Raw genomic sequence first — 54,558 nt, 5'->3', positions numbered from 1 at the left:
TTGGCCTGCTGTGCTGGGAGGCGATCTTCGCCCCTGTGCCTGGCGCTTTTTTCAACCCGTTCCAGGCCGCGCCGCAGGACCTGCACGACAGCGACTTCCAGCAGCGCCGTAGTGCCCTGTTCGAGCAATGCCTGGCGCGGCTCGACGATGGTAGCCACCACCAGGCGATCCTGGATTGCTATGCGGCCAAACACGGGCTGCAGTCACCCTTCGTGCACTGGTCGATGCTCAACGAAGCGCTACTGCAGCAGGCCTTGACCTGCCTGCCGGCTGCGCAACTCAAGCACTGCTTCGTGCGCCTGCTGCAGGACATTCGCAGCAACCGTGCGGGCATGCCCGACCTGATCCAGTTCTGGCCCGAGCAGGGGGGTTATCGCATGGTCGAGGTCAAAGGCCCCGGTGACCGCCTGCAGGACAACCAGTTGCGCTGGCTGGCGTTCTGCCAGGAGCACGGCCTGCCTGTCGCGGTCTGCCATGTGCGCTGGAGTGACGCCGCTTGAGCTACAGCGTGGCGGTGCGTGCCTTGTGCGAGTTCAGTGCCAAGGTCGGCGACCTCGACCTGCGCTTCACGCCGTCGCCCACCGCTCAGGAGGGCATCGAGGGCCACCAGCGGGTAGTGGCCAGGCGTGCGGCCGGCTACGAGTCGGAAATTACCCTCGAGGGCCAGTTCGAAGGCCTTCGGGTGCGGGGGCGTGCCGACGGTTACGACCCTGCCTGCAACCGGCTGGAAGAGATCAAGACCCACCGTGGCGACCTGGCCCGGCAACCGGCCAACCACCGCCAGCTGCACTGGGCGCAGGCAAAGGTGTACGGCTGGCTGATGTGCCAGGCCCGGCAACTGGCGAGCATCGAGGTTGCCTTGGTGTACCTGGACGTCGACAGCGACAGCCAGACCCTGTTCAGTGAGCACTGCACGGCCGCTGAGTTGCAGGCATTCTTCCAGGTCCAGTGCCAGCGCTTTCTGGGCTGGGCCCAGTTCCAGCAGCAGCGCCTTTGCGAACGTGACCACGGCCTTCAGGCGCTGCGCTTTCCCTACCCAGCGTTCCGCCAAGGCCAACGGCAACTGGCAGAAACCCTGTACAAGGCGGTGAGCACGGGCCGTTGCCTGATGGCCCAGGCCAGCACCGGCATCGGCAAGACCCTGGGTACCTTGTTTCCGTTGCTCAAAGCCATGGTGCCCCAGCAACTGGACAAACTGTTCTTCCTCACGGCCAAGACCCCGGGCCGGGCGCTGGCCCTGGATGCCATGCGCCAGATCACCACGGGCGATACCCAGCCTGGGTTACGCACCCTGGAACTGATCGCTCGCGACAAAGCCTGCGAGTACCCGGACAAAGCCTGCCATGGCGAGTCCTGCCCGCTGGCGGCCGGCTTCTACGACCGCTTGCCAGCCGCGCGCAAGGCCGCTGCGGCCGTGCCGCTGCTGGACCGTACCCACCTGCGCGAAGTGGCCTTTGCCCATCAGGTGTGCCCGTACTACCTGGGCCAGGAGATGGCCCGCTGGGCCGACGTACTGGTTGCCGATTACAACTATTACTTCGACGCCCACGCTTTGTTGTTCGGGCTGACACAGCTCAATCAGTGGCGGGTCGCGGTTCTGGTCGACGAGGCTCACAACCTGGTCGAGCGTGGGCGGGGCATGTACAGCGCCAGCCTCGATCAGGGGCAGTTGTTGGCGTTGCGCCAGAGCAAACCCCATGGGCTGGGCAGTGCGCTGGACCGCCTGAACCGCCAGTGGAACGCTCTGTACAAAGAGCAACGGGCACCGTACCAGGCCAGCGAAGCGCTGCCGCATGACCTTTTGCGCACCCTGCAGCAGTGCATCGGGTTGATCCAGGAGCAGATGAACCAGGCGCCCACGCACATCGACCCGCAGGTGCTGCAGTTCTTCTACCAGGCTTTGCAGTTCAGCCGGGTAGCCGAACTGTTCGACGAGCATTTCCTGTTCGATATCAGCCAGCGCCAAGGGCCGCGCAAGCGCCGGCTGGCGACCTTGTGCCTGCGCAATGTGACCCCGGCACGGCTGCTGGCACCGCGCATGCGCGCAGCGCGCAGCGTCACCCTGTTCTCTGCCACGCTGAGCCCGCGGCAGTTCTACAGCGACCTGTTGGGCATGCCGGCCGATACAGCGTGGCTGGAGGTGGCAGCGCCGTTTCGTGCCGAACAACTGCAGGTGCGCATTGCCAGCCAGGTGTCTACCCGCTACCAGCAGCGCCAGGCTTCGCTGGCGCCGATCGTCGAATTGATTGCCCGGCAGTATGAGCGCCAGCCGGGTAACTACCTGGCGTTCTTCAGCAGTTTCGAGTACCTGCAGCAGGTCGCCGGGCTGCTGGCCGAGCGCCACGCGCAGATCCCATTGTGGGCCCAGGCCCCGGGCATGGACGAGGCGGCCCGGCAGGCGTTCCTCGACCGCTTTGTCGCCGACGGCCAGGGCATCGGCTTTGCCGTGCTGGGTGGTGCGTTCGGTGAAGGGGTGGACTTGCCGGGCACCCGCCTGATCGGCGCTTTCGTCGCCACGCTCGGGCTGCCCCAGGTCAACCCGGTCAACGAGCAGTTCAAGCAGCGCCTGGGTCGGCAATTTGGCGCGGGTTTCGATTATGCCTATCTCTACCCCGGCGTGCGCAAAGTGATCCAGGCAGCGGGGAGGGTGATTCGGGGGGACCAGGACCGTGGTGTGCTGGTGTTGATCGATGAGCGTTTCGCCGAGCCGAGGGTGCAGCAGATGTTCCCGGGCTGGTGGCCGCAAGGCGAGCAGTGTACCTGACCGCTGCGTTCAGCACCTGGCACTGCGCCGGCAGGCCCAAGGTCGTTCAGGGGGCTCGATTGGGGTAAGATCACCTCCATGCCTGATGCAAAGTCCTTGTATATCAAGGTGATGGCACTTTCTCGGGCCAGAATGGCCTGACCGTTAGTTTGTCATGCAGACTCGCTGGCATGCCGTTTTGATCTGCTCCAGCGTCGGCCCGCTGTGCTGCCGGCCAACGCCCCGCTACAGGATTCACGCTTTGTCCGACCTCTCGAAAAATCCGCTGCTGCAGTACATGGCCCGCCTGGCCCCATCCAGCCAGCAAACCATGCGCTACATCCTTCAGGACGCCGCCGACCGCTTGGGGTTCGTCGACTGCAATATCGTCGACGTGCCCTGGCATCGGCTCGAGCCCGGCCATGTGATCGCTCTGGTGGCCGCCCTGCGGGCCGATGGTTACGCGCCCAACAGCTCTTCGCTGTACGTCAACGCCATCCGTGGGGTGATGAACGAGGCCTGGCGCCAGGGCCTGATCGACCACGAGCAGTTGTTACGCATCCGCGAGGTCAAGCCGGCAACCGGCACCCGCCTGCCGCCCGGGCGCAACCTGCGGCGTAGCCTGATTCGCGAACTGATGGAGGTGTGCGCTGCCGACCCGCGGCCGCAAGGGGTGCGCGATGCGGCGATCATTGCCTTGCTGTATGGCACAGGCATGCGCAAGTCGGAATCGGTCGACATCGACCTTGCCCAGGTTGATTTCGCCGCGCGCAGCCTGCAAGTGGTGGGCAAGGGCAACCACCAGTTGATCAAGTACGCGCCGCCCTGGGCGTTCGAGAAGCTGCAGGCGTGGCTCGACCTGCGCCGCCAGGACCTGCCGGCCGGTGTCGAAGACGACCCGTTCCTGTTCAACCGCATCCGCCGCGGCAATCACATCACCCGGGCGCGTATCACCAAGCATGCCATTTACTACATCGCCCGCCAGCGCGGGGCGCAGGTGGGAGTAAAGATCATGCCGCATGACTTCCGCCGCGCGTTCATCACCCGGGTGATCGAGGAGCACGACCTGTCCATTGCACAAAAGCTGGCACACCATGCCAACATCCAGACCACGGCGATCTACGACCGGCGTGACGACAACGAACGCCGCCGTGCGGTAGACCGTTTCGACTACTGAGCGCCGACCAGCGTAGGCCTCGCCAGCACCGAAACGGGGCCTGGGCACGCCCCCGCTTTGTGCGGCCCACGCGGCGGTGCCCGATGGCAGAGCGACCGGTAAAAATAATTCATCTGCCTTCACCTGCGGAGTTGGCCCGCAACCTGCTATATCCAGCCTGCGAATTTGATCGAGTGGTCAGGCCGTGCGCCCTAACCGGCGCCCGCCGCTGACCCTCTTACCGGCCAGCAGGCCACGGATTTCAGGGGCCGCAGGATGTCGCTCGCGGAGCAGATCGAACACCACCCAGACGACGCAGGCTGGAGCGCCCACCTGCAGTTGCGCTTTGTCCAGCGTGCGGGCACGACCCGCCTTGGTGCATGGAAACATTTCGGACCTCTTTTGGTGCAGCGCCCCTTCTACCCGGAAGGTGCACCCTGCCATGTGTATGTACTGCACCCGCCGGGTGGCATCGTTGCCGGCGATCGCCTGGAGCTCGACATTCAGCTGGAAACTGGCAGCCACGCCCTGCTGACCATGCCCGGTGCCAGCAAGTTTTACCGCAGCATCGGCCCGACCGCACGGCTGACCCAGCGCTTCCACCTGGCCGCTGGCAGCACCCTTGAATGGTTGCCCCAGGACAGCATTTTCTTCTCCGGTGCCCGTGCCAGGCTCGCCAGCCACTTTACCCTAGAGCCCGGCGCCCGGTTGCTGGCCTGGGAAACGTTGTGCCTGGGCCGCCCGGTGATGCTCGAGCGGTTCGACCAGGGCGCCCTCGACAGCCTGTTGCACATCACCCTGGCCGGCGAAACGGGCCTGCATGAGCGCCTGCGTATCGAAGGCGGGCAGCTGGGCAAGCTCGGCGGCCACCCACTGTTAGCCACCTTCTGTGCCGCGCCGGCCGATCAGGCATTGCTGGAGCAGGTAAGGCTCATGCTCGATGAGCTGGGCACCCCTGCCGGCGCGACGCTGCTTGGTTCGCTGCTGGTGATCCGCCTGCTCGACCATGACAACCAACATTTGCAACGCACCCTGCAACGCCTGTGGCATGTGCTGCGTCCGGCCGTGCTCGGCCTGCCAGCCTGCCCGCCACGTATCTGGGCCACCTGAGAGAGCGCCATGGAGCTGACCCCAAGAGAGAAAGACAAACTGCTGCTGTTCACTGCCGCCTTGTTGGCAGAACGGCGCCTGGCCCGTGGCCTGAAACTCAACTACCCGGAGGCCGTAGCGCTGATCAGCGCCGCCGTGCTGGAAGGGGCCCGTGATGGGCGCACCGTCGCTGAGCTGATGAGCATGGGCCGCGAGGTGTTGAGCCGTGACCAGGTCATGCCTGGCATCGCCGAGATGCTGCACGACGTACAGGTCGAAGCGACCTTTCCGGATGGCACCAAGTTGGTGACCGTGCATGACCCGATCGTCTGAACCTGCCGAGGAGCGCCGCATGATCCCAGGTGAAATCCAGGTCGCCGCTGGCGACATCGAATTGAACAGTGGCCGCGTCACGGTCAGCGTCAGCGTAGCCAACCATGGCGACCGCCCGGTGCAGGTCGGCTCGCATTACCACTTCTACGAAGTCAACGAGGCGCTGGTGTTCGAGCGTGGGCCAACCCTGGGCTTTCGCCTGGATATCCCGGCCGGCACTGCCGTGCGCTTCGAGCCGGGCCAGGCCCGTACCGTGCAACTGGTGGCTTACGCTGGCAAGCGCGAGGTCTACGGCTTTCAGGGCAAGGTGATGGGCGCACTGGAGGGCAGGGCATGAGCCGTATTTCCCGCCAGGCCTATGCCGACATGTTCGGCCCTACCGTGGGTGACCGTGTGCGCTTGGCCGACACGGCGTTGTGGGTCGAAGTAGAGAAGGACTACACCGTTTACGGCGAAGAAGTGAAGTTCGGCGGCGGCAAGGTCATCCGCGATGGCATGGGTCAGGGCCAGATGCTGGCCGCCGAGGCCATGGACCTGGTGTTGACCAATGCGTTGATCATCGACCACTGGGGCATCGTCAAGGCCGATATCGGCATCAAGCACGGGCGTATCGCCGTGATCGGCAAGGCCGGCAACCCCGACGTGCAACCAGGCGTCAACATACCCGTAGGGCCAGGCACCGAAGTGATCGCCGCCGAGGGCAAGATCGTCACTGCCGGGGGGGTCGACTCGCACATCCATTTCATCTGCCCGCAGCAGGTGGACGAGGCGCTCAACAGCGGTGTCACCACCTTCATCGGTGGCGGCACTGGCCCGGCTACCGGAACCAACGCCACCACCTGCACCCCAGGCCCGTGGTACCTGGCGCGCATGCTGCAGGCTGCCGACAGCCTGCCGATCAACATCGGCTTGCTGGGCAAAGGCAACGCCTCGCGCCCTGAAGCGTTGCGCGAGCAGATCGCTGCCGGGGCGGTCGGGCTCAAGCTGCACGAGGACTGGGGCTCGACACCGGCGGCCATTGACTGTTGCCTGGGCGTAGCCGAAGAAATGGATATCCAGGTGGCCATCCATACCGACACGCTCAACGAATCGGGCTGTATCGAAGACACGCTGGCGGCGATCGGTGACCGCACCATCCACACCTTCCACACCGAAGGTGCCGGTGGCGGCCATGCCCCCGACATCATCCGTGCGGCCGGGCAGGCCAACGTGCTGCCGTCCTCGACCAACCCGACGCTGCCGTACACCATCAACACGGTGGACGAGCACCTGGACATGCTCATGGTCTGCCACCACCTGGACCCAAGCATTGCCGAGGACGTGGCGTTTGCCGAGTCGCGCATCCGCCGTGAAACCATCGCTGCCGAGGACATCCTCCACGACATGGGCGCTTTTGCCATGACCTCGTCCGACTCCCAGGCCATGGGCCGGGTGGGCGAGGTGGTGCTGCGCACCTGGCAGGTGGCGCACCAGATGAAGCTGCGCCGTGGCCCACTGGCACCGGATACCCGCTACAGCGACAACTTCCGGGTCAAGCGCTACATCGCCAAGTACACCATCAACCCGGCGCTCACCCATGGCATCGGCCACGAGGTGGGCTCGGTCGAAGTGGGCAAGCTGGCCGACCTGGTGCTGTGGTCGCCGGCATTTTTCGCGGTCAAGCCCGCCTTGGTACTGAAGGGCGGCATGATCGTCACCGCGCCCATGGGCGATATCAACGGGTCCATCCCCACGCCCCAGCCGGTGCATTACCGCCCGATGTTCGGCGCGTTGGGCGCAGCCCGCCATGCCACGCGCATGACCTTCCTGCCCAAGGCCGCCATGGACCGTGGCCTGGTCGAGCAATTGAACCTGCGCAGCCTGATCGGCGTGGTGGACGGGTGCCGCCGGGTGCGCAAACCGGACATGGTCCACAACACCCTGCAACCGCTGATCGAGGTCGACGCGCAAACCTACCAGGTGCGCGCCGATGGCGAGCTGCTGGTCTGCGAACCGGCCAGTGAACTGCCGCTGGCCCAGCGCTATTTCCTGTTCTGAAGGAGCACCGATGATTGTCTTGACCCAGCGGATTACCGAACCCGGCACATGTGCTGTCACGGGTACCGTCACCCTCGATGTGGACAGCCGCATCAAGAGCCGCCTGCGGGTGACGCTGGACGATGGTCGCGAAGCCGGCCTGATGCTGGAGCGTGGCCACCTGCTGCGTGGCGGCGAACTGTTGGCCGATGCCGAGGGCACCCAGCTGATCCGCGTGCTGGCAGCGCCCGAGGCGGTGTCCACCGTGCGCTGTGCCGACCCGCACCTGCTGGCGCGCGCGGCCTACCACCTGGGCAACCGCCATGTCCCGCTGCAGATCGAGCCCGGCCTGTTGCGCTTCCAGCATGACCATGTGCTGGACGAGATGCTGCGTGGCCTGGGCCTGACTGTCGAGGCCGAGCAGGCCCCGTTCGAGCCCGAAGCGGGTGCTTACCAAAGTGCGCCACACAGCCACAGCCACGCTCACGCCCACGATCACCCGTTCGTGCGCTTGCCTGCCCATTCCTGAACTGCCCTGGAGCAACCGATGAAAAAGACTTTCGCCCTGTTTCTGCTGATGCTGGCCGTGCCGGCTTTCGCCCACCCCGGGCATGACAGCAACCCCTTGCATGACGGCCTTCTGCACCCGCTGACCGGGCTCGACCACCTGCTGATGCTGCTGGGGACCGGCGTACTGGCGGCGCTGACCCGGCGCAACCTGACCTTGCCACTGGCGACCCTGGCCGCGATGTTCGGCGGGGCGATATGTGGGCATCTGTTCGGGGACGTGCTGGGCATGGAAACGCTGATCGCTGTGTCGCTGCTGGTGGCCGCAGGTGCCGTGCTGCTGCCTGGCCGGCAACGACTGCTGGCCTTGGCGATGCCGGTGTTCGCGCTGTTCCATGGCTGGGCGCATGGCGTCGAGGCCACGCCAAGCGCGTTCTGGCAGTTCAGCGCCGGCTTTGTCACGGTCAGCGGGCTGTTGCTGGCCGCCGGCTTTGCGGTCGGTTGCCTGCTGCGCCGCCATGCTGGCCTGCAAAAAGCTTTCGGCGGTGGCCTGCTGGCCGGCGCCGCGCTGGTACTGGCCGGCTGATGAACAGCGATCTGGCGTTGCTGCGCCTGCTGCAACTGGCCAGCCCAGGCCTGCCGGTAGGTGGCTTCACCTATTCGCAGGGCCTGGAGTGGGCCGTGGAGGCGGGCTGGGTAAGGGATGTGCACGGCTTCACTGCGTGGCAGCGTGAGCAGTTGCACGACACCCTGGTCGGCCTGGACTGGCCGGTGCTCGCCCGCTTGTACCAGGCCTGCCAGGCCGAGGATGCGCAGGCCTTTGCTCATTGGAGCCGGTTTTTGCTGGCCAACCGTGAAACCGCCGAGTTGCGCCTGGAAGAACAGCAGCGCGGGGCGGCCCTGGCACGGCTACTCGACGGTTGGCAGTTGGGCCAGGCGCCGGCGTGGCGGACCAGCCTCGAGCTGACCCAGTTGGGCGGCATGGCCTGGTTGGCTGTGCACTGGGCCATCCCCTTGCGCCAACTGGCCCTGGGGCATGGCTTTGCCTGGTTGGAGGGCGCGGTCATGGCCGGTGTCAAGTTGGTGCCGTTCGGCCAGCAGGCGGCCCAGACCCTGCTGCGTGACCTGGCCACCGATTTGCCCGCAGCCATCGACCAGGCCCTGACCCTGGGCGACGACCAGCTCGGGGGTGGCCTGCCGTTGCTGGCCATTGCCTCATCGCGTCACGAAACCCAATACACCCGTTTGTTCCGTTCCTGAGGACTGCCTGCATGCATAGCTATCAACAACCCCTGCGCGTCGGTGTCGGCGGCCCTGTCGGTTCCGGCAAGACCGCACTGCTCGAAGCCCTGTGCAAAGCCATGCGCGATCACTACCAGATTGCCGTGGTCACCAACGACATCTACACCAAGGAAGACCAGCGCATCCTCACCGAAGCCGGCGCGCTGGAGCCGGAGCGCATCGTCGGGGTGGAAACCGGCGGTTGCCCGCACACGGCGATTCGCGAAGACGCGTCCATGAACCTGGCGGCGGTCGAGGCGCTGGCGCGCAAGTTCGGCAACCTCGAAGTCATTTTCGTGGAAAGCGGCGGTGACAACCTCAGCGCCACATTCAGCCCGGAGCTGGCCGACCTGACCATCTACGTGATCGACGTAGCCGAGGGCGAGAAGATTCCGCGCAAGGGTGGCCCGGGCATCACCAAGTCCGACTTCCTGGTGATCAACAAGACCGACCTGGCACCGTATGTGGGGGCTTCGCTGGAGGTGATGGAGCGCGATACCCAGCGCATGCGCCCACAGCGCCCATGGACTTTCAGCAACCTGAAGAAAGGAGAGGGGCTGCAGGCAGTGATCGATTTCATTGTGGAACGCGGAATGCTGGGTGTGCGCGGTTAAACGGCCGCGCACACCGGCGTGGGCGGTGCCCTGCACCGCTGAGCTGTCGCCTGTTCAGCCAGAATGGGCGATAGGCTCGTCACCCAGTTCCTCGGCTGCCTCTTCATCGCCAGGCAGCGCGGTGATCACGCTGAAGTCGCTGACTTCCACCTGGCCGCCGCCATACCCCAGCAAGTGGAAGGAAAACGCCTTGCGATCGGTTGGGTTGTCGAAGCGGAAGTCCATCTCCAGTGGTTGATCGGTGGTGACTTGCACCTCGGCAGGCAGACCCAGCGGTACGTCCTGTTCCAGTTGCTTGGCCTTGAGCTGGATATAGGCCACGTGCCTTGGGTCCAGCGAGCGGACCTTGATGCGGACCCGGGTACGCGAGCCCCCCGGCATTTCCAGGTACTGGGCACCGATCAGGTTATCGGCCCAATCATCCTGGATGCGCTTGCGCAACCTGATCGGCGCAGGGCCGCCAAACTGGTAGCGCAGGTTCAGCGGCGTCTGCAGCAGCGACTGGTCGAGCACGCCGGCCAGGGCACCGATCTGCTGCCCGAGCAGGTTATCGCCGCTGCCAAGGTAGCGGGCCTGCCCGGCGATGAAGCCCTCACTGGCGTAACGCCGGCAACGTTGTTGAAAATCGCACTCGGTAAACACCCCTTGGCCGTTGTGGTAGCGCAGCATGCCGTTGGTGTAGGCGATCATTTCGCGGCCGGTGGCGTAGTCGCGGTACAGCGAGCGGCCGCCCAGGGCCATGGGGATCGGCAGCGAGAAGTAGTCGAGCAGTGAAGCGGCAAGGTCGATGTGGCCATAAGTCCCTTGCTTGAGCCTTGGCAATTGCGCCTGCTCCGGGGCCAGGGTCAGGTTGAAACCCCAGGAGGACGCCAGGCGCACACCGTCGATGCCATGCGACTCGTCGGAGGTCAGCACCACCAGCGTGTCCTTGAGTACCCCCTGGCGTTCGAGGCTGTCGAGGAACGCCGCAACCGCGTCGTCCAGGTAGGCCACTGCCGCCTGTTTCGGCGTGTCGAACCGTTCGAGGTACTCGGCCGGCGCGGAATAGGGCTGGTGGGTACCGACGGTCAGCAACGTGAGCATCCAGGGTTTGTCCTGCTGCTGTAAATGGCTCACGTAGCTCAATGCGCCCTCGAAGAACGCGCGGTCATCCTTGCCCCAGGGGAAGTCCAGGTAGTTCTTGTTGGCAAACCACTCCAGGCCATGTACAGCCTCGAAACCAATATGGGGCATGATGCGGTCCTTGGCCATGAAACGCAGGCCCGCACCTTGCAGGTAATGGGTGGTGAACCCGGCCTGGCGCAACTGCGCCGGCAGGCAGGCCTGGTTACGTTCGTTCTGGGTCAGCAGTTCCACGCCCTTGGGGGTGCCGTTGGCCAGCTTGTCGTAGTCGCCACACAGCATGGCGTACAGCCCACGAATGGTCTGGTGGGTGTGCAGTACGTAGTCCGGGGTATTCATGCCGCGCTCGGCCCACCTGCTGAGCTTGGGCATGAGCTCTTCATCGAAGGGGCTGTTCAACGCCTGACGGTTGGGCCGCAGGTAAGCGCCGGGGATGCCTTCCAGGGTGATCACCAGCAAATTGCGCGCACGGCCCGGGCCGTACAGCAGTCGTTGCCCGTGCAGGTCGGATTGCGTCAGGCCAATGCTGGGCAGGGGGGTGAAGGGCTGGGAAGTGCCCAGCCACTCATCGGCCTGGCGCTGTACCTGGCCCACGCCGGCAGACAGCAACTGATGGCCCAGGTTGTATTGCCGCCACTGGTCGGCATCGGAAGGTGCCAGTTGCTGGCTGCCCCAGTGGGCGCCGAACAGCACGACCGGGATGGCCCAGGCCTTGCGCGGCAGCGCCCGGCCGCGCTGTGTACGGCTGCGCCAGGCAAGCACCAGCCAGGCCAGCAGGCCGCCACCCATCAGCCAGGGCAGCCAGGCATGGGCCAGGCCGCCGCCGGTGGAGTTTTCCATGAACTGCGGGTCGGCCAGGTAGGCCAGGTCGGCGCTGGTTGGCAAACGGCCCACCGCGCTGACAAGTTCGGCCGAGGCGACCCACAGGGCCGCCCAGGCCAGCAACACCGGCAGCGCCAGCCACCACGGCCGGCGCTGCAGCAGTAACAGCAGCAGGCTGCCGAGGGCGAGGTCTGACAGGTAACCCAGGGGGTTGGACCAACCCAGCATGGCGCGCGCACCCAGTGGGATCACCAACAGCAGGCCTGCCAGAGCGGCAAGCCGGGCACGTGGGTGGTCGGACAGGTTCTTCACAAAAACTTCCCTTTTGCCATTGAATCGTCATCAAACTGTGCTGAATGATAACAGGCGAGCGGGCGGGAAGGCGGGCGCTACAAGGGTGGTTACCAAAAGCCGGGCCCGTAGTCGCGGGCCCGGCTGATGGCGAGGTTCAGAAGTAGTAGGGGAATTTCAGGCTGAAGGAAAAGTCCGGGGCGTCGTCGGTCAGGCCAATGGACAAGTTGGGCACGATGGTCAGGTTGTTGCTGGCGGCGAAGGTCAGGCCGATGTTGAAATTGGCCGCGTTGTAGTCACTGTTGGAAATCGACTGCCAGTCACCGCCATCCGGTTTGATCTTGCTCTTGCGGGCAAACTGGTCCGACACCGAGAACGACATGCTCATCTTCTCGTTGAGCGCGAACGCGATGCCCCCGCCGATTTGCCAGGAGTCGCCAAGCTTGACGTCGCCCGGCACCTTGCTGTTGACCTGCGGGCTGATGTCGCTGAACGAGTCCTGCATGTTGTAGGTGTAGGACAGGCTGCCGAACAGCACGGCCGGGTCAAAGGTCTTGACCAGCGAGATGCCTGGGGTGATCGACCACACGCCATTGCCCGTCGGCAGGCTGTCCGGTACCGCCAGGTTGTTGTTGCCGTCCACCTCGCGCAGCTTGATGCCGTACGGGTCCTTGCCGGTCGGCGCCTTGACCCGCAGGGTGGCCACGGCATCCGGCCAGGTTTCGTCTTCGTCGAGGAACTTGTAGGCCACGCCAACATTGATATCGCCGATTTCCGGGTCGCGCGTGACGGTGGCATCGGAGGTGGCCGCGCCCGAGCCGCCGGCACCGCCGGACGAGTAGGTGGATTCGCGATACACCACCGGCACGTTGATGTCGAACTGCCAACGTTGCGCCAGGTTGTAGCGCGCGGTCATGTCCAAGGTCCAGTTGTCGGCCTTGATGCGGTCGAGGTTGATGCTGCCCAGGAAAATCGAGTCCAGCGCCAGGAACCCGTTGAGGGTCAGTGCACGGGTGTCGTAGTGGGTATAGGTCAGGCCGGTCTCGAAGCTGAACTTGCCGCCACCGAAGAAGCCGCTGGCCTCGTCATACAGGTTGGACACGCTCTGCGCCGGCTCCGAGTCGGCAGCCAGGGCCTGGCCATAGGAACTGCCAGTGGTGCCAGGGGCGCCGGAAGCTACCGTCTGGCCACCCTTCACGCCTTCGGCAGGCGACTTGACCAGGCGTTTGGGTGGGGCCGCCGCCGGGGCTTCTTCAACCTGGCGCACGCGTTGTTCCAGCACCATCAACGCTTGCTGCTGGGCCTCATACCGGCGCTTGAGTTCGGTCAGTTCCTGCTTCAGTGCCTCGACCTGCGGGTCGGCAGCGGCATACAGCAATGTGGCCGGGGCCAGGGTAGTCAGACACACAAAAGCCTTGAGCGTAAAAGATCGGTACATGGAGTTGCCGTCCCTTCCAACTACTTTTGATGAGACTGAGCGTAGATCAGTATCCGAAAGTGCGAAGGCCTTTGAGCTGATCGAGGCTGCCATTGAGTGAAGCCGCTGTCGGCACGCTCTCGCGCATGACCACATTGAGGGAGGTGACGTTGCTGACCAGGTTGCCGTTGCCCAGCAGCGTGGTGTTCTGCATCAGGCCGCCCTGGGCCAGGCGTTGCATGCTGCTGCCCTGGTTGTTGCTGGCGTTGATGTTCAGCTGCACGCCCACGCCGCTGGCCGAGACACTCAGCGAACCGGCGCCGTTTTCTGCGTTCAGGGTCTGACCGGCGGCCAGCGCCTGGCCCTGCTGTTGCACCACCGGTGCCTGGTTGGCCTTGGTGACGTTGATGTCGACGTTGTTGTATGCGCCGTTGTTATCACCGGCGGCGCGCACTACCTGGGTGACGCCCTCGCTGGTGGCCAGCCCGGCACCGCCGGTCACGCTGCCGGTACCGGGCGCAGTGGCTGCCCCAGCCGCGCTGCCGGTGCCTTTTTCATTGATCGTCGACACGTAGAATTGTGGCTTGATTGTCGACGCTTGCACCTGCAGGCTGCTGCTGGCGCCAATCACGTCGCCTTTGGCATTTTGCCAGGTGCTGCTCATGACGATGCCGAAGCTTACGATGCGCCCCGGCATCACGTAGCGACCACGCAAATTTGCCAGTTCCTGGTCCTTCAATTCGATCGGTTTGAACGTTTCTGCATGAACCGGCAGGCTGGCAGCCAGGCAGGCCAAGGCCAGCAGGAAGGGGTTGTTCATGGCGGGCTCCCGGGAGCGTCATGCTCCTTATCATTGGACGAATCGTTAGAAGAAGTCGCTTTTGATGAAGCCAAAGTCCAGCAGCTCTGCGTCCTGCACCGGGGTGAAATTGTTCACTCGACCCTTGGCGGTCAGCGGCAGAGGCGGGTCGAGCAAGACATTGTTCTTGTCATAACCCTGGCCGATTACGGCGAAGATGATGCCGTTCCAGCCCTTGAGGAAGTCGTCAACCTTGTAGCGCCTGTGGCCCAGCACCGGGTCACCGACATACACCCAGCCCTTGTCGACTTTCTGCATGACCACGAAGTGCTTGTAGCCACGCACATCCATCAACACCACCACCGGTATGCGCACGCTGTGCAGGGTATCGGGCGCTACACGGTAGCCGCGGGCACGCATGCCCAGGCTTTCCACGTAGCGTTTCATGTCGAGCATCGAAAAGCCCTGGGTGCGCACCAGGTCCTGGTCGGCGTGGGCCAGCATGCCTTCGATGATTTGATGTTCGTCCACATCCAGCCAGTAGGCCTGGCGCAGGATGGTCGCCAGGGCAGCCGCACCGCAGCTGAAGTCGGTTTTCTGTTGCACCAGGTCGGCGAACTTGCGCTCGCGCACGCTTTGCAGGGGTTTGAATACCACGGCGCCGCCGGGCATCACTGCCAGCGGCATTTGTGCAGCTTCGCTCACGCTGGCCAGGCACAGTAAAAACGCCAAGGCGATAATGCGCATGATCGGATGCCTTCTTGTTCTGTTGAAGAAAGGCCCCCCCGAAGGGGGCCTTGATTGCAGCGTTAGAACGAGGTGTTGGAGATGGCCAGCGAGTTGCTCTGCTGGTTGCCTACACCGGCGGCCACGTTCACGCCCAGGTTGCCGCTGCCACCGTTGACCGAACCGCTAAGGGTTGCAGTGTTGGTAACAGGGTTGGCCCAGCCGGTCGGGGTCAGCACTTGGAAGGACACGGTATTGCTCAAGTCGTAAGCACTGCTTTCGCTGTAGCTCTTGGCGACGTCGTTGGAGGACTGATGCGATTGCTCGCCAGACTTGGAGAAGTCAGAGGCGGAAGCATTTTCGTACGAGGACTCATGAGACTTGGTGTACGAAGAATCGCGCGACTTGTCGTAGGAGGACTGGTGCGACTTGTCGTAGTTTGAGTCGAATGCCTTCTCGAAGGACGAGTCATAGGCACTTTCGTGCGACTTGTCGATCGAGGCGTTCAGCGAGGCGTTCAGCGAACCATCGAAGCTGCTGGTGCGCGAGCGTTCGCGGCGGCCGTCGTCGGTGGTGACCGTGCGGGTCGCGTCGGCTGCTGCAGCCAGGCTGGCGTTCAGGCTGGCACTGCTGGACGAGCTGTTGGAACCGCTGGCCGAACCGTTCATGCCCCAGCTGTTGGAACCGCTGGCGCTGGCACTGTTGGAGCCACTGGCGTTGGCGCTGCTCGAACCACTGGAGTTCCAGCCGCTGGAGCCGCTGTTGCTGGCGCTTTGCGAGCCGGCCACGCTGAAGCTCGACGACGCGCTGCGGTCATCGGTCGAGTTGAAGGTGCCGTCACGCGAGCTCGACCCGCTGGCCGACGTGGTGAAGGTCAGCGTGTCTACCCGGTAGGTGCGGTCGGCGCTGTTGTTCACCGTCAGGCCTGGGCCTGACTGGTTGGCGGAGGCGGTCGCCGTGGCGTTGCCCAATGGGGCGCCGGTGTTGGCGATGGCCATGGTGTTTTTCTGCTGGTTGAGGTCGCCACCGGCCACGTTGATGCCGATATTGCCTTCAGCCCCGCTGGCCGAACCACTCATCAGCGCCGACGATTGCGTCGAGTAGTTGTCTACCCGGTTGCTGCGGCTGGTTTGCACAACGTCGGCTGTGGCGTTGGCCATGCCGAACACGAAGCTGTTGTCCAGGCTCGATTCGGAGCCGGCGTTGGCGATGGCTGCAGCGTTGTCCTGCTGGTTGCCGTTACCGGCCGCGACGTTGATGCCGACGTTGCCGCTGGAGCCGGTGCCCGAGTCGCTCATCTCGGCTTCGTTGATGGTGCCTTGGTTGGTGATGCGATTGTTGGTACTGGATTGAGTGTCCCAGGCATTGGCGGTTGCATACACCGGGATCTTGGTGGCAGGAGGCGTGTGCTGGCCATTGTTGTTGCCATTATGGTGGTCACCGCGCCGGTCGTTTTGCCCAGCTTGTACAGCAACAGCCATGACCGCAGCAATTGCGAAAACCAGAGGCTTGATTGCCATCGAGGGTTTCATGGTGATTCTCCGTACTCTAGTAGGTTAAGTGTCGTTCTTAACTGAAAGGGTCAGTCCGCGACCCGGATGCTCAAGGTGTTGGCCATGCGGTTTCCCACCCCGGCACTCTGGTTCAACTGGATCACCCCACGGCTACCGGTGAAGGCCTGGTCACTGGTGGTGACCTGGCGATAGCCGGCTGGGATATCCGTTGCTCCGGAGTTGTTGAGCAGCGTCACGTTCTGTTGCATGAGGACGCTGTCGTCGATGCTTTGCGGTTGTGCGCCAATGCTGATGCGCATGGCATTGGCTTGTTGAGTGTTGGCGCCTGCACTCTGGTTCACCCCCAGGGCGCCGCTGCCGTTACTGAAAGCGTTGCCCTGAATGGTCGCGCGGGCGTCCATCCTCGGGTCGGCGGGGGTGTTGAGCTGTTGGCGGATCTGGGTACTGGCGTTGGCCTCGGGACCAACGGCGATGGCGCGGGCATTGGCCTGCTGCTGCTGGTCCCCGGCGGCCTGGTTGACGCTGAGGTTGCCTTGGTAGCGGCTGCCGGAACTGTCGATGTCAGCGTTGTTGATGACCGGAACGGGGGACTGGGCGAAGGCGGGCGCACTGCACACTGCAGCCAGCATCAGCAGCATGTACTTCATCTCACTTGCCCCCGCCGGTCAGGATTTGCAGCGGCGCCAGGCCACGTTGCACGCTGGAGTTGACCATGTTGGCGATGCCGTTACCGGAACCACCGGTACCGCGGCCGCCGGCCAGGTTGGGCAACTGGTTCTGGTTGCCGAGGTTGCCGCCCAGGTTGTTGGTCTGCTGGGTGATCATGTTGCTGATGCCAGCGCCGCTGCTGATGGCGGCGAAGTCGCCGTCGCTCAGCTCGTTGGTCTGCTTGAGCACATAGGCAGAGGGGTTGGCGTTGACGGTGGTCGGATTGGGATCGGGCTGCAATGGTGGGATGGTGGCGTTACGCACCTGCACGTCGCGGGTGATGGTGATGATCCCTTTGTCGGCCTGCGCCGTCAGGCTCAGTGACCCCAGTACGCAGCCCATCAGCAAGGCGTGATAAAGGTGGTTGGCTGTTTTCCTCACGACGGCACTTCCTTCTTTGAGCGCTGGGCCTGATCAGCGATGCGAAGGACAGAGCAGAAGGTGTGCCGCTTTTTGAATTGGTATGAAAATCAGGCGCTTGGCGATGACAGCTAAGACGCACGTGGGGTGTGGTGTGTCAGCCGTGAAACAGTTGCACACCGGCATGGCCGGGCGGGCCTGCTGTGGCGGCGCCGGAAGGGGGATTTCGCAGCGGTGTTTCACCCGCTTGACACTCACCCCGCGAGTGGGGGCAGCCGCCTGATTTCGGGGGTTGTGCCGCAGGGGCCTGTGTCAGTGGCTTAACACTCGGTGGGGCAGGCTGGCGTATCGCTATCAACGAGTCTAGCAACCGCTTGCAGGGCCAACAACTGGCGCTGTGGCCAACTGCCTTCAATTATTTGGTACACCTGCCCATGCTGCTGCAACCAGGCCCGGCTGTCTTCGAAAAAGCGTTGCCGATCGCGCACGTCCGGCTGGCTGCGCTGGCCGTCGGCGACCCATTCCACGCCGTGTGGGCTTAGCAAAAGATGCAGGTCGTAATGCCGGGCGAGCAGGGCCTGTTCCAGCCAGGCCGGGCAGTCGCCGAACAGCGTTTGGCTCCAGAGCATGTTGCTGAGCAGGTGGGTGTCGAGAACCAGCAAGGGGGGCGCCTGCTCGCGGGCCTGGTCTTCCCACGCCAGTTGGCCACGGGCAATGCTGGGGATATCGGCATAGCAGGTATCGCGGCGCTCCTGCTCGATGAAGTGACGCACGTACTCGGCCACCACCAAACCGCCAAAATGCGCTTGGATCACCCCGCTGAGCCAGCTTTTGCCGCTGGACTCGGGGCCGCACAGCACCAGTACTTTCGTCGCCTGCACCGCGCTCATGGCTGCACCAATGCCGGGTCGCGTTGCCATTCCAGCCAGCCGCGTACGGCTATGAGGGTCAAAACCGCGAACAAACCTGCTGTGAAGTACAGCTGCTGGTGCAGGTACAGGCCGACATAGAGGGTGTCGACCACAACCCAGAGGGCCCAGCATTGCAGGCGCTTTTGCGCCATCCACAGTTGTGCCACCAGGCTGAAGCCGGTCAGGGTCGCGTCCAGCCAGGGCATTGCGGCGTCGGTCCAATGGGCCATGGCCGCGCCCAGCGCGGCACTGAGCAGCACCCCGACGGCCAGGCCGGCAAATAGCGCCGGGCCATGCAAGCGCGAGACCTGGCGGGCGTCTTCAGTGTGGTCGGGGCGTTGCCATTGCCACCAGCCGTACAGTTGCAGGAGGGCGTAGGCCAGTTGAAGCAACATGCCCGAATACAGCTTCACCTCATAGAACAGCCAGCCATAGATCAGCACCATGACCAGGCCGATCGGCCAGCACCAGGCGTTCTGCTTGACCGTGAGCCAGACAGCGATGACGCCGAGGACGGCGGCGATGAGTTCAAGGCCGGACATCGGCGATCCTTGGCTGCGGGGAAGGGGCGCGATTGTAGCTGGTCGGCGGGCGAAGGTGTAGCCGCGCCCGCCGGCAGCCCTTACTACACGCGGAACTGGCGCAGTAACTGCTCCAGCTCTTCGCTCAACTGGCCCAGGGCCACCCCGGCATCGCTGGACTGGCGCGCCGCATCGGCGGTTTGCTGGGACAACCCGGCAGTGTCCAGCACGTTGCGGTTGATCTCTTCGACCACATGCGCCTGCTGCAGGGTTGCACTGGCAATGGACGCATTCAAGGCGGTGAGGTTGTTCAGCGCCTGATTGATGGCGTCCAGGCTGGCGCCGGCCTCGCGGGCCTGTTCGACGGTCTGGCGCGAGGCCTCGCTGCTGGTGTCGATTGCCCGCACAGCGGCGTCCGACTGGCTTTGCAGGTGCTCGATCATGGTATGGATCTCGGCCGTGGACTGCGCGGTGCGCTGTGCCAGCAGGCGCACCTCGTCGGCGACCACGGCAAAGCCGCGGCCTTGCTCCCCAGCCCGGGCCGCCTCGATGGCCGCGTTCAGCGCCAGCAGGTTGGTTTGCTCGGCAATCGAACGGATCACGTCGAGCACGCCGCCGATGCGCGTGCTGTGCCCGGCCAGGTCGCGGATCACCTGCACAGCCTGTTCGATGGTCAGCGACAGCCGGTCGATCTGCGCCAGGCTGCCGTGGATGGCTTGCTGGCCCTGGGTGACCTGCAGTTGGGCGCTGTGCATTTCCCCAGCAGCCTGTTCGGCCGTCTTGGCCACGTCCTGCACGGCGTAGGTCACTTCGTTCACGGCGGTAGCCACCTGGTCCATCTGCAGCGACTGCTGGGCACTGCGCTGCTCGGCGGCACCGGCGTTGTCACCCACGTGCCCGGCCGACTGGGCCAGCGCATGGGCGGCCCCTTGCAATTGGCCGACCACGGCCTGCAGCTTGCCATTGAAACGGTTGAAGTGTTCACCAAGGCGGGTGATTTCGTCGCGACCATGGGTGTCCAGGCGCCGGGTCAGGTCACTTTCACCACTGGCGATATTGCCCATGGCCTGCACCGCTTCCTGAAGGGGGCGGGCAATGCTGCGGGCGATCAGCATCACCACCAGCGCCATCAGCAGGGCAATGCCCAGGCCAACCAGCGAGGCATCGCGCAACTGGCGGGCGAATTCGGCCTGCACGTCATCGACGTACACGCCGGACCCGATGATCCAACCCCACGGCTTGAACAGTTGGATGTAGGAGGTCTTGGCCACCGGTTCGCTCGCCCCGGGCTTGGGCCAGCGGTAGTTGACCGGGCCCGCGTCGTGCTGGCGCGCCAGGGCGACCATTTCATTGAACACGGCAAAGCCGTCGGGGTCGCGGATAGCAGACAGGTCCTGGCCGTCGAGCTTGGGGTTGGTCGGATGCATGATCATCTTCGGCCCCAGGTCGTTGATCCAGAAATAATCGTCGTGGTCGTAGCGCAGGCCCCGGACAACTTGCAGCGCTTGCTGCTGGGCGGCTTCACGGCTGAGCGTGCCGGCTGCCTCCAGGCCCTGATAATACGCCAGTACCCCAGCGGCGGTTTCCACCACGTGGTGGGTCTTTTCGGCTTTGGCCTGGTACAGGTCGCCGTGGATCTGGCGCAGCATCAGCAGCCCCAGCACCACCAGCATGGCCACCGCCACCACCAGGATCAGCCACAGGCGTTGGCTGATCGACATTGATCTCAAAGTGTTCATCCAGCCGCTCCCACATTGTTCTTTTTATTCATCTGCATCCAAGCACGGTTTGCAGCCATGCCCCACTCGACTAATGGCTAAGTGCTATCCTTGTCTCAGTCTGCAGACGGTTGCGTAACGGATTTGCAAAGGTGCTCTGACAGGATTTCGGCCGCGCAAGATGAAACCTTTAGCCGCCGTGAACTTTTCCACTGGCGCTGGTCCCAACAGTCGCTGTAAAAAGCCGGTCCGCGTGCGGCAATCGTCAACAGATCAAGAACAAGGGGCCTGCTGCGAGCAGCGCTCCACCGGGGGAATGATGGATTTTTGGACTGCCTTCCAGGCAATCATCTTGGGCGTAGTAGAGGGGCTGACGGAGTTCCTGCCGATTTCCAGTACCGGCCACCAGATCATCGTCGCCGACGTGATCGGTTTTGGCGGTGAACGGGCCATGGCTTTCAACATCATCATCCAGCTGGCGGCGATCCTGGCCGTGATGTGGGAGTTTCGCAGCAGGATTTGCGAGGTGGTTTTGGGCTTGCGCAGCCAACCCAAGGCACGGCGCTTTAGCGGCAACCTGTTGTTGGCATTCCTGCCTGCGGTCGTACTGGGCGTACTGTTCGCCGACCTGATCCACGAGTACCTGTTCAACCCGGTCACCGTGGCGGCAGCGCTGGTGGTGGGTGGGGTGATCATGTTGTGGGCCGAGCGGCGCACGCATCGGGTAGAGGTTGACCATGTCGACGACATGCGTTGGAGCCATGCGCTGAAAATAGGTTTCGTGCAGTGCTTGGCCATGATCCCCGGCACATCGCGTTCAGGTTCGACCATCATCGGCGGGCTGCTGTTCGGTCTGTCGCGCAAAGCGGCCACAGAGTTCTCGTTCTTTCTCGCCATGCCGACCATGGTCGGCGCGGCTGTGTATTCGGGCTACAAGTACCGCCACCTGTTCCAGCCGGATGACTTGCCGGTGTTCGCCATCGGTTTCGTCACCTCGTTCATTTTCGCCATGATCGCCGTGCGTGCGCTGCTCAAGTTCATCGCCAACCACAGCTATGCCGCGTTTGCCTGGTATCGCATCGTGTTCGGCCTGTTCATTCTGGCTACCTGGCAGTTCGGCTGGGTCAACTGGACCTCGGTGCATGGCTGAGGGGCGTCGTGCCGCGCCGCTGGACGGTGTACGCAACCTGCGCCTGAAGCTGCTGGTGCTGGCCGTGTTGTGCGTGCTGCCAGGGCTGGGCGCGTCACGCATGGCCTGGCTTGACCAGGCCTGGTGGCCATTGGCGCTGTACCCAGCGATGAGCCTGGTCAGCGTCATGCTGTACTGGCAGGACAAACACCAGGCACGTCAGCAGGCCTGGCGCACGCCCGAAAAAGTGCTGCATGCCAGCGAGCTGCTGGGTGGCTGGCCGGGTGCGTTGCTGGCGCAGCAGCTGTTCCGGCATAAGACCCGCAAGGTTTCTTACCAGTTGCTGTTCTGGGCAATCGTACTGTTGCACCAGGTGTTCTGGGCAGACTGGCTGTTTTTCGGCGGGCGCTTTCTGCCTTTAGGGTGATGGGTGGCACCGAAGCGGGGCAGCCGGTCTCACAGCAGTAAACCCACCTGTAACCGCTTCGGCAACCGTTGCACCACCAGCTGGTGCGAGCGCTGCAGTAAGTCACACAGTTCGTCCCGGCCCATGGGGTAGGGCGGCGCCATGCTGATCCAGCGTGCCCGTGCCAGGTAAGGCGCAGGTCGCACCCCAGGGCGGTCGCAATAGCCGAGAAACAAATCGTCGGCCACCTTGAACGACAGCCCTGCGCCGGCCAGGTCGAGTACCGCGAACATCTTGTTGCCGGCCACCGAGAACACCCGGATACCCCCCCACTTGTAGTCTTCCTGGGCACCCGGCAGGTCCAGGCAGAACGCCGCTACTTCAGCTTCGCTCATGTTCGCGTTCATACGTATCGTTCTCCACACGCCTCGAACGACGCCGCCAGATGGTCGATCCACACCCGTACAGCCGGTAACAGGCCGCGCCGGTGCGGGTAAACCGCCTGCAGGTAGCCACCTGGCAGCGACCACTCAGGCAGCAGGCGTACCAGCTCGCCGCGTTCCAGTTCCGCCTCGCAAAACATGCTGGGTAGTGCAGTAAAGCCCAGGCCAGCTCGTACAGCGGCATTACGTACTACGAAATCGTCGATCGCCAGGCGCGGCTCCAGGGCCAGGTCCTGTTGCTTGCCGTTGGGGCCGAGCAGCCGAAAGTGCACCAGCCGGTCTGCCTCGGCGGCGCCCAGTACCGGCAACGTCGCCAGTTCGGCAGGGTCGCGAATGTGGTCGGCGAAGCCTGGGGCGGCAACCAGCTGCATTTGCGCCTGGCGCAGGCGGCGGGTGACCAAGGCCGGGTCTTCATCGCCCAGGTCGCGCACGCGCAGGGCAACGTCAATACCTTCGGAAATCAGGTCGACCCGGCGGTTGAGCAGTACCATGTCCAACTGCACCAGTGGGTACTGTTCGAGAAAGCGGCTGATCACCTGCGGCAGAAACGCGTGGGCCAGCGCCACGGGGCAGGACACACGCAAGCGCCCGCGTGGTTCGCTGCTCATGCTGGCCACCGTCTCATCGGCAGCTTCGGCCTCCAGCAGCATGGCCTGGCAGTGATGCAGGTAGCGCTCGCCGACTGCGGTGAGTTTCAACTGCCGGGTAGTGCGCTGCAGCAGGCGGGTGCCCAGGCGCTCTTCGAGTTCGGCAATGCGCCGGGACAAGCGTGACTTGGGAATGCCCAGCTGGCGCCCCGCTGCCGCAAAACCGCCGGCTTCCACTACGCGGGCAAAATAGAAAAGGTCATTGAGGTCTTGCATGAACAGCTCTCATTGTTCCACTCATGAGACAAACTAACGCATTTTATGCAACTTATCAGTCATTAATCACCCCGGTAGGATTCTCTCCATCGTGATCGCTTACTGATGCGGTCTTCATTCACAGGAGAGTCCCATGAAACTGTTGCACATCGATTCGAGCATCCTGGGTGACAATTCCGCATCGCGCCAGTTGAGCCGCGAGGTGGTCGAAGCCTGGAAAGCCGCAGACCCCAGCGTTGAAGTGGTGTACCGCGACCTGGCTGCCGATGCCATTGCACACTTCTCTGCTGCCACGCTGGTAGCCGCTGGCACCCCGGAAGACGTACGCGACGCCGCCCAGGCATTCGAGGCCAAGCTCAGCGCCCAGACCCTGGAAGAATTCCTGGCCGCCGATGCCGTGGTGATAGGCGCGCCGATGTACAACTTCAGCGTGCCGACCCAGCTCAAGGCCTGGATCGACCGCGTTGCGGTGGCCGGCAAGACCTTCCGCTACACCGAGGCGGGCCCTGAGGGGCTGTGCGGTAACAAGAAGGTCGTGCTGGTTTCGACCGCGGGTGGCCTGCACGCTGGCCAGCCAACGGGTGCTGGGCATGAAGACTTCCTGAAGGTGTTCCTGGGCTTCATTGGTGTCACCGACCTGGAAATCGTGCGCGCTCACGGCTTGGCCTACGGCCCGGAGCAGCGTACACAGGCGCTTGACGCCGCACAGGCGCAGATCGCCAGTGAGCTGTTTGCGGCGGCTTGATGCACAGCGATAAGGCTTGCAAGGCTCAGGTGCCGGCAAGTCCGCGCTGCTGATCGTGCCCTGCTCAAGGGCACTGGAAACCCGTGAATACGCAGTGTTCGCGGGTTTTCTGCGTTATGCATCAACGTTACAGGTTGACGCAACAGTCAGACTGTTGCGCCAGCCTAGGCCACAACTGTGCTGGTCCTCTTCAGAGTTATAGCCTTATGCTGTAACGAAATATGTCTAGAACGCCTGAAGAAGGAATCTGCCGTGCCGCTCAAGGACCTGCTCATCGCCCTGGTGGTGATTGTTGCCTGGGGAGTCAACTTTGTAGTCATCAAGGTTGGCCTCGACGGCTTGCCACCGATGCTGTTGGGGGCACTGCGCTTTTTGCTGGTGGCGTTTCCCGCGGTCTTGCTGGTCAGGCGACCCAAATTGCCCTGGCGCTGGCTCATCGCCTACGGCGCAACCATCTCTCTGGGCCAGTTCGCCTTTCTCTTCCAGGCCATGTACAGCGGCATGCCTCCAGGGCTGGCTTCGCTGATTCTGCAATCGCAGGCATTCTTTACGCTCGGCTTCGCCGCGCTGTTCCTCGGTGAACGGCTGCGCCTGGCCAGTGTGCTGGGACTACTGGTGGCGGCCAGTGGCCTGGCCCTGATCGGCAGCGAAGACGGTGGCCACGTGCCGATGGTGGCGCTGCTGCTGACATTGTGCGGCGGTGCCATGTGGGGGCTGGGCAACATCATTACCCGGCGCTTTGGCTCGGTCGACCTGGTGGCCCTGGTGATCTGGGGTGGGTTGATCCCGCCGTTGCCGTTCCTGGCGTTGTCCTGGTGGCTGGAAGGCCCAGAGCGTATTGGCCATGCGCTTGCCAACATCAGCCTCAGCTCGGTGCTGGCGCTGGCGTACCTGGCTTTTGTCGCCACCATGATCGGCTACAGCCTGTGGAGCAAGCTGTTGTCGCGCCACCCGGCCGGTAAGGTCGCGCCTTTTTCGCTGCTGGTGCCGGTGATCGGCTTGAGTTCGTCGGCATTGCTGCTGGGCGAACGACTGACCGCAATTCAGGGCTGGGGCGCATTGTTGGTGATGGCCGGGCTGCTGGTAAACGTATTCGGCGCGCGGATCGGCCGGCGCTTGCGTGCGGCCAGCGCCTGACGCGAGGGTGGCTGAAGCGTTGACCGGGTGGTATGGCTCCATTCCCAATTGCCAAAGTGAGGCTCTGTTAGAATCGGCCTCATTGTACGAGACCAGGCCAACGGAGCGCTTGCATGATCATTTCCACTACCAGCCAACTTGAAGGCCGCCCGATCGCCGAATACCTGGGCGTGGTCAGCGCCGAATCGGTACAGGGCATCAATTTCGTCCGGGATTTCTTCACGCGGGTTCGCGACGTACTGGGGGGCCGTTCACAAACCCTGGAAAGCGCACTGCGCGAGGCCCGCGAGCAGGCCACCGAAGAGCTCAAGGCGCGCGCCCAGCAGTTGCAAGCCGATGCGGTAGTCGGTGTGGATTACGAGATCAGCATGCCTTCGGTACAAGGCGGCATGGTCGTCGTGTTTGTCACCGGCACCGCAGTGCGGCTGCGGTGAAGGCCGGTTTGCCACTGGTCGGCTGTCTCGGCTTTGCCGCACTGGTCTGTAAATGACCGGCTAGTCTCATTTTTACAGGCCGCGTCACTTGGCAGCTTTTCTGGTTGCCGGCGCGTTGCCGCTGGAGGGAGACAGGGCATGAGCGAATCTTTTTTCGAAGATCTTAACGATGCGTTTCCGATCAACAGCCAGGTGCGTTGCGGCCAGGCGGCATTCCGGCTGGGGTTCGCCCACATGACCCTGGATGATTCCGAGCAGCTGCAGCCTGCCCATCTGCAGCGCAGCAAAAAGGGCCGCTTCATGCCCCGGGTGCCGCTGAAGAAGTAACCCCGCGCTTTCCGACGGCGGATTTTTTCTGGCCATTCGTTGACCCGCCTCATGAAATGATTGGGTAACACTCGCCGGCCCGCCAAGACTGTGCTTTGCTGACGCCACATTCGAGCAACGGAGGATTGGATGCTCATGCGCGTCAGGGAACAGACTTATTGGCAATGGGCGGACGCCCACCTACACAGCCGCAGCCACGACGAAGCGCTCAGCGATGGCACCACACTGGATGTGCAGGTGCGCTTGTCGCGCCTGGGCGCAACGCAATTGTTCCTGGGGTTGTATGCCGGGGATGGGCGGGCGTTGGTGGAGGAGTACTACCCCGCGCGGCCGGGCGAGACCATGACCCGTGCCATGGTTTGGGGTGTCGACCGCGCCAGGGCCATGGCGACAGGGGCATTGCCGTTGCCGCCAGCCCGCCGCCAGCGGCGCCAGGCATGAAAAAGCCCGGCCTGTTCAGGCCGGGCTCTGCTAACGGTGGCAACCTCAATTGAGCGGTTCGATCACCTTGACCGCCTGCTGCTCACGGGCAGCGGGCCACTCCTGTTGCAGGGTCTGCAGCACACGGCCAACGAACTCGGTGTCGGCGGCGGCCTTCTTGCCAACGTAGCCTTGGCCACGACGGTAAACCTTGAAGCGGGCACGCATGCTGGGCAGGTGCTCTTCAAATTCAGCTTCGACGGTATTCGGTGGCAGGCGATCGAGACGCACTTCACCGGTTTGGCTGACCCACAGCAGGTGGTCGTCCAGGCTGTCTTTGCGGCCGGCGAACAGCTGGGCCAATTGGTCGATTGTCGGATTGTTGTTCAAGTTCATCATAAAGCCCCCATTACCCATTCGTAGGTGATTTTCACAGTTGGCGCTACCACGGTGTAGCGCACTACCAACGCTGCTACAGCAGCATCGCAACAGGGGCTTTCTCACGCTGCCTTTTGGACAGTTTCCCGCTCCACGAACGGCCTGCGTTACCGCGCAGGCCGTTTGGAATACCCTTGCCACCGCCCCCGATCAGGGAGACAGCTTCATCATGCACAAGGGCGATGAACGGCGTCAACCATTTTGTAGTGAATATTTTTTCTCACTACATAGTGTCGATTTGTTCGACAATCCGCGGCGTTTCTACAGGTCGGAAAGGATCGCAACGGCAGCACGTACCCGAGCCTCATTGGGGTAATTGCGGTTGGCCAGCAACACCACCGCCAGCTGTTCGGCGGGCACGAACGCAGCGTAGGCACCAAAGCCATTGGTAGAGCCGGTCTTGTTGTACCAGGCCGCAGGCAGCGCTGGGAGGGCTGGCTGCAAGCGCGTGACTGGCTGCGGTTCACGGATCAGCCTTGGGCTGTTGCCATCGACCAGCGTGTCCAGTGCGACCGGGTAGGGGTAGCGTTCCCAACCCAGGCCCTGGGTCATGGCGCCGACCTGAAAGTAGCCTTGGCGGGTAATGCTCAAGGCTTGCTGCAGCGCCGGTGGCAGGCCCTGCGGCTGCAGGTGCAGGCGCACATAGCGCAGCAGGTCGCGGGCGCTGGTCTTGATCCCGTAGGCTTCGTCGGCGTAGGGGCCGGGGCTGACGCGTACCGGCTTGTCGGCGGCATCGTAACCTTGTGCGTACAGGCCCTGGGCGCTGGCAGGCACTTGCAGATAGGTGGCGCGCAGGCCCATCGGTACCAACAGCCCTTCGCTCATCAGTGTCGAAAACGAATGCTGTTGTGCGCGGGCGGCCAGGTCGCCGAACAGGCCCAGGCTAGGGTTGGAGTAGCAGCGCTGGGTGCCGGGTTTGGCGCGTGGTTGCCAGTGCCGGAAGAAATCTACGACCTGCTGCGGCGTGTGGACGTCATCCGGGAACTGCAGCGGCAGGCAGTCCGCGCTGTAGGCGCCGAGATCGCGAACGGACGCCTCGCCCATAGGGGCGCCTGCCAATGCCGGGTGGTAACGCTTGGCCGGCGCCGACAGGTCCAGCTTGCCCTGTGCGCTGGCCAGCGCGGCCAAGGTGGCGGTATAGGTCTTGCTCAACGAGCCGATCTCGAACAGCGTGTCACGGCTTACCGGCACGTCGTCGGCCTTGCTGGCCACGCCGTAACTGAAATAGTGCGCACGGCCGTGGGCATAAATGGCCACGGCCATGCCGCTGATGCCCTGCTCCAGCATCAGCGGGCGGACGACCTGGTCGACCTTGGCCTGCAACGGGTCGTGAGCCTGGGCGGTGGTAGGGCCCAAGGCAAGCGTGATGGTGGTGGCAAGCAAAGCATTGCGCAAGCGCGGCATGGGCGGTTCCTTGTGTGCATGGTGTCCGTTGAGCGATACCCCAGGGGGTTCCGGCGTTAGCGCTGAAAAGCCGGAAACCTTATCGTCTGCCCTTGCACAATGACAAGACGGGAGCCGTGATGAAGTATTTGCGCATGCTGTTCGACAATTTCACCCTGGCCTTGCTCGGGGTGGTATGCATTGCCACTGTATTGCCTTGTTCAGGCGACGGGGCGGTGTACTTCGGCTGGCTGACCAACCTTGCCATCGGCCTGCTGTTCTTCCTGCACGGTGCCAAGCTGTCGCGTGAGGCGATCATCGCTGGCGCCGGGCATTGGCGCCTGCACCTGCTGGTGTTCTCCTGCACGTTCGTGCTGTTCCCGCTGCTGGGGTTGGCGTTCAAGCCGCTGTTCGTGCCACTTGTAGGCACTGAGCTGTACCTGGGTGTGCTGTACCTGTGCGCCTTGCCCGCAACCGTGCAGTCGGCCATTGCCTTCACTTCGCTGGCCCGCGGCAACGTGCCGGCGGCCATCTGCAGTGCGGCGGCGTCCAGCCTGCTGGGTATCTTCCTCACCCCATTGCTGGTGATGATGTTGCTGGGCGCCAGTGGCGATACTGGCTCCGGCCTGGATGCGGTACTCAAGATCACCTTGCAACTGCTGGTGCCCTTCGTGGCCGGGCAGATCGCGCGACGCTGGATTGGCGCTTGGGTCAAGCGCAATGCCCGCTGGTTGAAGGTGGTCGACCAGGGGTCGATTCTGCTGGTGGTGTATACCGCCTTCAGCGAGGCAGTGGTGACCGGTCTGTGGCACACGGTTTCGCCACAGCACCTGGCCGGGTTGTTCGCGGTATGCGGCATTCTGCTGGCGGTGGTGTTGTTCGCTACCCGTTTGTTGGGCAAAACGCTGGGCTTCGACCTCGAGGACCGTATCACCATCCTGTTCGCCGGCTCGAAGAAAAGCCTCGCCACTGGCGTGCCCATGGCGCAGGTGCTGTTCGTGGGCAGTGGCATTGGCGCGATGATCCTGCCGCTGATGCTGTTCCACCAGATCCAGTTGATGGTGTGCGCAGTGCTGGCACAGCGTTATGCCAGCCGTGAGGAGGGTTTGCCAGAGGCTTTGGCAGGCGCTGAACGTGCTGCGGCGGGCACCCGCCAACCCCCAGCCAACCCGTGATCAGTCGCCCTCCAGCGCGCGTTCGACAAACGCGCGGCTGGCGCCAAGCACCTGGCCTTGCACGCTTTCGCTGACCAGCATGCGGCCAACCAGCAGTGCACCCACGCACTGGCTGATCAATACCCAGGCCAACTGCTCATCCTCCAGGGTGGCGCTCCAGGCCTGGTGCAGCTGCAGTAACCAATGCTCGGCCACTTCCCGCACAGGCGCGTCAGCGCGGGCTATCTCCACCCCTAGCGGTGGCAATGGGCAACCCTGCTCGGCGTTGTGCAGGTGCGCCAGGCTAAGGTATTGCTGCAGGCAGCGGGCCAGGCGCTCGCGGCTGGCACCTTGGTTGGCCAGCCGGGCGAGTGGGCTGTTGCAGAGTTCCTGCCGGACCACCTCGGTGAACAGGTCATCCTTGGACGGGAAATGGTTGTAGAACGCCCCCCCGGTCAGGCCAATGGCTTTCATCAAGCCGGCGACGCCCGTGCTGGCAAAGCCTCCACGCTTGGCCAGCGCACCGCTGCTGGCGAGCAACCGTTCACGGGTCTGCTGCTTGTGTTCGTTTGAGTAGCGCATGGGCGTGCCTCTGCAAGACGGCTTGACGAAAGTTGGCATCATAGCATAGCGTTCGTTTACTAAACGATCATTTACCAATAGGTGCAAGCATGTCAGAACAACCGAAGGTCGTGCTGGTGATTGGTGCAGGGGACGCCACCGGCGGCGAGATTGCCAAGCGTTTCGCCCGCGAAGGCTATATCGCCTGTGTCACCCGGCGCCAGGCTGGCAAGCTGCAGCCGTTGCTGGAAGAAATACGCGCTGCCGGTGGCCAGGCCTACGGGTTCGGCTCCGATGCGCGCAAGGAAGACGACGTGGCGGAACTGGTCGAAACCATCGAGCGCGATATCGGCCCGATCGAAGCCTTTGTGTTCAACATCGGTGCCAATGTGCCATGCAGCATTCTGGACGAAACCCCACGCAAGTATTTCAAGATCTGGGAAAAGGCTTGCTTCGCCGGCTTTCTGACTGCCCAGGCGGTAGCCCGGCGTATGGTCCGGCGCGAGCGCGGCACGCTGCTGTTCACTGGCGCCACCGCCGCAACCCGTGGCGCGGCCGGTTTTGCCGCCTTCGCCGGCGCCAAGCATGGCTTGCGCGCATTGGCCCAGAGCATGGCCCGCGAGTTGGGGCCGCGCAATATTCATGTCGCCCATGTGGTGGTGGACGGGGCCATCGACACTGCCTTCATTCGCGACAGCTTCCCCGAGCGCTACGCCCTCAAGGATGAGGGTGGCATCCTCAACCCTGCACACATCGCCGACAGCTATTGGTTCCTGCACGCCCAGCCCCGCGACGCCTGGACCTTCGAGCTGGACCTGCGGCCCTGGATGGAAAGCTGGTAAACCCTTTTCCCTGCAAGGACATGACCATGCACAAGCACGTCGATTTCTACTTTGATCTGGGTAGCCCAGCCAGTTACCTGGCCTGGACCCAGCTGCCGGCACTATGCGCCCGCCACGGCGCAACGCTGCACTACCGGCCAATGCTCCTGGGCGGGGTCTTCCAGGCCACGGGCAACGCCTCGCCAGCGATGATCCCCGCCAAAGGGCGCTACATGTTCGCCGACCTGGCGCGCTTTGCCGCCCGCTACGGGGTGCCGTTTGGGCTGCCGCCGGCTTTTCCGGTCAATACGCTGCACCTGATGCGAGGCGTCATGGGTACGCAGTTGCGTTCGCCGGAGCGTTTCGAGGGGCTGCTGGCGGTGTTGTTCAAGGGTTTGTTTGTCCAGCAGCGCAACCTGAGCGATGTGGCGGTACTGGACGCCACCCTGGCTGAAGGCGGTTTTGACCCACACGCGTTTCACGCACTGGCAGCAGATGACCAAATCAAGGCAGCACTGCGGCAGGCGACCGAGGTAGCGGTGCAGCGGGGGGTATTTGGTGCGCCGACGTGCTTTGTCGGCGAAGACATGTTCTTCGGTCAGGACCGCCTGGACTTCGTCGAGGCAGCGCTGCAGCAGGGGGCGAGCAGCCCTTCCAGCTGAGTGCGTTCCCACTGGCTGAGCAGATCGCAGGGGTTGCTGCCATACCGTTGCCAGGCATCAAGCCCGGCCTGCGCCCCGCACGGGGCCGTGCAGTGGATGCACTGGGCAAGGACCTCGCTGTCCAGCGCGAGGGTCAGTTGCCAGCCGTCGATGATCACGTCCACCAGAGCGTGGTCATGGCGCTGGGCTATCGACAGGGTATGGACACCGAGCGCTGCGTCACGCAGGCGTTGATAGACCACCCGGCTGTTCATGCCGTCAGAAGTTCGCCGGGGTATTGGCGCTGATGATCTCGGCCTCGTCCGGGCCGATGTTCTTGAAGCTGTGCGGCAGCGTGGTGGGGATGTAGTAGCCATCACCCGAGTTGAGCACGCTGACCTGGCCGTCGACCCACAGCTCCACAGTCCCCCGCGTGACCAGCCCGCATTCTTCGCCTTCGGCATGCACGATCGGTTCGCCCGAGTCTGCGCCAGGCGCGTACAGCTCACGCAGCATGCGCATCTGCCGGCCTTCGACACTGGCACCGACCAACAGCATGCGCAAGCCGTTCCGGCCAAGGTCTGGCTGCTCGCCGCCGCGGAACACATAGCGCTCTTCACGTACCGGCTCGTCGAAGCTGAAAAACTCCGCCAGGCTCATGGGAATGCCTTCAAGGAGCTTTTTCAAGGAGCTGACCGAAGGGCTCACGCGGTTCTGTTCGATCTGCGAGATCGTCGAGTTGGTCAGCCCGCTACGGCGGGCCAATTCCCGTTGGGAGAGGTTGTTGCGTTCCCGCACCAGTTTGAGTCGCGTCCCCGTGTCCATAGCCGCCTTGTAATCAGAGGTGTTTAAAATAACGAGCGATGCGCATTAAAACATACTCTGCCGCGTTGCGCGCTGTGCTTCTCAACGCCTTTGTTCACGCGGGATTGGCCACAGCCCGACCAGCAACAACAGCGTTGCCACGGCCAGGAAGGGCAAGCGCGGGTCCACGGCATAGACCAAGGTCCCGGCCAGTGGCCCGATAACCGCCCCCATGCCCTGGGCTGCACCTATGGAGCCGGCCGTGGCGCCTTGCTCGCTGGCCTGCATGGCATTGGCGGCCAGGGCCGAAAATGCCGGGAATACAAAACCCATGCCCGCCGCCGCCACAAAGTAGCAGGCCCATAGCCATGGGGCCGTGGTCGCCAGCGCGCCGCTGGCAAAGCCCAGCGCCGAAACCGTGGCACCGACCCGGATCATCTTCAGCGGTGGCCACTGCAGCTGGCGCAGCATGACCTGGGCCAGCATCAGCGCCACACCCACGGTGGTGAGGGCAATGCCGGCAGCCTGGGCGGCCTGGGCTGGCCCCAGCTGCAGGCGGTCAAGGGCGAAGAAGCCGACGGTGATCTGCGACACGGTCACACTCAGCATGGCGCTGAATGCCACCAGCAACGGCCGGCGCAGGCGGGGGTCGTTGAGCCTGACCGGGGTGGGCGGCTGGCTGTGTGCAAGCGCCTGTGGCTTCAGGGCCAATAGCAGCACAACGAAGGCGCTGGCAGGGAGCAGCGACATGACCAGAAACGGCAGGCTCAGGCTATGCCGCGCCAACAGCGCTGCCAGGGCTGGGCCGACCACCAGGCCCACGGCGTTGGCCGCCCCCAGCGAAGCCATGGCCCGTGCCCGCTGCTGCGGCCCGACATGGTCGGCGATCAGGGCGTTGCAGCCGACCGGAATGGCGGCATAGAAGGCACCGATGCAAGCGCGTGCGACCATCAGGCCGATGAAGGCCATTGTTGCACCTGGCATCCAGCGCAGTGCACCTTCGACAAACAGGCACAACAGCCAGTAGGCCAAGGTGAAACCCGCGCTACCCAGCAGCAGTACGCGCCGACGGCCAAGGCGGTCAGCTGCGCGGCCCCACGGGCGGGCCAGCAACACCCAGACCACGCCGGCCACGGTAATGGCGGCGCCGGCTTGCCAGGTGGCCATGCCCAACTGGCGGGCGATCGGGCCGATCAAGGCGACGAAGGCCATCATCGACATCGTACAGGCCATGTTGGCCAGCAGCAGCGGGCGTAGATCAAGGGTGCTGGCTAGGCTGAGCGTTGCAGGATCCTTTGCGAGGGTCATGGGGTTTCCAGGGCAGTAGGGCCGGTGACAGCCGGTCATTGATGGAGGTCGACCGCCCTGGGCTGCCTCAGATCATTGATTGCGGCGCAGGGGGCCAGGCCACATGCTACGCAACACGCCGTCGCGGCGCACCCACGCATGCATCAGCGCCGCGCCTACATGGACCAATACGGTGGCGAACAGCAAGTAGCCCGCCCAACCATGGGCCTGGCGCAGCACGGCATACAGCTGCAGGTTGTGCGGCGCGATCGCGGGCAGGCCCAGCGGGCGCGGGTAGTCGCCGGCAGACAGCATGGCCCAGCCCAGCAGCGGCATCGCCAGCATCAGGCCATAAAGTGCCAGGTGCGATGCGCCGGCAGCCCAGCGCTGCACGGTTGGCAGGTCTGCAGGCAGTGGCGGGTGAGGTAAGGCCAGACGCACGCCGATACGCAGCACGACCAGCACCAGCAACGCCAGGCCTGTGGCCTTGTGCAGGCTTATCAGTACAGGGTGGCGCAGTGACAGGTCGGCAACCATGGTAACGCCGATGAACAGCATGGCCAGGATCAGCACGGCCATCAACCAATGCAGCGCGCGGGCAAGGGGGTGGAAGGCTTCGGGCTTCATGGGCGGGCTCCGGTGCCGAGCGATTCACGGCTGCGGCGGTTGAAAGATTCCGAATAGGCGGCGGAACGGGCGGCGAGGATCGGGTCGTTGGAGGCTTCGATACCTTGCGGCAGGATCAGTGGGTCGAAGTTGATGTCGCGGCAGGCCCCTTGCTCAGGTGCATCGACCTGCTCCAGCACCAGGATGCCGGCGTCTACGCTGCGCCGCTCCGCAGGCCAGGGGCGGGCCGGGTCATCCACCGCATCGCCCGGTTCCGCCAGCACCAGGCGCAGGGTCCAGCGCAACGGGCCTTGGGCCAGGCGCTGCTGCAAGTCGTGCTGGAGGAACAACTTGTCGTCGACCTGCCCAGGCAACGCGGCGAACGGCGCCTGTGGCTCCAGCTGCCAGCGTACCGGGTGGGCCGCGCCGGCTGCGTCGATCAGGCGGAAGGCATTGATGCTGTGGTACTGCGTGTTGGCGAAGCTGTCACTGGGCTTGTAACTGGCCGCCCATTGCCGAAACGCTGCGCTTTCCGGGTGCGCGGCGAAGAACGCCTGCAGCTTGGCCGGGTCGGGTTTGCCGGTAGCCTTGACCGGTGCGCTGGCCAGCACCTGCTCGTAGAACCCTTGGGGGTTGCTGACGGCAAGCACCGGCGGGTTGTTCATGCCGGTGCGCCAGACCTGGCCGTCATCGGTGCTCAGCTCAATTGCCAGGCTGCGGACTGGTATGCCGGTGTCCGGGGCGAACGGGTTGGCCCCGCCGATGGCGAAACGGCCGATGACCGGCACCCGCGGCTGGCTGAATGCGCGCGCCGTGGACAGGCTGGCCGCCTGGCCGCTGGGCTGGAAGTAACCGCTGACGCACAGCCCCTTGGCGTGGTTCTTGCGGTAGCCGGGGTAGTGCCCGGCCTGGGCCTCGAAGGTGTCGATGATGCGTTGCGGGGTCAACTGCGGTTGGCCCAGCCAGCCTGCGGCATACGCGAAGCCGGCACCTGCTGCCAGCATCACGGCGCCGATGGCGGCCAGGCGCAAGGCCTTGGCCGGGCCGTGCAAAGGTGAGTTCATGGTGTGCGTCCGGTTCAGTGAAGGTGCCAGTACGACGGGGTAGCGCGCTATTTATTCCCGCGGGGGGAATAAAATAGGTCTGCACGCGTCTGCCCATTACACTGACTGCCCCATAGGCCGGACCTGACCATGCACGACCTGGACAACCAGCAGTGGCGCGAGCTGCTCGCCCGCTTGCGCCGCTTTGCCTTATGGCTGACCCGTGAACCGGGCAGCGCCGACGACCTGGTGCAGGCTACCGTCGAGCGCGCCCTGAGCCGACGCGACCAGCAGCGCGACGCGCAGGCGCTGCGTGCCTGGCTGTTCACCATCCTGTATCGCTTGTACCTGGACGGCAAACGCCGCGAACGCCTGCATGCGCGCTGGCTGTGCTGGTTCGGTCGGGCCGAGCGCGATGACGAAGCCGTTGGTGACAACCTTGAAGCGATCATCCTGGCCCAGGCTGACTTGCAAGCGTTTTCCCGGCTGAGCGCCGAGCAGCGTGCCTTGCTGTTGCTGGTCAGCGTCGAGGGCCTGAGCTACAAGGAGGCCGCCCAGGCCCTGGGCATTCCTATCGGCACGGTAATGTCGCGCCTGTCGCGGGCGCGCAATGCCTTGCGTGAACTGACCGAAGGCTCACCCCAGCCACCGGCCTTGCGGAGATTGAAATGACGCGCCTTATCCCCACCGAAGATGAACTGCACGCTTATGTCGATGAGCGCCTGGACCCGGCGCGGCGCGCCGAGGTGCAGGCCTGGCTGGCGGCCAACCCGCAGGCGGCGGCACGTGTGGAAGGCTGGCGCGCCGATGCCCGGCGGCTGCGCACGGCGCTGGCCGGGCTTGGCGAGCCGGCCAGTGCCCCCGCGCTGGAACTGGGCCAGCTGCGGCGGCAACTGCGCCAACGCCGGCAGCGGCGCTGGGCGGCGGCAGCGGCCGTGGTGCTGGCCCTGGGTGTAGGGGGCTTGGGCGGCTGGCAGGCCCGCGATGCTACCCTGGCCAACGCCGAGCTGCCGATGGCCGATGCCGTGCAGGCGCACAAGTTGTTCGCCGCCAGCCAGGCGCTGGATATCCAGGCCAGCGACCCGGGGCAGTTGCGCGATTGGCTGGGCCGGCACTTCAACCGTGTCGGGCAGTTGCCAGACCTGGCGGGCTATGGCTTCAAACCGGTGGGCGCGCGGTTGCTCAGCAACGAGCAAGGGCCCGCAGCCTTGCTGGTGTTCGAGGACGGCAAGGGCCAGCGTATCAGCCTGTTCATGCGTTCACCCAGCGAAGGCTTTCGGCGCATGCCGAACGGGCAACGGGTCGATGGCCAGCTGGAGGCGCGATATTGGTCGCATGGGGCGTACAACTTTGCCTTGGTCAGCGCGGCGGACGATGTGCGCGGGGCGGGGGTAGGCGAGGTGCTGCGCCTGGGGTTGTAACCCAGGCTTTGCCGGCGCGGCCTTGTGTCGCGATCGAGCCGCCCCGGCAGGCATGTTGCGGTCACACGGTCAGCTCAACTCAAGCCAGATCGGTGCATGATCGGACGGCTTTTCCATCCCGCGCAGTTCATAATCCACGCCTGCCGCCATGATCCGCGGCACCAGCGCTTGCGAGGCCATGATCAGGTCGATGCGCAGGCCGCGCTTGGGCTCGTCTTCAAAGCCGCGGCTACGGTAGTCGAACCAGCTGAAACGGTCGTTCACGTCTGGGTACAGGTGGCGGAAACTGTCCACCAGGCCCCAGCCTTTCAAGCGCTCCATCCATTCGCGCTCTTCCGGCAGGAAACTGCACTTGCCGGTCTTCAGCCAGCGCTTGGCATTGTCCGGGCCAATGCCGATGTCGCAGTCCTGCGGCGAGATGTTCATGTCGCCCATCACCAGCACTGGCTGGTCGTTGCGAAACTGGCTTTCCAGCAGTGCCTGCAGGTCGCTGTAGAAGCGCTGCTTGGCCGGGAACTTGGTGGGGTGGTCGCGGCTTTCGCCTTGGGGGAAATAGCCATTCATGATGGTGATCGGGTTGCCCTGGGCGTCGGCGAAGGTGCCCCAGATGAAGCGGCGCTGGGCGTCTTCTTCATCGCCGGCAAAGCCTTTGTGCAGGCTGAGCGGCGCCTGGCGGGAGAGCAGGGCGACACCGTAGTGGCCCTTCTGCCCGTGGTAGTGCACGTGGTAACCCAGCGCCTGCACGTCGGCCAACGGGAACTGCTCGTCGCTGACCTTGGTTTCCTGCAGGCCGATCACGTCTGGTTGGTGCTTGTCGATCAGCGCTGCCAGCTGGTGCGGGCGGGCTCGCAGGCCGTTGATGTTGAAACAGACGATCTTCATGGAAAGACAATCCCGGTAAAAGGCGCGATGCTAGCGGACATCGCCGGCGATCACCAGCGTGGCGGGGCCAAAGGCCTGCTGCTAACGTGCTGTAAGGGTGGAACGAAGCGCGGAGCGCAACCTCCAAGGCTCTGAACGCCCATTCCAGGAGGTCTGCCCGCAATGCCCGAAACCACAGCCGCTCCCGCCCGTGTCTGCCTGCTCGATGATGGTTACAGCCGCGAGGTACGGTCGCTGCTGTACAACGCCTACCGCAACGAACCCACTTTTGCCTACATTTTCGAAGCCCAGCGCCCAGGCTATGAGCGCCGCCTGCGGGTGATGGTGCGTGAATGGGTACGCCAGCACTTCTACCTGCAACTGCCTGCGATCGGCTTGTTGGTGGACGATCGCCTGGTGGCTGTGGCCCTGATCGTGCCCCCGCTGCGCCGCTTGGGTGTGGCGGACAGTTGGGCCTGGCGCCTGCGCATGATGCTCGGCACCGGCCTGCGCTGCACGCGGCGCTACATGGACTACCAGGCCGCTTTGTCGACCTGCCTGCCCAGTGATCAGGTGCATGTGCTGCCACTGCTGGGGGTGCACCCGCAGTTTCAAGGCAAGCAGTACGGCGAACAATTGTTACAAGCTGTGCATGACTGGTGCGCCGAAGACCCCGGTACTCAAGGCGTGGTGCTGGACACGGGCAATGAGCACTATCTGGCGTTTTACCAGCGCCAGGGCTACGAAGAAATTGGTGAGGTGGCCATAGGGCCGATCCGGGAACGGGTATTCTTTCACCCAAACCCCGTGGCTTCGACATCCGCTTTGGCCTGAACAGGCCGCAAGGCGGCTCCCTTGAGCGTTCGGGTCTGGTAGCATTCGCCGCATGACGTATTCAGGAAGATTGACCTGGGGCCTGGTTATCTGGGCGGCCAGTTTTGCAGCATGGGGCCAGAGCGAATTGCTGGTGCAGGTGAAACCGGCCAACAAGGCGCTCAAGGCCAATGTCGAAGGCTATATAGGCTCACTGGGTGACCGCGATGAAGAAGCACTGTTGCGCTTCAGTCGTGGTGCAGAGGAGCAGGCGCGCAAAGCCGCGCAGGCACTTGGCTACTATCAGGCGCAGATCGACAGCGAGGTCAAGCCTGCCAGCGATGCCGACCATTCTGCGCAGTTGATCCTCAGCATCAACCCGGGAGAGCCGATTCGGCTGCGCAACGTCACGGTGCGCATCGAGGGCCCGGCCAGTGACATGAAGGCCTTTCGGGTACCCGACAGCCGGGCGCTGCGCCCGGGTGAACAGCTCAACCACGGTACCTACGAGGATGCCAAGCGGCTGATCCAGAACCAGGCGTCGCGTTACGGCTTTTTCAGCGGGCGCTTCAGCCGCCAGCGCCTGGCGGTGGACCCGCTGGCCGGGGTGGCCGATATCGAACTGGTCTACCAAAGTGGCCCGCGCTACCGCCTTGGCGCAGTCACCTTTGGCGGCGACACGCCGCTGGACGAGGACCTGCTGCAGCGCATGGTGTCGTTCAAGCCGGGTACCCCGTACGACTCGGAGCTGATCGCCGAACTGAACAACGACCTGCAGTCGAGCGGTTATTTCGACGGGGTACGCGTGGATGCGGCGCCCACCGCCGCGGTGGGGGAAGACATACCGGTGGACGTGCGCCTGGAAACCCGCAAACCCCGCACCATGGGGCTGGGCCTGGGGTACTCCACCGACGTCGGGCCGCGCGGCAAGGCCAACTGGACCCGTCACTGGGTCAACCCGCAAGGCCACAGCTATGGCTGGGAAACCGAGCTGTCGGCGCCGCGTCAGAACGTGGGGTTGTGGTACGACATACCCCTCGACCCGCCGTTGACCGACAAGTTGCGCTTTGCCGGCGGCTATCAGAATGAAGAGCTTGCCGGTACCGACACCCTCAGCAAGCTGCTGACGGTGGGCCCCGAGTGGCACAGCAAGCTGCCCAGCGGTTGGCAACGGGTCATCTCGCTGAAATACCAACGCGAAGAGTACCGCCTGGGCGACGACAGCGGGTTGAGCAACCTGCTGATGCCCGGCGTTAGCTACTCGTTCCTGCGCAGTGACAACCGCATCGACCCGCACAATGGCTACCGCCTGCAATTCGATGTGCAGGTGGCCAAGGAAGGGCTGGTGTCGGACACCAACTTGCTGCACGGCAACGTGCTGCTCAAGGGCCTGACCACCCTGGGCCACAACCACCGCTTGCTTGGCCGCGTGCAGTTCGGCGGCAGCGCAACCAACGGTTTCAAGAACAATATCCCGCCGTCGCTGCGCTTCTTTGCCGGTGGCGACCAGAGCGTGCGCGGTTACGACTACCAGACCCTGTCGCCGGAAAACAGCGACGGTGACCGTATTGGCGGGCGTTACCTGGTGGCCGGCAGTGTCGAGTACCAGTACTCGCTGACCGAGAAGTGGCGGCTTGCCACGTTCGTCGACCAAGGCAACTCGTTCAACGACCTGGAACTGCCCAGCCTGAAAACCGGGGTCGGTTTTGGTGTGCGCTGGGTGTCGCCGGTGGGGCCGCTGCGCCTGGACCTGGCCAAGGCGCTGGATGACGACGGTGGCATTCGCCTGCACTTTTCCATGGGGCCCGAGTTGTGAAACGCGTAATCAGATATACCTTGCTGGGCCTGGCTGGATTACTGGCGGGCCTGGGCCTGGCCCTAGGCTTGCTGCTGGGTACCGAGGCCGGCAGCCGCTGGGCGCTGGGCAAGGTTCCAGGTTTGCAGGTCACCGACTTCCAGGGCCGCCTGGGGGGCAGTTGGCAAGCCAGCCGGGTGAGCTGGGCCGACGCCGGTAGCACGGTCGAGCTGCAGGCCCCGCAGTTGGCCTGGTCGCCTGCCTGCCTGCTGCGCGCCACCTTGTGCATCGACCGCTTGCAGGCACAGCGCATCGACATGGCCTTTGCCCCAAGCACCGAGCCGGCCGACAGCGGCCCACTGCAATTGCCGGCACTGCGCCTGCCGGTGGCCATCGAACTGGGCGAGGTGAAGGTGGGGCAGTTGCGCCTGGACGGCAGCGACCTGCTGGGCGACGTGCAGCTTGCAGCGCACTGGACCCGCGGCGGGATGCAGATCGACAGCCTGCACCTGCAGCGCGACGACCTGCTGTTGAACCTGCAAGGCCATATCCAGCCCGAAGGCGACTGGCCGACAACGCTGCAGGCGAAACTGCAGCTGCCGGCAGTAGAGGGCAAGCCCTGGCAGCTGGCGTTGAACGCCGAGGGTGAACTGCAAAAGACCTTGAACCTCTCGGGAGCCAGCAGCGGCTACCTGGACGCTACGTTGAGCGGCACGCTGCAGGCCCTGGCCGAGCACCTGCCTGCGACGTTGCAGATCCGTTCCGAAGCGTTCAAGCCGGCCGCTTCCTTGCCTGACACCTTGCAGTTGAACCAGCTCGATCTGGCAGCCAAAGGCGACCTGCTCAAGGGCTATCAGCTGTCGGGTAGCGCCAACCTGCCCGCAGAACAATCGCCGATCGCGCTGGCGTTGTCCGGCCTGGTCGACAGCAAGGGCGCCAGGCTCGACGCCCTCGACCTTACCGCCGGCGACACCCAGCGCGTCAAGCTGCAAGCCACGGCAGACTGGCAGCAAGGCCTGACCGCCGATGCCCAGCTGGACTGGCAGGATTTTCCCTGGCTGCGCCTGTATCCGCTGGAAACGCCGCCACAGGTTACCCTCAAGCGCTTCAATACCCGTGTGCATTACCGTGATGGCAAGTATCAGGGGACCTTTGCCGGTGATCTTGACGGCCCGGCAGGGGCGTTCACCCTGGCCAGCCCTTTCGAAGGCGACCTGGATCAGGTCAGGCTGCCACAATTGGCGCTCACCGCCGGCCAGGGCAAGGCTGCCGGCAGTGTTGCAGTGCGCTTTGCCGATACCCTGGCGTGGGATGTCGACTTGCAACTGTCTGCACTCGACCCGGCCTACTGGCTGGCCGAGCTGCCTGGCACCCTTGCGGGGCCATTGCGGACCAAAGGCGAGCTGAAGGATGACGTGCTGAGCCTGGATGCCCAGCTTGACCTCAAGGGGCGCTTGCGCGGCCAGCCGGCTGTGTTCAAGGCCGAGGCACAAGGGGCCGGGCAGCGCTGGACACTGGGTGCGCTGGCGATCCAGCTGGGGGACAACCGTATCAATGGCAGTGGCAGCCTGCAGCAGCGCCTGGCCGGGCGCATCGACCTCGACTTGCCCCGCCTGGGCCAGCTGTGGCCCCGGCTGCAAGGCCAGGTCAAGGGGCGCGTGGATGTCGCCGGCACGCTGCAGGCGCCGCAAGGCACCCTGACGTTGCAGGGCCAGCGCCTGGCACAGGCTGAGAACCGCCTGCAACAACTGAACCTGGATGCCAAGCTCGACAGCGCCCAGCGTGGGGTGGTCGAGCTCAAGGCCACCGGCATTCACCTGGGTGACACGGCACTGGGCACGTTGCAGGCCAGCGGCAAGGGTGACATTCGCCAGCAGGCCCTGAACCTGGCCCTGAACGGCCCGCAGCTCAAGCTTGACCTGGGGCTGGATGGCCAGTTGAGCAAGGGCGACTGGCGCGGGCGACTGGCCAGCGGGCGAGTCCAGGCCGGTGGCCAGGACTGGCAGTTGCAGGCCCCGGCGCGGTTGCAGCGGCTGGCCAACGGCCAGCTCGATTTCGGTGCCCACTGCTGGCGCTCTGGCCAGGCCAGCCTGTGTGGCGATGACCAACGCCTGGCGCCGGAGCCGCGCTTGCGCTACCACCTCAAGCAGTTCCCGCTGGGCAGCCTGGCGCAGTGGCTGCCCAAGGACTTCGCCTGGCAGGGGCTGCTCAACGCCGACATCAGCCTGGATATACCGGCCAGTGGCCCCAAGGGTAGCGTGGTGGTCGATGCCAGTGGCGGCACCCTGCGCGTGCGCGACAAAGGCCGCTGGATCGACTTCCCGTATCAGGCCCTGCGCCTGGACAGTACCCTGGCACCGCGGCGTATCGACACGCGCCTGGTATTCCGTGGCGAGCGGCTGGGTGAGCTGAACGTCAACACCCGGCTCGACCCGCTGGGCAAGAACAAGCCACTGTCGGGTGATTTCCGCCTGGCGGGCCTGGACCTCTCGGTGGCCCGGCCCTTCGTGCCGATGGTCGAGCGGTTGGCCGGCCAGCTCAATGGCAGCGGCCAGCTCTCGGGTACCTTGCTGGCACCGCAGGTCAACGGCAACCTGGCGCTCAGTGGCGGCGAAATCAGCGGCGCAGAGCTGCCAGCCAGCCTGCAGGCACTGTCTGTGCAGGCGCAGATCGCCGGTGAGCAGGTGCGCCTGGAAGGCGATTGGCGCAGCGGCGAAGCAGGGCGCGGGCAGTTGAGCGGCAACCTCACTTGGGGCCAGGCGCTGGGCATGGACGTGCGCTTGCAAGGCCAGCAACTGCCGATCACGGTGGAGCCCTATGCCACGCTGGAGGTCGCCCCGGACCTGACCTTGCGTTTGATCGACGACAAACTGGCGGTGACCGGCAAAGTGCTGGTGCCCAAAGGCAAGATCACCGTGCGCGAATTACCGCCTTCTACCGTCAAGGTCTCGGACGATACGGTCATCGTTGGCCGCCAGACCGAGGAGGGCAAGCCACCCATGGCGATGGCCATGGACATTGACGTCGAAGTGGGCCAGGACAAGCTGTCGTTCACCGGCTTTGGCCTTACCGCCAACCTGCTTGGCCATGTACACATCGGTGACAACCTCGACACACGGGGTGAGCTGAGCCTGGCCGATGGTCGCTACCGCGCCTACGGCCAGCGCCTGACTATCCGCCGCGCCCGCCTGCTGTTCGCCGGGCCGATCGACCAGCCTTACCTGGACATCGAGGCCATCCGCAAGGTAGACGATGTGATTGCCGGTATTCGCTTGAGTGGCAGTGCCGAACAGCCGACCAGCCAGGTGTTTTCGGAGCCGGCCATGAGCCAGGAGCAGGCATTGTCCTATCTGGTGCTGGGGCGGCCGTTGGGCACCTCCGGCGAGGACAACAACATGCTCGCCGAAGCGGCACTGGGCCTTGGCCTGGCCGGCAGCGCCGGTATCACCGGTAGCTTGGCGTCCAGCCTGGGCATCGACGACTTCCAGCTGGATACCGAAGGCTCGGGCAATACCACCAGCGTGGTGGCCAGTGGCAACCTCACCGAGAAGCTGAGCCTTCGTTACGGGGTAGGGGTGTTCGAGCCAGCGAACACCATTGCTTTGCGTTACAAGTTGAGCAAGAAGGTCTACCTGGAGGCGGCCAGCGGTTTGGCCAGCTCCCTGGATATCTTCTACAAGCGCGACTTCTAGGTTGAACGCAGCGGCGCCGTCAACGGACGGTGGCCGCGTCGATGAACTCATTGCTGTCGGGTGAGGGTGGCGGGGTGGGGGCGCGTACCGGGGTGATCAGGCTGGTGTACTCCTCGATCAGCCGGTTCAGCGCTTCAGGCGGCTCACTGGCCTGGAACTGCATGCGGATCTGCACTTCGTCAGGGTCTCGGCTGTCGCCCTGGCGACCCTGGCCACCGATGGTGACCTTGAAGCTGGCGGCCTTGTTCTCGCTGGTGGGCAGTAATGCCGGCTGTGCTTCGGTGCCTTTGACACGCACCGACAGGTCAACCTGCATGCGCTCCAGCGCCAGGCCTTTGGGCGACACCAGGGCGAACAGCGGTACACGCATGATGTGCTGGCCGTCCATGGCCACTTCCACCATCTTGGCTTTCATGGGGGCGCCCAACGCTTCGCTGTCACACTCGAAGAACTGGTCGAACAGGTTGATGTACTGCTGCGCGATCAGGCTGTTGGTGGCACTGGCGGCTTCTTGCAGGCCGCGAGTGATCTCGCGCAGGTCGATTGAAGTCATGGGCGCGGGGGCCTTGTCCATTGCGTGGGTTCCTCAGGCCAGAATGGCCCCTTGTTGCTGATCAAGGGGCCAGGCGGAAGTGAGCGAAAAACATCAAGGTTTGGTTCAACCTTTTTTGTCAGCTTTGTCCGTGGGTTTGTTTGCAGCGCCGGGTGCTTTGTCGTTTTCCACCTTGAGCCCCGGTGTGTCGGCTGCCGGGTTCTTGAGGGTATCGCGCTGCGAGATCTGGTCTGGGCTTTCCAGGGCGGCGTTTTTGACCACCGTAGGTTTGGTCGCAGCGTCGGTGAGGAACTCGATCAAGCGCATGACCGCTTCCGGCGGCTCTTGGCGTTTGAGTGTGGTATTGAATGCATAGCGGGCGCGGGTATCGGTTTTGCGGGTTTGCGTGGATTTGTGGCTGACGCTGCCCCTGACGTTGAGCTTGAACGGCCCCCAGCCGATCGAGCCGCTTGCAGTGGCGTTCATGTCCTTGCTGGTCACGTCCTCCGACATCTGGTTGATGACCAGCTCGAATTCGACATTACCCTCCTCGATGGTAATGTTCGGGTGGGTAATGGCCGCCAGCAGCGGCACCTTCATGGTCTTGCTGACCACACCTTTGTATTCGCCCTGTTCGTCGACGATGGTTTCGTCATAGTCGAACTGGATGGCCACGGCCTTGCCGTTCTGGATGCATACCTGCATCAGGAAGTCGGCGTACGATTTACTCGCGGTAACCTGCGCCTGGACCATGGCTTGCAGGGGGCCGGCGATCATGCGATCCATGGGCAGGGCATTGATGACCGAGCCAATGAGGCTGTTGTCTATCGACATAGTGGGATGCTCTTTCTAGTGGGTTGGCGCCGCCGAGGGTGGTCTGGGCGGCAGGGGGGTTCAGCGGGCGCACGCCTCCTGGCGGCGGATGTTGCCAATCTGGCGCAGGCTCAGGCCGTACTTGTTGGCCAGCAGGCTGCGGGACAGGCCGTTGGCGCTTTCTTTCTGGATTTGCTGGTTACGCAGTTGGCGCAGGAAGTGGTCTGCCTTGGGAATCTCCAGGGCTACCCCGGCAAAGCGCTTTATCAGCGCATCGAGCGCTTCGGGCGGGAGTACGTCGGCGAGCTTGGTGCGCTCGCGGTGCTTGGGGATGTACTTGGGCCTGCCGCCGAACGCGCAGGTCAGCTGGTAGGCGTTGTCGATGCCGATGCAGGTGATCAGTGCCTGCAACGAGTGGGGCAATTGGCTGATATCGATCTGGCTCAAGTCTGGCGTTTGCATGTGGCGCTCCTTCGGGATAAGGGGATATGCGACCCGATCACCCGTGGCGTTATGTCGAAGGGTGTGAGCAAATTCTGTGCGACAGCCAAGGCGTGTCGCTAGGCGGCATATGGGTTGGCGGTTGTAGTTTCGGTGAACAGGTTTTGCAGGCAGCAATATCCGCGGATGTAGGAAATGGCGTTGTCGGTAGGCTGCATCGGGTGATTTCTCGCTCGCTCACTGCCGTTTTTAACGGAAGGGTGCTCAACCCTCAGTCGCAGGGAAAACTGCTCAGCAGACTGGCGCTGTGCAGGTAGGCTTGCGGCGCGGTTCGCATGCCTGCAGGCAACGTTCGCCAATCCACCAGCAGGCACAGGCTGTGCAAGGGCTGCCCATCACGCTGGCCGATCACCTGCCCGTCAAAGCTGCGTCGGTACAGGGCCTGGGACTGGCGTACGGCCTGCACCTGGTCGGCCTGGGCCAGGGTTTCGCGGGCCAGGCGGGGAAGGCGGGTGGTGGGCACGGTGAAGTTCACCGGCCTGTTGTTCCCGTCCAGGTAGCCGGCCTGGCGTACCCGTTGCCACAGCTGCTGCCATTGGCTGCTGCCGGCGTGGGTCGCGAGCTCGCGGCCCAGCTCCAGCAAGTGCTCGGCGGGTACCTGCTGGGTATCCAGGGCATGAACGTAGAAGGGGGAGAAAAACAGCGAAGTGAGGAGCAAGGGTTTGTACACGGTGCCTCCGGCATGGGTGCTTGGAGGTCTCATGCTTTCAGGCTGTCACCGCCTGACCCAGCAGGAAATGCAGCGCCGGGGCCGGTGGCCGTTGTATCATTGCCGCCGCTCATTGCGAGCCATTTGCCCCTGATGTTGCAAGGAACCTTCGATGACACACGTGCAGCGCCTCAAATATTCACTTCTGATCATACTGGTCGTACTGGGCCTGATGCTGGGCCTGTCCCACCTGCAGAAGCAGGGCACTATCAGTGAACAGACGTTCCAGATGCTGGCCATCGCCATTGCCGTGGTGGTGGTGGTGATCAATGGCATCCTGCGGCGCAAGGTCAAGCCTTGACCTGCGCGGGCCGGCCAAGCCTGGCCGGCCAGGCGTTCAGCGCGCGGGCACTTGTTCCAGTATGGCGCGTGCCTGCGGGGCAAGGCTGTAGCACTTGTCGCTGCCCAGCTGGATCACCCCCTCGCTGCACAGGCGCTTGAGCACTTCGCGCACGCTGAGGAACGACAGCGGAATATCCAGTTGCTCCAGTTGCGCATGCACGCCACGCACGCCAATGCTGCGGCCATTGCGGTCGGCGGCGTGCAGGGCGTCGATTACCTTCAGGCGGATCAGGCTGGTGCGCAGGCCGAAGGTGCGCAGCAATTCACGGATCTGCTCGTTGCCGGTGCGTTCGTCAGCAAATGCGCCCTGTCCCTTGGGCGCCTTGCCTGGGGCGCGCCCAGCCAGTAATGAGGGTTGCGGGTTGTACATGTGAATGCTCCTTTTCGTGGACGAACCCGAAATGTGGTTGCCTCACTTACTAGGACGAATGAGATCGCAAAAACTGCAACGCACGCGTTAAAAAAATGCCTGTTTTTCATCAAGACGTTCCATCGCCCTGTAAAACGTAAAATTTTCATCTGGCCATTCGTCTGAACGGGATAACCCGCGACCCCGAGGAATGCCCGTGTTTTCACTGTTCCGCCCCATGACATGCGCCAGCCTGGCGACCGCCCTGGTGGCCTATAGCGCCACTGCGCCGGCGCAGCCTGCTGCAGCCGACGCCAGCGCCCAGATCCGCCGCACCAGCTTCGGCGTGCCGCACATCGTGGCCAAGGACGAGCGCGGCCTGGGCTACGGTGTCGGCTATGCCTACGCCCAGGACAACCTGTGCCTGCTGGCCAATGAAGTGTTGACCGTCAATGGCGAGCGCTCGCGGTACTTCGGCGCCACGGGCAAGACCCTGGAGCAACGCGACAACCTCAGCAGCGACCTGTTCTTCACCTGGCTCAACAGCCCGGCCGCTGTCGGCGCTTTCCTCCAGGCGCAGCCGGCGCCGGTACAGGCACTGCTGGCCGGTTATGCCAGTGGCTATAACCGGGCGCTGGCCGAGCGCCGCCGCCAGGGCTTGCCGGCCGAGTGCGGAACGGGTGAGTGGGTGCGGCCGATCAGCAGCCAGGACCTGGTCAAGCTGACCCGCCGCTTGCTGGCCGAAGGCGGGGTTGGGCAGTTCGTGGAGGCACTGGCGGGGGCGCATCCGCCAGGGGCAAGCAGCCAGCTCGCGGCCGCCGGCTATGCCACCGCCCTGGCCCGGCAGGCGCGGTTTGCCACGGAGCGTGGCAGCAATGCCGTGGCGGTGGGTGCCCAGCGCTCGGCCAATAGCCATGGCCTGTTGCTGGCCAACCCGCATTTCCCGTGGGTGGGTGGCATGCGCTTCTACCAGATGCACTTGACCATCCCCGGCCAGCTTGATGTCATGGGCGCGGCACTGCCAGGCCTGCCGCTGATCAACATCGGTTTCAATCAACACCTGGCGTGGACCCATACCGTCGATACCTCCAAACACTTCACCCTCTATCGCCTGCAGCTCGATCCCAAGGACCCGACCCGTTACCTGCTCGACGGCGAGTCATTGCCGCTGGCCCGGCAAACCGTCAGCGTGGCAGTCAAGGGTGAGGATGGGCGACTGAGCCAGGTACAGCGTGAGGTCTACAGCTCGCAGTTCGGTCCGGTGGTGCAATGGCCTGGCCGCCTGGACTGGGACGCTCATGCGGCCTACAGCCTGCGTGACGCTAATCTGGACAACACCCGCGTGCTGCAGCAGTGGAACCAGATCAACCGGGCCGAAAGCCTGGCGGCCATGCGCGGCTCGGTCGAGCAATTGCAGGGCATCCCCTGGGTCAACACCATTGCCGTGGACCAGGCGGGCAGGGCCTTGTACCTGAACCAGTCAGTGGTGCCTTATGTGGACCAGCAGATGCTCGACAGTTGCAGCAACCCGCAAGCGCCGGGCAGCCTGGTGGTGCTGGACGGCTCACGCAGCGCCTGCCGGTGGAAGGTCGATGCACAGGCGGCACAACCGGGTATTTTCCCGGCAAGGTTGCTGCCAAGCCTTGAGCGCGACGATTACGTGCAAAACTCCAACGACCCGGCGTGGCTGGCCAACCCGGCGCAGCCCCTGACCGGGTTTTCGCCGTTGGTCAGCCGCAGTGACCAGCCGTTGGGCATGCGCGGCCGTTTTGCCCTGCAGCGCTTGCAGGGCAAAGCGCGGTTGGGCGTCGATGACCTGCAGCGCATGGTCACTGACGACGAAGTCTATCTGGCCAGCCTGGTGCTGCCGGACTTGCTGCAATGGTGCCAGGGCGCCAGTGCAGACGTGCAGGCCCTATGCACCAGCCTGGCGAACTGGGATGGCAAGGCCGACCTCGAGAGCGGCGTTGGCCTGGTGCATTTCCACAACCTGGTCACGGCCTTGGCTGAGCACCCGGGCAGCTGGCGGGTTGCGTTCGACCCGGCTGACCCGCAACACACCCCGCGCGGGCTGGCCGTGGAGCAGGCGGCCGTGCGCAAGCGGGTGCACGAGGCGGCACTGGCCTCACTGCAGCAGGTGGCCGAGAGCGGTTTGGCGCCACAGGTGAAGTGGGGGCAGGTGCAGCAGGCACTCGATGGCACGCCGGTGCCGGGCGGCCCGCAGGCCTTGGGGGTATACAACGCGATGTACAGTGTGCCGCACGGGCAGGGCAAGCGCCTGGTGGTCAGTGGTACCAGTTATCTGCAATTGGTCAGTTTCACCGACAAGGGGCCAGAGGCCCGCGGGTTACTGGCGTTTTCGCAGTCCAGCGAGGCGGCATCGGCACACGCCAGTGACCAGACCAAGGCCTTTGCGGCCAAGCAGCTGGCGGTAATTCCCTTTACCGAGGCGCAGATCAAGGCTGACCCGCAGTACCGCGAAGTGGTGATCAGTGAAGCCGACAAGGGCGCAATGGCACAGCACTAAGGCGATTGGCTCGAACGCCGGCGAGCCAGCGCCCACAAGCTCCCCACCGTATTGAAGGCCTGGTGGGAATTGGGGGCCGGCTTGCCGGCGACGTTGCCTTCAGGAAAAGTCGAACGGCGCCAGCTGAAACCCTTGCTCGTCAACCTGCAAGGCCCAGCCCCGGCGGTCCCAGTCGCCCAGCACGATGCGCCGGGCCGGTTGGCCGTCCACGACCAGCTTGTGAATCGCTGGCCGATGGGTATGGCCATGCACCAGGGTGCGCACGCCATGCGCCGCCATTACCTTGGGCACTTCCTCTGGCGTGACGTCGACGATTTCAGTGGATTTCATCCGCCCCTGGGCGCGGCTTTCGCTGCGCAGCTTGCGTGCGAGTTTGTAGCGAGCCGACAGCGGCAGGTGGCGCAGAACCCACAGGCTCAGCGGGTTGCGCAGCAGGCGGCGCATTTTCATGTAGCCCACGTCGCGGGTGCACAAGGTGTCGCCGTGCATCAGCAATACCTGCTCACCGCCCAGCTCGATCACGCAGGGGTCTTCGAGCAACGTGCAGCCGGCCGCCTCGCAGAAACGCTGGCCAAGCAGGAAGTCACGGTTGCCATGCATCAGGTAGATGGCCGTGCCGCTGTCGCCAAGCTGCCGCAGGGCACGGCAGATCGACTGCTGGAACGGCGTCATGGCATCGTCGCCTATCCAGGCCTCGAAGAAATCGCCAAGAATGTACAGCGCCTGGGCGTGGCGCGCGCGGCCATCGAGCAGATCTAGAAACGCCCGGGTAATGTCCGGGCGTTCTTCTTGCAGGTGCAGATCAGAGATCAGCAGAATCACTCAATGATCTCGGCTTTCTCGATGATCACGTCGTCTTTCGGCACGTCCTGGTGGCCGGCTTTGGAACCGGTGGCGACTTTCTCGATGGCATCGACCACTTCACGGCCTTCGATCACTTCACCGAACACCGCGTAGCCCCAGCCCTGCACATTCTTGCCGCTGTGGTTGAGGAAGTCGTTGTCGGCAGCGTTGATGAAGAACTGGGCCGAGGCAGAGTGCGGTTCCATGGTGCGGGCCATGGCGATGCTGTACTTGGTGTTCTTCAGGCCGTTGTCAGCTTCGTTCTGGATGCTGGCGCGGGTTTTCTTCTGGCTCATGCCAGGCGCGAAGCCACCGCCCTGGATCATGAAACGTTTGATCACACGGTGGAACACGGTGTTGTCGAAATGGCCGTCTTTGACGTATTGAACGAAGTTCTCAACAGTTTGCGGAGCTTTTTCGGCGTTCAGTTGCAGGACGATATCGCCGTGGTTGGTGCTCAGTTTGACTTTGGACATGCTGAAATTCGCTCTTTCAAGGCATACGGGAATGAGGGCGCGCAGGGCGCGTGCTTACACCTGACGCAGGCTCGGGCGCTCGCGACACATGGCGCGCATTGGCCATTTTGCCACGCCACGGCAAAAAGCCGTGATAAATCACGCCAGTTTATCCGGGCCCGACTGTCGGCAGCTTGACTGCTTCGGCTATGATAGGCCCTTTGATTCAATCGGCCTACCCAGGCCGGACACGTGCATTCAAGGATCCTATGAGCAAGCCCACTGCCGACAACGCGCCCAACGCCGCTGCCAAAGGCGCCCCCGCTGTCCCTGCGAACTTCCTGCGGCCGATCATCCAGGCCGACCTGGATTCGGGCAAGCACAGCAGCATCGTCACCCGCTTCCCGCCGGAGCCCAATGGCTACCTGCACATCGGTCACGCCAAGTCGATCTGCGTCAACTTCGGCCTGGCCAAGGAATTCGGTGGCGCCTGTCACTTGCGTTTCGACGACACCAACCCGGCCAAGGAAGACCAGGAGTACATCGACGCCATCCAGCGCGACGTCAAATGGCTGGGTTTCGACTGGGCCGGTGATGTGCGCTATGCCTCCGACTACTTCGACCAGTTGCACGACTGGGCGGTCGAGCTGATCAAGCGCGGCAAGGCCTATGTCTGCGACCTCACCCCCGAGCAGGCCAAGGAATACCGCGGCAACCTCAAGGAGCCAGGCAAGAACAGCCCGTTCCGCGACCGTAGCGTGGAAGAAAACCTCGACCTGTTCGCCCGTATGAAAGCCGGTGAATTCCAGGACGGCGAGCGCGTGCTGCGGGCCAAGATCGACATGGCCTCGCCGAACATGAACCTGCGCGATCCGATCCTGTACCGCATCCGCCATGCCCACCACCACCAGACCGGTGACAAGTGGTGCATCTACCCCAACTACGACTTCACCCACGGCCAGTCGGACGCCATCGAGGGCATCACCCACTCGATCTGCACCCTGGAATTCGAAGGCCACCGCCCGCTGTACGACTGGTTCCTCGATAACCTGCCCGTGCCGGCACACCCGCGCCAGTACGAGTTCAGCCGGCTGAACCTTAACTACACCATCACTTCCAAGCGCAAGCTCAAGCAGTTGGTGGACGAAAAGCACGTCGACGCCTGGGACGACCCGCGCATGTCGACCTTGTCCGGCTTCCGCCGCCGTGGCTACACCCCAGCCTCGATCCGCAACTTCTGCGAAATGATCGGCACCAACCGGTCCGATGGCGTGGTCGACATGTCGATGCTCGAGTTCAGCATCCGTGACGACCTGGATCGCACCGCACCGCGTGCCATGTGCGTGCTGCGCCCGCTGAAGGTGGTCATTACCAACTACCCGCAGGGCCAGGTCGAGCAACTGGAGCTGCCACGCCACCCGAAGGAAGACATGGGCGTGCGTGTGCTGCCGTTCTCCCGCGAGCTGTACATCGACCGCGACGACTTCATGGAAACGCCGCCCAAGGGCTACAAGCGCCTCGAGCCAGCCGGTGAGGTGCGCCTGCGGGGCAGCTACGTGATCCGTGCCGACGAAGCCATCAAGGACGCCGACGGCAACATCGTCGAGCTGCATTGCTCGTACGACCCGGACACCCTGGGCAAGAACCCGGAAGGCCGCAAGGTCAAAGGCGTGATCCACTGGGTGCCGGCCGAAGGCAGCGTCGAGTGCGAAGTGCGCCTGTACGATCGCCTGTTCCGCTCGGCCAACCCGGAAAAGACCGAAGAGGGCGGCAGCTTCCTCGACAACATCAACCCCGACTCGCTGCAAGTGCTCAGCGGTTGCCGTGCCGAGCCGTCGTTGGCCCAGGCGCAGCCCGAGGACCGCTTCCAGTTCGAGCGCGAAGGCTACTTCTGCGCCGACCTGAAAGACAGCCAGCCGGGCCGCCCGGTGTTCAACCGCACCGTCACCCTGCGTGACTCCTGGGGCAGCTGAGGAACCGCCGTGCTAACCATCTACAACACCCTGACCAAAGCCAAGGAAACCTTCAAGCCGCTGGATGGCAACAAGGTGCGCATGTACGTCTGCGGCATGACCGTGTACGACTACTGCCACCTGGGCCACGGCCGCAGCATGGTGGCGTTCGACCTGGTCACCCGCTGGCTGCGCAAGAGCGGTTACGAACTGACCTATGTGCGCAATATCACCGACATCGATGACAAGATCATCAACCGGGCCAACGAGAACGGCGAAAGCTTCGACGCCCTGACGGCGCGCATGATTGACGCGATGCACGAAGACGAGCGCCGCCTGAACATCCTGCCGCCAGACCAAGAGCCACGGGCCACCGACCATATCGCCGGCATGCACGCGATGATCCAGACCCTGATCGACAAGGGGTATGCCTACGCGCCGGGCAATGGCGACGTGTACTACCGCGTCGGCAAGTTCGTGGGCTACGGCAAGTTGTCGCGCAAGAAGATCGAAGACCTGCGCATTGGCGCCCGCATCGAGGTCGACGAGGCCAAGCAAGACCCGCTCGATTTCGTGTTGTGGAAGGGCGTGAAACCGGGCGAGCCAAGCTGGGAGTCGCCATGGGGCCCGGGCCGTCCGGGCTGGCACATCGAGTGCTCGGTGATGTCCACCTGCTGCCTGGGTGAGAGCTTCGACATTCATGGTGGCGGCAGCGACCTGGAGTTCCCGCACCACGAGAACGAGATTGCCCAGAGCGAGGCGGCCACCGGCAAGCAGTACGCCAACGCCTGGATGCACTGCGGCATGATCCGTATCAATGGCGAGAAGATGTCGAAGTCGCTGAACAACTTCTTCACCATCCGTGATGTGCTCGAGAAGTACCACCCGGAGGTGGTTCGCTACCTGCTGGTGGCCAGCCACTACCGCAGTGCCATCAACTATTCGGAAGACAGCCTGCGCGACGCCAAGGGCGCCCTGGAACGCTTCTACCACGCCTTGCGCGGTCTGCCACGCGTGGCGGCCAAGGGCGGCGAGGCCTTTGTCGAGCGCTTCAGCGTGGCGATGAATGATGACTTTGGCACCCCCGAGGCCTGCGCTGTGCTGTTCGACCTGGTGCGTGAGATCAACCGCCTGCGCGACAGCGATGTAGACGCTGCTGCCGGCCTGGCCGGTCGCCTGCGGGAGCTGGGTGATGTGCTGGGTGTGCTGCAGCTGGACGCCGATGACTTCCTGCGTGCGGGCGCCGAAGGCAAGGTCGACGCGGCCGAGGTCGAGGGCCTGATCCAGGCGCGCCTGCAGGCGCGGGCAGACAAGAACTGGGCCGAGTCCGACCGCATTCGCGACCAGCTGACCGCCATGGGCGTGGTGCTGGAAGACAGCAAGGGTGCCACTACCTGGCGTCTGGCTGACTGATCGGTGCAATGGGGGCCGCTTTGCGGCCCATCGCGACACAAGGCCGCAATGCCGGACTCGAAGATGACACGGTTCTTGTGGGAGCGGGCGTGCCCGCGAACACCGGCGAAGCCGGTGCCAGACACCGCGTCGCCTGCTTCGCGGGCAAGCCCGCTCCCACAATGAATCGCGCAGGCTTTTCAAATTTGGAGAAAGGCCGTTGCGCCTCCAGGTGATTGGATAACCCTAAGCGGCCCTGTTCTTGTGGGAG

58 protein-coding genes (1 of these 58 only partly in view) are annotated in these 54,558 nt (G+C 64.0%); 30 read left to right on the top strand and 28 right to left on the bottom strand.

The genetic code is table 11. The features are described from left to right. From ACF8SD_RS10240 to ureG, 11 genes are all read left to right on the top strand, one after another. Positions 1-500, top strand: the 3' portion of a protein-coding gene (locus ACF8SD_RS10240) for a VRR-NUC domain-containing protein (protein WP_392484842.1). 1,150 nt of this gene lie to the left of the window's left edge; the window shows 500 of its 1,650 coding nt (coding positions 1,151-1,650); its start codon lies off the left edge, out of view; the stop codon is at positions 498-500. After that, positions 497-2,764: an ATP-dependent DNA helicase gene (locus ACF8SD_RS10235; protein ID WP_392484841.1), complete on the top strand. Its 2,268-nt coding sequence runs from the start codon at positions 497-499 to the stop codon at positions 2,762-2,764. Before ACF8SD_RS10240 ends, ACF8SD_RS10235 begins: the two co-directional genes overlap by 4 nt. Before the next feature lie 241 nt (positions 2,765-3,005). Continuing rightward, on the top strand, positions 3,006-3,920 hold the full coding sequence (gene xerC, locus ACF8SD_RS10230) for a tyrosine recombinase XerC (protein WP_173889500.1): 915 nt from the start codon (positions 3,006-3,008) through the stop codon (positions 3,918-3,920). A gap of 255 nt (positions 3,921-4,175) precedes the next feature. Then, positions 4,176-5,009: an urease accessory protein UreD gene (locus ACF8SD_RS10225; RefSeq protein WP_173889498.1), complete on the top strand. Its 834-nt coding sequence runs from the start codon at positions 4,176-4,178 to the stop codon at positions 5,007-5,009. A 9-nt stretch (positions 5,010-5,018) separates the two neighbouring features. Next, positions 5,019-5,321, top strand: coding sequence for an urease subunit gamma (locus tag ACF8SD_RS10220; protein WP_009685463.1), 303 nt, complete (start codon positions 5,019-5,021; stop codon positions 5,319-5,321). Between the two features lie 19 nt (positions 5,322-5,340). After that, positions 5,341-5,658 (top strand): urease subunit beta, encoded by a 318-nt coding sequence (locus ACF8SD_RS10215; RefSeq protein ID WP_173891704.1) that lies wholly within the window; start codon positions 5,341-5,343, stop codon positions 5,656-5,658. After that, positions 5,655-7,358, top strand: coding sequence for an urease subunit alpha (gene ureC / locus ACF8SD_RS10210; protein WP_173889496.1), 1,704 nt, complete (start codon positions 5,655-5,657; stop codon positions 7,356-7,358). Before ACF8SD_RS10215 ends, ureC begins: the two co-directional genes overlap by 4 nt. Before the next feature lie 10 nt (positions 7,359-7,368). Further along, complete coding sequence (gene ureE, locus ACF8SD_RS10205) at positions 7,369-7,866, top strand: urease accessory protein UreE (RefSeq protein WP_173889494.1); 498 nt, start codon at positions 7,369-7,371, stop codon at positions 7,864-7,866. An 18-nt stretch (positions 7,867-7,884) separates the two neighbouring features. Then, complete coding sequence (locus ACF8SD_RS10200) at positions 7,885-8,430, top strand: HupE/UreJ family protein (RefSeq protein WP_173889492.1); 546 nt, start codon at positions 7,885-7,887, stop codon at positions 8,428-8,430. After that, the gene (locus tag ACF8SD_RS10195; protein WP_009685458.1) at positions 8,430-9,104 is read left to right on the top strand and encodes an urease accessory protein UreF; all 675 of its coding nucleotides are present in this window, start codon (positions 8,430-8,432) and stop codon (positions 9,102-9,104) included. Before ACF8SD_RS10200 ends, ACF8SD_RS10195 begins: the two co-directional genes overlap by 1 nt. A gap of 11 nt (positions 9,105-9,115) precedes the next feature. Then, on the top strand, positions 9,116-9,739 hold the full coding sequence (gene ureG, locus ACF8SD_RS10190) for an urease accessory protein UreG (RefSeq protein WP_009685457.1): 624 nt from the start codon (positions 9,116-9,118) through the stop codon (positions 9,737-9,739). Between the two features lie 54 nt (positions 9,740-9,793). Here the strand turns inward: ureG and ACF8SD_RS10185 are convergent, their stop codons facing one another. The 10 genes from ACF8SD_RS10185 to mcpP form a co-directional block, all read right to left on the bottom strand. Next, entirely contained in the window at positions 9,794-11,995 is a 2,202-nt protein-coding gene (locus tag ACF8SD_RS10185; RefSeq protein WP_173889490.1) for an LTA synthase family protein, read from the bottom strand. Positions 11,996-12,131: 136 nt separating this feature from the next. Then, positions 12,132-13,412, bottom strand: a complete 1,281-nt coding sequence (locus tag ACF8SD_RS10180) for a hypothetical protein (RefSeq protein ID WP_173889489.1) — start codon at positions 13,410-13,412, stop codon at positions 12,132-12,134. A gap of 46 nt (positions 13,413-13,458) precedes the next feature. Continuing rightward, the gene (locus ACF8SD_RS10175; RefSeq protein WP_173889487.1) at positions 13,459-14,211 is read right to left on the bottom strand and encodes a hypothetical protein; all 753 of its coding nucleotides are present in this window, start codon (positions 14,209-14,211) and stop codon (positions 13,459-13,461) included. 45 nt (positions 14,212-14,256) lie between these two features. Further along, positions 14,257-14,937 (bottom strand): C39 family peptidase, encoded by a 681-nt coding sequence (locus ACF8SD_RS10170; RefSeq protein ID WP_173889485.1) that lies wholly within the window; start codon positions 14,935-14,937, stop codon positions 14,257-14,259. A 62-nt stretch (positions 14,938-14,999) separates the two neighbouring features. Continuing rightward, the gene (locus tag ACF8SD_RS10165) at positions 15,000-16,448 is read right to left on the bottom strand and encodes a heme utilization protein (RefSeq protein WP_173889483.1); all 1,449 of its coding nucleotides are present in this window, start codon (positions 16,446-16,448) and stop codon (positions 15,000-15,002) included. A 50-nt stretch (positions 16,449-16,498) separates the two neighbouring features. Further along, a complete protein-coding gene (locus ACF8SD_RS10160; RefSeq protein ID WP_110675939.1) occupies positions 16,499-17,077 on the bottom strand; it encodes an adhesin in 579 nt (192 codons plus the stop codon). Between the two features lies 1 nt (position 17,078). After that, complete coding sequence (locus ACF8SD_RS10155) at positions 17,079-17,480, bottom strand: hypothetical protein (protein WP_173891703.1); 402 nt, start codon at positions 17,478-17,480, stop codon at positions 17,079-17,081. 338 nt (positions 17,481-17,818) lie between these two features. Beyond that, positions 17,819-18,388, bottom strand: coding sequence for an AAA family ATPase (locus ACF8SD_RS10150; protein ID WP_392484898.1), 570 nt, complete (start codon positions 18,386-18,388; stop codon positions 17,819-17,821). Beyond that, complete coding sequence (gene pnuC, locus ACF8SD_RS10145) at positions 18,385-18,951, bottom strand: nicotinamide riboside transporter PnuC (RefSeq protein WP_173889481.1); 567 nt, start codon at positions 18,949-18,951, stop codon at positions 18,385-18,387. The genes ACF8SD_RS10150 and pnuC overlap by 4 nt, the downstream gene beginning before the upstream one ends. 83 nt (positions 18,952-19,034) lie before the next feature. After that, positions 19,035-20,669, bottom strand: a complete 1,635-nt coding sequence (gene mcpP / locus ACF8SD_RS10140) for a methyl-accepting chemotaxis protein McpP (protein ID WP_392484840.1) — start codon at positions 20,667-20,669, stop codon at positions 19,035-19,037. 298 nt (positions 20,670-20,967) lie between these two features. Here mcpP and ACF8SD_RS10135 point away from each other — a divergent pair, with 298 nt between their 5' ends. Both ACF8SD_RS10135 and ACF8SD_RS10130 read left to right on the top strand, forming a co-directional pair. Further along, positions 20,968-21,798, top strand: coding sequence for an undecaprenyl-diphosphate phosphatase (locus ACF8SD_RS10135; protein ID WP_173889480.1), 831 nt, complete (start codon positions 20,968-20,970; stop codon positions 21,796-21,798). Further along, on the top strand, positions 21,791-22,204 hold the full coding sequence (locus ACF8SD_RS10130) for a DUF1294 domain-containing protein (protein ID WP_173889478.1): 414 nt from the start codon (positions 21,791-21,793) through the stop codon (positions 22,202-22,204). The genes ACF8SD_RS10135 and ACF8SD_RS10130 overlap by 8 nt, the downstream gene beginning before the upstream one ends. A gap of 29 nt (positions 22,205-22,233) precedes the next feature. Here ACF8SD_RS10130 and ACF8SD_RS10125 read toward each other — a convergent pair whose 3' ends face one another. Then, the gene (locus tag ACF8SD_RS10125) at positions 22,234-22,578 is read right to left on the bottom strand and encodes an MmcQ/YjbR family DNA-binding protein (protein WP_173889476.1); all 345 of its coding nucleotides are present in this window, start codon (positions 22,576-22,578) and stop codon (positions 22,234-22,236) included. Positions 22,579-22,586: 8 nt separating this feature from the next. Next, positions 22,587-23,489, bottom strand: a complete 903-nt coding sequence (locus ACF8SD_RS10120; protein WP_009685443.1) for a LysR substrate-binding domain-containing protein — start codon at positions 23,487-23,489, stop codon at positions 22,587-22,589. Between the two features lie 133 nt (positions 23,490-23,622). Here ACF8SD_RS10120 and ACF8SD_RS10115 point away from each other — a divergent pair, with 133 nt between their 5' ends. From ACF8SD_RS10115 to ACF8SD_RS10095, 5 genes are all read left to right on the top strand, one after another. Further along, a complete protein-coding gene (locus ACF8SD_RS10115; RefSeq protein ID WP_173889474.1) occupies positions 23,623-24,234 on the top strand; it encodes an FMN-dependent NADH-azoreductase in 612 nt (203 codons plus the stop codon). Positions 24,235-24,486: 252 nt separating this feature from the next. Further along, positions 24,487-25,371 (top strand): EamA family transporter, encoded by an 885-nt coding sequence (locus ACF8SD_RS10110; protein ID WP_173889472.1) that lies wholly within the window; start codon positions 24,487-24,489, stop codon positions 25,369-25,371. A 113-nt stretch (positions 25,372-25,484) separates the two neighbouring features. Beyond that, positions 25,485-25,805, top strand: a complete 321-nt coding sequence (locus ACF8SD_RS10105; protein ID WP_173889470.1) for a YbjQ family protein — start codon at positions 25,485-25,487, stop codon at positions 25,803-25,805. Positions 25,806-25,943: 138 nt separating this feature from the next. After that, positions 25,944-26,132, top strand: coding sequence for a hypothetical protein (locus ACF8SD_RS10100; protein WP_003253897.1), 189 nt, complete (start codon positions 25,944-25,946; stop codon positions 26,130-26,132). A 129-nt stretch (positions 26,133-26,261) separates the two neighbouring features. After that, positions 26,262-26,573, top strand: a complete 312-nt coding sequence (locus ACF8SD_RS10095) for a hypothetical protein (RefSeq protein WP_173889468.1) — start codon at positions 26,262-26,264, stop codon at positions 26,571-26,573. A gap of 45 nt (positions 26,574-26,618) precedes the next feature. On the opposite strand, the gene ACF8SD_RS10090 is transcribed toward ACF8SD_RS10095, so the two are convergent. Then, positions 26,619-26,951, bottom strand: coding sequence for a hypothetical protein (locus ACF8SD_RS10090; protein WP_029884829.1), 333 nt, complete (start codon positions 26,949-26,951; stop codon positions 26,619-26,621). Between the two features lie 300 nt (positions 26,952-27,251). Continuing rightward, a complete protein-coding gene (gene ampC / locus ACF8SD_RS10085) occupies positions 27,252-28,394 on the bottom strand; it encodes a class C beta-lactamase (RefSeq protein WP_392484839.1) in 1,143 nt (380 codons plus the stop codon). A 119-nt stretch (positions 28,395-28,513) separates the two neighbouring features. On the opposite strand from ampC, the gene ACF8SD_RS10080 reads away from it, so the two are divergent. Next, positions 28,514-29,548: a bile acid:sodium symporter family protein gene (locus ACF8SD_RS10080; protein ID WP_392484838.1), complete on the top strand. Its 1,035-nt coding sequence runs from the start codon at positions 28,514-28,516 to the stop codon at positions 29,546-29,548. Here the strand turns inward: ACF8SD_RS10080 and ACF8SD_RS10075 are convergent, their stop codons facing one another. Continuing rightward, on the bottom strand, positions 29,549-30,109 hold the full coding sequence (locus tag ACF8SD_RS10075; protein ID WP_173889462.1) for a TetR/AcrR family transcriptional regulator: 561 nt from the start codon (positions 30,107-30,109) through the stop codon (positions 29,549-29,551). Positions 30,110-30,198: 89 nt separating this feature from the next. Between ACF8SD_RS10075 and ACF8SD_RS10070 the strand changes: the two genes are divergently transcribed. Then, positions 30,199-30,930, top strand: a complete 732-nt coding sequence (locus ACF8SD_RS10070) for an SDR family NAD(P)-dependent oxidoreductase (RefSeq protein ID WP_392484837.1) — start codon at positions 30,199-30,201, stop codon at positions 30,928-30,930. A 26-nt stretch (positions 30,931-30,956) separates the two neighbouring features. Next, positions 30,957-31,571, top strand: coding sequence for a 2-hydroxychromene-2-carboxylate isomerase (locus ACF8SD_RS10065; RefSeq protein ID WP_392484836.1), 615 nt, complete (start codon positions 30,957-30,959; stop codon positions 31,569-31,571). On the opposite strand, the gene ACF8SD_RS10060 is transcribed toward ACF8SD_RS10065, so the two are convergent. From ACF8SD_RS10060 to ACF8SD_RS10040, 5 genes are all read right to left on the bottom strand, one after another. Next, positions 31,508-31,825 carry a hypothetical protein gene (locus ACF8SD_RS10060; RefSeq protein WP_173889456.1) on the bottom strand — a complete coding sequence of 106 codons (318 nt, stop codon included), beginning with the start codon at positions 31,823-31,825 and terminating at the stop codon, positions 31,508-31,510. The two genes, ACF8SD_RS10065 and ACF8SD_RS10060, sit on opposite strands and share 64 nt — an antisense overlap. Before the next feature lie 4 nt (positions 31,826-31,829). Further along, positions 31,830-32,375, bottom strand: coding sequence for a cupin domain-containing protein (locus tag ACF8SD_RS10055; protein WP_003248033.1), 546 nt, complete (start codon positions 32,373-32,375; stop codon positions 31,830-31,832). Between the two features lie 81 nt (positions 32,376-32,456). Continuing rightward, complete coding sequence (locus tag ACF8SD_RS10050; RefSeq protein ID WP_173889454.1) at positions 32,457-33,662, bottom strand: MFS transporter; 1,206 nt, start codon at positions 33,660-33,662, stop codon at positions 32,457-32,459. A 72-nt stretch (positions 33,663-33,734) separates the two neighbouring features. After that, on the bottom strand, positions 33,735-34,268 hold the full coding sequence (locus ACF8SD_RS10045; RefSeq protein ID WP_392484835.1) for a cytochrome b: 534 nt from the start codon (positions 34,266-34,268) through the stop codon (positions 33,735-33,737). After that, a complete protein-coding gene (locus ACF8SD_RS10040) occupies positions 34,265-35,311 on the bottom strand; it encodes a catalase family peroxidase (RefSeq protein WP_392484834.1) in 1,047 nt (348 codons plus the stop codon). Before ACF8SD_RS10040 ends, ACF8SD_RS10045 begins: the two co-directional genes overlap by 4 nt. Before the next feature lie 129 nt (positions 35,312-35,440). Between ACF8SD_RS10040 and ACF8SD_RS10035 the strand changes: the two genes are divergently transcribed. Both ACF8SD_RS10035 and ACF8SD_RS10030 read left to right on the top strand, forming a co-directional pair. Further along, positions 35,441-35,962, top strand: coding sequence for a sigma-70 family RNA polymerase sigma factor (locus ACF8SD_RS10035; RefSeq protein WP_392484833.1), 522 nt, complete (start codon positions 35,441-35,443; stop codon positions 35,960-35,962). After that, the gene (locus ACF8SD_RS10030; RefSeq protein ID WP_173889449.1) at positions 35,959-36,711 is read left to right on the top strand and encodes an anti-sigma factor; all 753 of its coding nucleotides are present in this window, start codon (positions 35,959-35,961) and stop codon (positions 36,709-36,711) included. Before ACF8SD_RS10035 ends, ACF8SD_RS10030 begins: the two co-directional genes overlap by 4 nt. Positions 36,712-36,780: 69 nt before the next feature. Here ACF8SD_RS10030 and xthA read toward each other — a convergent pair whose 3' ends face one another. Further along, complete coding sequence (xthA, locus tag ACF8SD_RS10025; protein ID WP_392484832.1) at positions 36,781-37,593, bottom strand: exodeoxyribonuclease III; 813 nt, start codon at positions 37,591-37,593, stop codon at positions 36,781-36,783. Between the two features lie 162 nt (positions 37,594-37,755). Here xthA and ACF8SD_RS10020 point away from each other — a divergent pair, with 162 nt between their 5' ends. Genes ACF8SD_RS10020 through ACF8SD_RS10010 form a run of 3 tightly spaced genes read left to right on the top strand, consistent with a single transcriptional unit; the run spans position 37,756 to position 43,872 of the window. Beyond that, positions 37,756-38,406 (top strand): GNAT family N-acetyltransferase, encoded by a 651-nt coding sequence (locus ACF8SD_RS10020; protein ID WP_173889445.1) that lies wholly within the window; start codon positions 37,756-37,758, stop codon positions 38,404-38,406. 52 nt (positions 38,407-38,458) lie between these two features. Further along, positions 38,459-40,201, top strand: a complete 1,743-nt coding sequence (locus ACF8SD_RS10015) for an autotransporter assembly complex family protein (protein WP_392484831.1) — start codon at positions 38,459-38,461, stop codon at positions 40,199-40,201. Then, positions 40,198-43,872 (top strand): translocation/assembly module TamB domain-containing protein, encoded by a 3,675-nt coding sequence (locus ACF8SD_RS10010; RefSeq protein ID WP_173889442.1) that lies wholly within the window; start codon positions 40,198-40,200, stop codon positions 43,870-43,872. The genes ACF8SD_RS10015 and ACF8SD_RS10010 overlap by 4 nt, the downstream gene beginning before the upstream one ends. A 19-nt stretch (positions 43,873-43,891) precedes the next feature. Here ACF8SD_RS10010 and ACF8SD_RS10005 read toward each other — a convergent pair whose 3' ends face one another. From ACF8SD_RS10005 to ACF8SD_RS09990, 4 genes are all read right to left on the bottom strand, one after another. Then, positions 43,892-44,446: a DUF2589 domain-containing protein gene (locus ACF8SD_RS10005; protein WP_009682168.1), complete on the bottom strand. Its 555-nt coding sequence runs from the start codon at positions 44,444-44,446 to the stop codon at positions 43,892-43,894. Positions 44,447-44,530: 84 nt separating this feature from the next. Beyond that, positions 44,531-45,238 (bottom strand): DUF2589 domain-containing protein, encoded by a 708-nt coding sequence (locus ACF8SD_RS10000; protein WP_054904393.1) that lies wholly within the window; start codon positions 45,236-45,238, stop codon positions 44,531-44,533. Positions 45,239-45,298: 60 nt separating this feature from the next. Next, complete coding sequence (locus ACF8SD_RS09995; protein ID WP_029884845.1) at positions 45,299-45,679, bottom strand: Mor transcription activator family protein; 381 nt, start codon at positions 45,677-45,679, stop codon at positions 45,299-45,301. 250 nt (positions 45,680-45,929) lie between these two features. Further along, positions 45,930-46,388 (bottom strand): hypothetical protein, encoded by a 459-nt coding sequence (locus tag ACF8SD_RS09990; RefSeq protein WP_173889440.1) that lies wholly within the window; start codon positions 46,386-46,388, stop codon positions 45,930-45,932. Positions 46,389-46,539: 151 nt separating this feature from the next. Between ACF8SD_RS09990 and ACF8SD_RS09985 the strand changes: the two genes are divergently transcribed. Next, on the top strand, positions 46,540-46,728 hold the full coding sequence (locus tag ACF8SD_RS09985; protein WP_003248064.1) for a hypothetical protein: 189 nt from the start codon (positions 46,540-46,542) through the stop codon (positions 46,726-46,728). A gap of 36 nt (positions 46,729-46,764) precedes the next feature. On the opposite strand, the gene ACF8SD_RS09980 is transcribed toward ACF8SD_RS09985, so the two are convergent. Continuing rightward, on the bottom strand, positions 46,765-47,139 hold the full coding sequence (locus ACF8SD_RS09980; protein ID WP_173889439.1) for a fe2+ zn2+ uptake regulation protein: 375 nt from the start codon (positions 47,137-47,139) through the stop codon (positions 46,765-46,767). A 196-nt stretch (positions 47,140-47,335) separates the two neighbouring features. Between ACF8SD_RS09980 and ACF8SD_RS09975 the strand changes: the two genes are divergently transcribed. Beyond that, the gene (locus tag ACF8SD_RS09975; RefSeq protein WP_392484830.1) at positions 47,336-49,645 is read left to right on the top strand and encodes an acylase; all 2,310 of its coding nucleotides are present in this window, start codon (positions 47,336-47,338) and stop codon (positions 49,643-49,645) included. Between the two features lie 99 nt (positions 49,646-49,744). On the opposite strand, the gene ACF8SD_RS09970 is transcribed toward ACF8SD_RS09975, so the two are convergent. Together ACF8SD_RS09970 and ACF8SD_RS09965 are read right to left on the bottom strand one after the other, a co-directional pair. After that, the gene (locus ACF8SD_RS09970; RefSeq protein ID WP_392484829.1) at positions 49,745-50,467 is read right to left on the bottom strand and encodes a UDP-2,3-diacylglucosamine diphosphatase; all 723 of its coding nucleotides are present in this window, start codon (positions 50,465-50,467) and stop codon (positions 49,745-49,747) included. Then, entirely contained in the window at positions 50,464-50,964 is a 501-nt protein-coding gene (locus tag ACF8SD_RS09965) for a peptidylprolyl isomerase (protein WP_392484828.1), read from the bottom strand. The genes ACF8SD_RS09970 and ACF8SD_RS09965 overlap by 4 nt, the downstream gene beginning before the upstream one ends. A 248-nt stretch (positions 50,965-51,212) precedes the next feature. Between ACF8SD_RS09965 and ACF8SD_RS09960 the strand changes: the two genes are divergently transcribed. Both ACF8SD_RS09960 and cysS read left to right on the top strand, forming a co-directional pair. Further along, positions 51,213-52,916 carry a glutamine--tRNA ligase/YqeY domain fusion protein gene (locus tag ACF8SD_RS09960; RefSeq protein WP_009682158.1) on the top strand — a complete coding sequence of 568 codons (1,704 nt, stop codon included), beginning with the start codon at positions 51,213-51,215 and terminating at the stop codon, positions 52,914-52,916. 9 nt (positions 52,917-52,925) lie between these two features. Next, positions 52,926-54,308, top strand: coding sequence for a cysteine--tRNA ligase (gene cysS, locus ACF8SD_RS09955; protein ID WP_009682157.1), 1,383 nt, complete (start codon positions 52,926-52,928; stop codon positions 54,306-54,308). Positions 54,309-54,558: the final 250 nt, after the last annotated feature.

Origin of the sequence: Pseudomonas sp. CJQ_9 (assembly GCF_043106615.1) — a bacterium.
Classification (GTDB): domain Bacteria; phylum Pseudomonadota; class Gammaproteobacteria; order Pseudomonadales; family Pseudomonadaceae; genus Aquipseudomonas; species Aquipseudomonas juntendi.
The sequence above is the reverse complement of the archived record's forward strand: the minus strand, read 5'-3'. Positions and strand labels throughout refer to the sequence as shown.

Coding starts and splice junctions, on each gene's coding strand:
- pnuC (WP_173889481.1), bottom strand. CDS start 18,951: ATGTCCGGCCTTGAACTCATCGCCGCCGTCCTCGGCGTCATCGCTGTC.
- ACF8SD_RS10215 (WP_173891704.1), top strand. CDS start 5,341: ATGATCCCAGGTGAAATCCAGGTCGCCGCTGGCGACATCGAATTGAAC.
- ACF8SD_RS10040 (WP_392484834.1), bottom strand. CDS start 35,311: ATGAACTCACCTTTGCACGGCCCGGCCAAGGCCTTGCGCCTGGCCGCC.
- ACF8SD_RS10195 (WP_009685458.1), top strand. CDS start 8,430: ATGAACAGCGATCTGGCGTTGCTGCGCCTGCTGCAACTGGCCAGCCCA.
- ACF8SD_RS10080 (WP_392484838.1), top strand. CDS start 28,514: ATGAAGTATTTGCGCATGCTGTTCGACAATTTCACCCTGGCCTTGCTC.
- ACF8SD_RS10200 (WP_173889492.1), top strand. CDS start 7,885: ATGAAAAAGACTTTCGCCCTGTTTCTGCTGATGCTGGCCGTGCCGGCT.
- ureG (WP_009685457.1), top strand. CDS start 9,116: ATGCATAGCTATCAACAACCCCTGCGCGTCGGTGTCGGCGGCCCTGTC.
- ACF8SD_RS10015 (WP_392484831.1), top strand. CDS start 38,459: ATGACGTATTCAGGAAGATTGACCTGGGGCCTGGTTATCTGGGCGGCC.
- mcpP (WP_392484840.1), bottom strand. CDS start 20,669: ATGAACACTTTGAGATCAATGTCGATCAGCCAACGCCTGTGGCTGATC.
- ACF8SD_RS10150 (WP_392484898.1), bottom strand. CDS start 18,388: ATGAGCGCGGTGCAGGCGACGAAAGTACTGGTGCTGTGCGGCCCCGAG.
- ACF8SD_RS10060 (WP_173889456.1), bottom strand. CDS start 31,825: ATGAACAGCCGGGTGGTCTATCAACGCCTGCGTGACGCAGCGCTCGGT.
- ACF8SD_RS10035 (WP_392484833.1), top strand. CDS start 35,441: ATGCACGACCTGGACAACCAGCAGTGGCGCGAGCTGCTCGCCCGCTTG.
- ACF8SD_RS10055 (WP_003248033.1), bottom strand. CDS start 32,375: ATGGACACGGGGACGCGACTCAAACTGGTGCGGGAACGCAACAACCTC.
- ACF8SD_RS10045 (WP_392484835.1), bottom strand. CDS start 34,268: ATGAAGCCCGAAGCCTTCCACCCCCTTGCCCGCGCGCTGCATTGGTTG.
- ACF8SD_RS10165 (WP_173889483.1), bottom strand. CDS start 16,448: ATGAAACCCTCGATGGCAATCAAGCCTCTGGTTTTCGCAATTGCTGCG.
- ACF8SD_RS10115 (WP_173889474.1), top strand. CDS start 23,623: ATGAAACTGTTGCACATCGATTCGAGCATCCTGGGTGACAATTCCGCA.
- ACF8SD_RS10220 (WP_009685463.1), top strand. CDS start 5,019: ATGGAGCTGACCCCAAGAGAGAAAGACAAACTGCTGCTGTTCACTGCC.
- ACF8SD_RS10125 (WP_173889476.1), bottom strand. CDS start 22,578: ATGAGCGAAGCTGAAGTAGCGGCGTTCTGCCTGGACCTGCCGGGTGCC.
- ACF8SD_RS09960 (WP_009682158.1), top strand. CDS start 51,213: ATGAGCAAGCCCACTGCCGACAACGCGCCCAACGCCGCTGCCAAAGGC.
- ACF8SD_RS10155 (WP_173891703.1), bottom strand. CDS start 17,480: ATGGGCTGCGTACTGGGGTCACTGAGCCTGACGGCGCAGGCCGACAAA.
- ACF8SD_RS10105 (WP_173889470.1), top strand. CDS start 25,485: ATGATCATTTCCACTACCAGCCAACTTGAAGGCCGCCCGATCGCCGAA.
- ACF8SD_RS10020 (WP_173889445.1), top strand. CDS start 37,756: ATGCCCGAAACCACAGCCGCTCCCGCCCGTGTCTGCCTGCTCGATGAT.
- ACF8SD_RS09995 (WP_029884845.1), bottom strand. CDS start 45,679: ATGCAAACGCCAGACTTGAGCCAGATCGATATCAGCCAATTGCCCCAC.
- ACF8SD_RS10160 (WP_110675939.1), bottom strand. CDS start 17,077: ATGAAGTACATGCTGCTGATGCTGGCTGCAGTGTGCAGTGCGCCCGCC.
- ampC (WP_392484839.1), bottom strand. CDS start 28,394: ATGCCGCGCTTGCGCAATGCTTTGCTTGCCACCACCATCACGCTTGCC.
- ACF8SD_RS10175 (WP_173889487.1), bottom strand. CDS start 14,211: ATGAACAACCCCTTCCTGCTGGCCTTGGCCTGCCTGGCTGCCAGCCTG.
- ACF8SD_RS10075 (WP_173889462.1), bottom strand. CDS start 30,109: ATGCGCTACTCAAACGAACACAAGCAGCAGACCCGTGAACGGTTGCTC.
- ACF8SD_RS10120 (WP_009685443.1), bottom strand. CDS start 23,489: ATGCAAGACCTCAATGACCTTTTCTATTTTGCCCGCGTAGTGGAAGCC.
- ACF8SD_RS10065 (WP_392484836.1), top strand. CDS start 30,957: ATGCACAAGCACGTCGATTTCTACTTTGATCTGGGTAGCCCAGCCAGT.
- ACF8SD_RS10050 (WP_173889454.1), bottom strand. CDS start 33,662: ATGACCCTCGCAAAGGATCCTGCAACGCTCAGCCTAGCCAGCACCCTT.
- ACF8SD_RS09985 (WP_003248064.1), top strand. CDS start 46,540: ATGACACACGTGCAGCGCCTCAAATATTCACTTCTGATCATACTGGTC.
- ACF8SD_RS10100 (WP_003253897.1), top strand. CDS start 25,944: ATGAGCGAATCTTTTTTCGAAGATCTTAACGATGCGTTTCCGATCAAC.
- xthA (WP_392484832.1), bottom strand. CDS start 37,593: ATGAAGATCGTCTGTTTCAACATCAACGGCCTGCGAGCCCGCCCGCAC.
- ACF8SD_RS09980 (WP_173889439.1), bottom strand. CDS start 47,139: ATGTACAACCCGCAACCCTCATTACTGGCTGGGCGCGCCCCAGGCAAG.
- ACF8SD_RS10070 (WP_392484837.1), top strand. CDS start 30,199: ATGTCAGAACAACCGAAGGTCGTGCTGGTGATTGGTGCAGGGGACGCC.
- ACF8SD_RS10135 (WP_173889480.1), top strand. CDS start 20,968: ATGGATTTTTGGACTGCCTTCCAGGCAATCATCTTGGGCGTAGTAGAG.
- ACF8SD_RS10090 (WP_029884829.1), bottom strand. CDS start 26,951: ATGATGAACTTGAACAACAATCCGACAATCGACCAATTGGCCCAGCTG.
- ureE (WP_173889494.1), top strand. CDS start 7,369: ATGATTGTCTTGACCCAGCGGATTACCGAACCCGGCACATGTGCTGTC.
- ureC (WP_173889496.1), top strand. CDS start 5,655: ATGAGCCGTATTTCCCGCCAGGCCTATGCCGACATGTTCGGCCCTACC.
- ACF8SD_RS09965 (WP_392484828.1), bottom strand. CDS start 50,964: ATGTCCAAAGTCAAACTGAGCACCAACCACGGCGATATCGTCCTGCAA.
- ACF8SD_RS10130 (WP_173889478.1), top strand. CDS start 21,791: ATGGCTGAGGGGCGTCGTGCCGCGCCGCTGGACGGTGTACGCAACCTG.
- ACF8SD_RS10170 (WP_173889485.1), bottom strand. CDS start 14,937: ATGCGCATTATCGCCTTGGCGTTTTTACTGTGCCTGGCCAGCGTGAGC.
- ACF8SD_RS10095 (WP_173889468.1), top strand. CDS start 26,262: ATGCTCATGCGCGTCAGGGAACAGACTTATTGGCAATGGGCGGACGCC.
- ACF8SD_RS10030 (WP_173889449.1), top strand. CDS start 35,959: ATGACGCGCCTTATCCCCACCGAAGATGAACTGCACGCTTATGTCGAT.
- ACF8SD_RS10225 (WP_173889498.1), top strand. CDS start 4,176: ATGTCGCTCGCGGAGCAGATCGAACACCACCCAGACGACGCAGGCTGG.
- ACF8SD_RS10000 (WP_054904393.1), bottom strand. CDS start 45,238: ATGTCGATAGACAACAGCCTCATTGGCTCGGTCATCAATGCCCTGCCC.
- ACF8SD_RS10180 (WP_173889489.1), bottom strand. CDS start 13,412: ATGTACCGATCTTTTACGCTCAAGGCTTTTGTGTGTCTGACTACCCTG.
- ACF8SD_RS10005 (WP_009682168.1), bottom strand. CDS start 44,446: ATGGACAAGGCCCCCGCGCCCATGACTTCAATCGACCTGCGCGAGATC.